Below are 57,671 nucleotides of genomic sequence, written 5' to 3'. Positions count from 1 at the left end.
GCCCTGAGGTTGATAATAGGTATCTCCGTTTTCACCTATAACCTGACCGGGAGCCAAAAAGATCAAAGTACCTTCTTCGTAATCATAATTATTCAGACCATAACGCAGGTCTCCGCAATGTATTTTTTTAAAGAATACAGTATAGAAATCATATTGCAATCTTCTAAGCTGACGTGGCTCAGCTTTATCAAGATCAACAATACTTACCAACGGATGCAACGTCTCATTGTTATTGAATACGTTGTATTCATGAATGTTACGAAAATTAATGATATCTTCCATGGCTTTCATTTATCTATACAAAAGTATATTTTACAAGATAAGAATACCAATTGACAAACCCTTACAGGTAATATTGGTAGTACAATCCGTAATCTGTATACAATTTCATTGCAGATCATACCAGACCATTGTACTATCTGACGAAGAATATCATAGTAATCCTAAGCATTAAGAATTTTAGAAAAGCAGACAATTTTCTTTTTGTCTTTCACATTTTTATTAGGACAATAATTAACTTTGCCTTGAAAAGAATTGAAATCATTATTAATGCTAAATCTAAAACTAAATGGCTGAAAACTGTAGTAATTGCAATGCGCTTATTGCCGGTAATTATTGTTCAGACTGTGGGCAAAAAGTGAAATTGGAACGGATAAACGGTCATTATATTAAACACGAAATTGAACACGTCTTACATTTTGAAAAGGGAATTCTTTATACGATAAAGGCATTACTGCTTCATCCCGGAGCAAGTGTTCGTGAATTCATCTCAGAAAACAGAAACAGACTTGTTAAGCCGATCATTTTTATTGTCGTCACTTCACTCATCTATTCGCTGACAGCCCATTTTTTTCATATTGAAGAAGGTTATATAAATATTGAGGAAGCGCAAAAGGCATCTGCTGTTAACTATCTAAATCAATGGGTACAGGGGCATTATGGTTATGCGAATTTAATTATGGGTATCTTCATAGCAGCATGGGTAAGATTGTTTTTCAGAAAACATGATGTCAATTTTTATGAGATAGTCATCCTTTTATGTTTTGTAATTGGGATCGAAATGTTATTGTGCGCATTATTTGCACTATTGGAAGGAACTACTCATCTGGCTCTTTTACCGATCGCTTCAGTGGTAGCGTTAATATATACCACATGGGGAATTGGAAACTTCTTTGATGGCAAAAAGGCTGTTAATTATGTGAAAGCTTTTTTTGCCTATGTTTTAGGTACGGTTTCATTTTCTGTAGCCATTCTTATTATCGGTACAGTAGCTGACTTATTACTAAAACATTAAATTAACAGACTGTTCTAGTCTGCACCGGTTACAATACGGTATCTTTGTACAGTAAAAGCTCAAAACAGTATGGGAAATATTATTATAAATAAAGTTACGCTTAGTGATATAGACCAATTGCAACAGATTGGTAAGCGGACTTTCTCGGAAACTTTTTCTACAGAGAATTCAGAAGAAAATATGCTTAAATATCTGGATGAAGGATTCGCATTGGATAAGCTGACCGCTGAACTGCAGGATCCGGATTCTGCATTCTATTTTGCTGTGCTCAATAGTGAAGTGATCGGTTATCTGAAGCTGAACTGGGGACAATCTCAAACAGAGCTTAAAGATGATAAGGCGATCGAAATTGAGCGGATCTACGTATTGAAGGAATTCCATGGTCAGAAAGTCGGTCAGCTGCTATATGATAAAGCGATACAAATTGCACAGGAAAATAATGCTTCTTATGTCTGGTTAGGAGTATGGGAGGAGAATCCACGGGCAATACGATTCTATAAGAAAAATGGTTTTGTGGAATTTGATAAACATATCTTCAGATTAGGCGATGAGGAACAAACCGATATTATGATGAAACTGCAACTGGTATAGAATAACAAACTGTTGCTATCTTACAATAAAAAGGGAGCTATTAAAATTTATTTTAACAGCTCCCTTTTTTTGTTCTTACCCTGTTTATTTATTCAGTACATATTTATTCAGAATATATAGAGTTACCGGTTTTAATCTTTTCTCCGGAAATAGCGGGTGAAATCCGCTGCTCGTATAGAACTCTGCACTATCCACGGTTATTTTAGTATACCAGAGCGTGTTCAGAGAACTTATTGTCAAGGTATCGGGAACATTTATTTTTTTAAAGTTGAGCAGTTTTGCAGAATCTAAAGCCAATACTGTTGCACCCTCCACTTTTTCCTGACAGGGAATGGATTTGTAGTGGTCACCCGTCCAGTACATGCAACCCTGACTTCCATTGTATGCGACCATATATGTACCTCCGCATAATGTTGTTGCTGCCACAAGACTCAATGCTGTTTGCTTAATATTTCGTTTAAACCATGTTTTCTTAGGAGGAGTAAAGAAAGTTGTTTTCGGAATGTTTGATGAAGAAGATGTTGCTATAGTGTCAGGGATCTGTTCATTTTCTTCTTTTGTAGGGTCTATTTCAGACTGATAATTTGTTTTTTCTTCGGAATCTTCTATTTCATTATTATCTGAAATCCTTTCGCTTTCATTTTGATTTGAAGGGGTTAATTCCAGAAGTATTGAATCGATTGGAGTTTCAGTCCTATCTGTAGTATTCTCACGGTTATTTGATCTGCTTTCTATTTTCCATTTACTGTACGGTCTGGGAGTGAAATCAATTAGCCAGGCAAGGAGCTCAATGTTTTTAGTATCTGTCTTTTGCGTTCTGTTATTTAAGAAATTAATAAGAGGCTGGAAACGTTCAATATTTATTTGCCAAATAAGTTTATAATAAGCTTCCTGACTTATTGATGAACCAAAAAATGAGCTTAAGATATCCTCATTTTCAATAAATCTATGCTCACAAACATTAAGACATTCGTTTCTCAAGTTTGCCGGAGTAAGATGAACTAAATTATTCGGAAGATCACCTTTTTCTTTTATCTCCTTATACCTGTCAATTATTATTTCTTGATAATCAATAAACATTTTTCAAAAATTTAGGAATAAAAATACACCGGAATTTCCGGAATTTTTACGGTTTTCCGGAATTCTGTCGGAATTATCGGAATCCCATCCGAATTAGCGGAATTATTTATTTTTTAGGTGTTTACGTCAATAATTTTGTTTCAGCAATCAGATCAAGCTCAGCTTCAATAGCTGAATAAAGATACAAAACTGATTTCAAAAAAGAGAAGATAACACGGAGGTTAGTAGCCGGTTTGGGAAGCAGTTACCCGCTTCCGTGTTTGAATCTCACCCACTTCCCAAAAATTTCAGAAGGCCTTCTGATTTACAACGTGTAGCAATCGCCGCGATCGGTTTCGCGGTGAACTACAGAGTATTTCACTTTTAAAATTTTTGACTTATGTTATCATTTTTTATTGCTTTATTATTAGGACTTATATCTCCTTCAGGCACACCTACAACTCACAATAATAACGGTGCGGCGACAACCTATAACAATACTAATGATCCAGATACACCGGATGACGGAGATACTGGAGGTGACACGGGGCAGGTTCGTCCTAAATAGAATAGAAAAGTAGGGCAGGGGTGACCGCCCTACTTCCTTTAGAACATTTTCTCAATTAGATTTAGAATATCAGATTTCTGATATTACTTTGAAGACAAGAGTGTGCTATAAAAGAATACTTCATGCAACACTAATAAACCAAAGGGATATACTCTTTGGTTTATTTTTTTTTGTAATTTAGAGGAAATTATACTTGTCTTGAGACCTCTTTTTTTATACTTGTTGTTTATATCTTTTTTATCCTGTAGCAAAGAAGCAGATGATGACGAAAAAGTGGTTGTTAACCCTTATTTTGATAAAGCATTTGAATTTGTTGAAATAAACAAACTAGACAGCGCTTTTATTTATTTTGATAAAGCAAAAGAACTATTCTTGGCTGTAAATGATAGTTTGGGAGCGGGTAAATGTTTGATAAATAATGCAATCACGCTAACAGAGCAAGGTGACTTTTTCGGTGGACAAGAAACATCCTTAGAAGCAATTAAATATTTAAATGAAAATATAAAAAAACACCAATATTATCTCGGCTCTAACTATAATAATCTTGGAGTTGCCACATATAATCTAAAAGACTATAGTAACTCTTTAAGGTTTTATGAATTGGCGGTTAAATTTTCTGAAGATTCTTTGAATACACGTGTTTATCTGAACAATATGGCAAAGATTTATCAGGAAATTGGTAACTATACTGAGTCATTAAAATTGTATCAGCATATTCTGGCAGGAGCAAGTAAAAATAAAATTGAATATGCTCGTGCACTAACTAATATTTCCTATACAAAATGGCTTCAAAATTCAAATTATGATGCCAGACCTGAGCTTTTTAAAGCGTTAGCTATCCGTGTGGAAGAAAAAGATCTTTGGGGGCAGAATTCAAGCTATGCACATCTTTCTGATTATTATCATACAAGGATTCCTGACTCGGCTCTGTTCTTTGCAAACCGTATGTATACCGTAGCTAAGGAAATAAAAAGTGCTAATGATCAATTGGAAGCCTTGCAAAAACTGATTAAGCTCAGTCCTTCCACTATATCAAAACATTATTTTGAAATCTATCAGACACTAGATGATAGTGTACAGACAGCCCGCAATGCAGCAAAAAATCAGTTTGCATTAATACGGTACGAAACTGAAAAACATAAGACAGATAACCTGAAACTGCAACAGGATAATACCAAGAAAAGATTCCAGCTTGTCAGTCTAATTTTTGTTACTTTATCAGGTTCAGTTATTGGCATAATCTTGTATAGAAAACGAAAGCAACGTCTGGAGTTGAAAGCTGAAACTGCTATCCGGGAGAATCAGTTGCGAACTTCAAAAAAGGTACATGATGTAGTAGCGAACGGATTGTATCGGGTGATGACCGAGATCGAGAATCAGGAAGATTTAAACCGGGAGAATGTACTGGATAAACTGGAAGATATGTATGAAAAATCCAGAGACATATCCTATGAAAAAATTGAATTTGAACACCAGAATTTCCATGAAAAAATAGCTGCTCTGTTAAGATCTTTTGCTACAGATCACGTCAAGGTTGTATTGATCGGAAATACAGAGGAACTGTGGAAGAAAGTGGATGCGAAGGTTAAGTATGAAATAGAACATATTCTCCAGGAATTCATGGTGAATATGAAAAAACATAGTGGCGCCAGTAATGTTGCTGTGAAATTCGAAAGGAGTGATAATCGAATCCAAATCTCTTATTCTGATAATGGAATAGGCATAAAAGATACTCTCCAATTTAAGAATGGTTTGAAAAATACGGGAACCCGTATTGAGAATATTCAGGGAGCAATTAACTTTGAAACTCAAACGGAAAGAGGATTGAAAATACAGTTTTCTTTTCCTGTATCTTAAATTGACAAAGGATGTTTAGAAAAGTATTAATTGCAGAGGACCATGAAAGTGCCAATATTTCAGTACGGAAAACACTGGCTGATCTCGGAATACAACATACAGACTATGTGTATTACTGTGATGACGCCCTGACCCGCATAGAAAAAGCTTTGAAAGCAGATCAGCCATATGATTTGCTCATAACTGATCTTTCTTTTGAGGAAGATCAATATCGGCAACGGCTCCCTAATGGTGATGATCTTATCAAAGCTGTCAAACAGGAACAACCCACATTAAAAATCATCGTATTTTCTGCAGAAGATAAGGCTCAGATAATCGATACTCTTTTTGAAGAGTTGAATATTGATGCCTATGTCAGAAAGGCACGTAATGATGCTCAGTTTCTGAAAGAAGCTATTAATGCCATCTATCAGAACCGGAAATACCGTTCTCCTAATCTAAAGCCAATTGTCAAAGAACGAAATTCTTACGAATTTGCTGATTTTGATATCACAATTATTTCCCTGCTCTCTCAGGGAGTTATGCAAAAAGATATACCCTTCCATCTGCAGCAGCGGAATATTAAACCTTCCGGACTAAGCAGCGTGGAGAAACGTCTTAATCATATGAAAGAATCTCTAGACTTTACAAAGAATGAGCAACTCATCGCTTTCTGTAAAGACATCGGGATTATATAAGTTCCTGATCTAAATCATAATTATATTTTCAAGTACAGATTTGTTCCGGATAAAAGGAATAGCAGGATTTCTGTTGCTTTAACTAAACTGTTTTTGGAGCTGTAAAGTTTTTATTATCAGTATTATACTGTTTTTTTTGTGATGTTTTGGGGATATAAGGGAATAGTTTCTATTCCCTTCCCTTTTTAAGGATAGTCTGCTTTTTATAGTTATAAAACTCTCTGTCAGAAATTTTTAAAATACTTCTATGCTTTACGGGTTCCCGTAAATAAAGCCCCGTCGCCCTATCTACTTTTGAGGAGTTAAATAATTAAAAAAATCAAAAATGGGAAAATTTATACTGACAACAAGAACAAATGGAGAATACCAGTTTAACCTCGAAGCGACGAATGGGCAGGTCATTCTCACCAGTGAAGGCTATAAGACAAAAGCATCCTGTCAGAATGGGATAGCATCTGTAAAGACCAATGCTCCTTTGGACAATCGTTACGACAGAAAAGAAGCTAAAAACGGAAAATACTATTTCAATCTCAAAGCCGGAAACGGAGAGATTATAGGCACCAGTCAGATGTACGCCAACAATGCCGGGCGTGACAATGGAATCGAATCCGTGAAAACAAATGCACCAGCTGCCGAAATAATAGACGAATCGATCTAACCTGATGAATATGGAACTTAAACTCAAACTGGAGCAACTGCACCAACGGGTCAATGGTCTGAAGGATCAGATCAATACCGAAGAAGCTACAAAGAATGCTTTTGTATTACCCTTTATTCAACTATTGGGGTATGATATCTTTAATCCTACCGAAGTAATACCGGAGTTTATCTGTGATATCGGAACCAAAAAAGGTGAAAAAGTAGATTATGTAATCCGAAATAATGATGAGCCTATTCTCATCATAGAATGCAAGCATTGGAAAGAAAGTGCGGATGCCCACAACTCACAGTTGCATCGCTACTACCATGTTTCCAAATCCCGATTTGGAGTGTTAACCAATGGATTGAAGTATAATTTTTATACCGATCTGGAGAAGCCGAATATTATGGATGAAAAACCCTTTCTAACCATTGATATCGAAGATCTGAAAGACAGTTCTATCAAAATTCTGGAAAGCTTTGCTAAGAATCAGTACAATCTCGAAAATATTCTGGATTCGGCAGAAGCCTTAAAATACATCAAAGCTATTCGAAAAGAATTTGAAAAGGAAATTGAGAATCCGTCCGATGAAATGGTCAAGCTATTGGTCAATCGTTTTTTTGACAAATCATTAACGGCAAGCCGTATGACGGTATTTAAGGAGTATACTAAAAAGGCGTTGACAGTTTCTATCAACGAATCCATCAGCGACCGGTTAAAGTCTGCCTTGCATATCAATGAGAAAATCGAGAAACAGGACAACAGTAATCCCATTTCCATTGATGAAAATAAAGACAGTGAAAAGGTTGTTACTACGGACGAAGAAATGGAAGCTTTCCAGATTGTAAAAGCTATTCTTCGGGAGAAGATATCTTCCGAAAGAATTGCGCACCGTGATACCCAGTCTTATTTCGGCGTCTTGTTGGATAACAATAACCGTAAGCCAATCTGTAGATTTCATTTTAACACTTCAAACAAATACTTAGAGCTATTCCATAACGGAAAAGATGCCGGAGAAAAAGTGTTACTGACTGATCTGGATGAAATCTATAATCACCGGTCTGAGTTACACCTCACAGTGGATAATTACTAATAGTCCTATTATTATGATTACAATTTATTCAATCCTAAATCAAAACTAATGATCTCCACAACACCACCACTTGATCAACAAGTATTGAACAATAATAAAGAGATATTTATACGAATAGTATCTGAACTTACTCGTGCAAAATCTGAAATTCTAATTGCAGCTGCTTGGTTTACAGATGATGAACTTTTTGATATTTTATTGTCAAGACTATCAGATGGCGTAAATGTCGAATTAATAATTGCAGATAATCAGGAAAATGAAAAACTGGACTTTTCACTATTGACAACAAAGGGGGCTACAGTCACCAAAATTAAAAATTCAGGTTACGGAACAATGAATCAGAAGTACTGTATCATTGATAGAAGAATCGTATTACACGGCTCTTATAACTGGTCTGTTAATGCAAGAAAGAATAATCATGAAAGCATTATTGCAACAGATCATAATGAAACAGTAGAAAGCTTAATTACAAATTTTAATAATTTAAAAGAGAAAGCAATAGCGATTCAAGCGGGTCTGCCACCGATTGAAGATTCTCCTCCCCAGGTATTGAATAAAGAAGTAAAGAAGCTAGGAGAAGATCTGAATGTAAAATCAGAATACGAAAAAATTCTGAATGCTATGATCGCGGCTGAGGTTAGCTCATTCAATCGTGAAAGTTTAAGAAAGCAGGGATTTGACCGCTCTTTAGCGAATAACGGAGATCATAATATCCTTGATAAAGCTTTAGATACGCTTTACAATGGCTTTATAAACGATATAGATGTTATTGAAGACAAAAAACGTAGATTATTGTCTAAAATTGATGAGCAAAAAGTTAAATCTGTAAGTCAGCTAAAAGAACGGTATGATACACAGATTGTAACTATAGAAACAGAAGTGGAGGTTACAAAAGAGACTTTAAGTAATAAACTTGTGAATCTCAAAGCAGAAATTCTAATTAATGAATCTGCTGTAAGTGATTTAAAGGATAATAAACTCAGACCACTAAATCAAAAAATTTCCGTATTAGAAGCTCACATCAGGGAATCCTTAAATGCCTTTGTTAAACCGGGGGTTAAATGGTTTGAACTCATCACTACAAGTATATTCGCTGTTGCATTGTTCATATATCTGATCGTATTTTATGCGTCTGCAGCCTATATCCTACTTTATAGTGAAGAGGATGCAATAAAAGCTTTAAAAAGTTCCAGCGAGTCAGTCAGTCCGCAAGTGTTTAATCCTGATGCGTTTAATAAGGCGTGGGATCACGGCAGCATGGCATTTTTATTTGTGTGTCTCTTTGTATTTATTCCATTAATATTTGCCAGTTTGGAAAGAATAATGACCAGTAAAATTTGGGCAAAAATTCTAACATATGGACTAGGGTTAATATTGGTTGATAGCTTTATTGCTATTAAAATAGCACAATCAATTCATGATATAAAGTCCCAAACAGAAATTAATCCTAAGCCTTGGGTATGGAGTGATCTGTGGACGGATACTAACTTTTATTTGGTATTTATATTAGGTGCATTCGGTATATTACTGTTTAAGTTTTGCTTTGAAAAGCTTCATAAAATGGCAGATGATCGTAATCCTGATATAGCAGAGCAACGAAATAAGATAAATATTCAAAATCTGAAAAATGATATTGCAAAAATTGAAAATGAAATCTTATTGATTAATTCTGATATCGAATTAAAAATACAAGAAGCTATCTATAAAAAATCTCAGATTAAAATTAGCGAAGCAGAATTAGAAAACTTACCGATGAAAAAGATAATTGCGCTTGAGCATAGAAAAAATGATCTAGACAATAAATTGCAAGTTATCGAAATAACAACTGATATCTACAAAAGTCACGTAGAGAATGATAATATCCCAGTTTCTCTAGACGCGCTAAAAGATAGAATCAACATCTTTTTAGAAGGATGGAATGATTTCCTGCATCAGGAATACTCTATAATAAAAGCGAGTGAAAAATCTGCTTTTGCAACAGAAGTAGCATTAAACTGGGAAAACAATAAGATTAATAGAAATTCATTAGATACAAGAGTAAAAATTAAATAATGAAACATATCCGATTAATACCCATCCTTCTCTTGATTTTAAGTTGTAATACAAAAGCGTCAGAAGAAAATAAAAAAGGAGAAAGAACAGAAGACGAATATAAAACTGAACATTTTAATGTTACTATATCTTCTGATTTGTCTAACAGGTTAAATCAAAAGCTATATCCCAAAGCTGTCTCAGATGTAGATATAGTTGATATTATTGCTGAAAGTATTTACCCAAAAATTTTAAATCATAAGCGTTCCATGAATCAGCTTGACGTATTTAGGATCGGCTTTATAAATAAAAAGCAAATCAACGCGTATAATGTCGATACAAAATTTATGAATATTGATTTTTCAGAATTTAAGACTCAGGCTGAACGTATAGCTTATCTACGAAAATACTTTCAAAACGATAAAAGAAGATTTGTAAATGAATTTAAAAAACTACACGGGCAAGCTATTAAAAAACCTTTTGGTTCTGATATATGGACATACATGCAACAAGGTGTGGATGACTTTGTTGTAAATAAAGAAATAGGAGAAGGAAAAATTGGCAATACTACTTTTAAGAATAAACGTAGGAATATATTGATTCTTCTTACAGATGGTTATATAGAGACAGTTTTCAATAATAATGCGTATGATTTGACAGGAGAAGAAATAAATACATTTAGAAAGGAGTATCTACAAACTGGTGAAACGAGTATTGATAGTTTTCTTCAGAAAAATCCTAAATATAAAATACAGCCTTTGACAAATCCACTACTTGAAGACCTGGAGGTTCTTGTCTTAGAACTATATGACAGATCAGATACCAATGCTGGTGCTTCTGTTCATCCAACAGATTTGGAAATTATGAAAGTTATATGGGGTGATTGGTTGAAATGTTCAAATGTTAAACATTGGGAGCTGTATCCTAAATCATCTAGTAAATCTGAAACAGAAAAAATAATTCTAAGATTCTTAGGTATATAACTTCTGATATATGTAATTAAGGAAATAAAATAAAAATGCTTTTAATCACTGCTCTAATATCAACCATGAAAACCTACCTCATATTCCTCCTGATCTTTAACAGTATCACCTGTACCAATCCGCGTACCGAAACCAATAAAGATATTCCGGTCAAAGCCTTTGCCGATACTAAAGGTACATCTGATACTCGTGCCGGATCCGCTTCCGAAACACGGGAAGATTCAAAAGATAAAGTCTATATCTGCAGCAGCAAGACTGCTAAAAGATACCACTATAATGAAAATTGCAGAGGCTTGAGCAACTGCGGTTCAAAAATCGTCAAGACTACGATTGACAAAGCAAAAGACAGCGGCAAGACATTATGTGGCTGGGAAGACTGATCCTGCTGATCACATTGCTGACCTGCTTCTGCCCGGTGTATGGACAGAAGCAGATCCGGCAGTCGGTGCAGAAAGATCTGAAAGGGCAGACCTTCAGCGCCAAAGTGATCCGTATTATAGACGGAGATAGCATGGAAGTGCTGTATGAAGGTCAACCAGTCAAAATACGGTTGTCACATATTGACAGTCCGGAGCTAAAGAAATCGCAACCGTATGGAAAGGCCGCAAAAAAAGCCTTATCCGATTTGTGTTATGGGCAGTACGTCACAGTGCAGATAGAAAAATACGACCGCTACGGCAGGGCTATAGCTATTATTGTGAATACCAATAAACAGATCGTCAATCAGCAAATGATCATACAAGGAATGGCCTGGCACTTCAAGAGATACTCCAAAGATCCGCTGTACGCCCGGCTCGAAAGAGAAGCTAAAAAGAATAAAACAGGACTCTGGAAAGATCCCGATGCAGTACCGCCATGGGAATGGCGATCGGTACGAAGATATTCATCAGACAGGGTGAAATCGTATTCCGGCAGGTTCAACTGAACTGACAATTCCAATGGACTTTTATTCATTTTTTACTTACATATTGTCATGGTCTGAACGGTTGATTTGTATCTTTTTCAATACAATTTATTATGTTTAAAATTCTTTTAGACAGGTTTTTGTATTTGTTTTGTGTGTTCTCGTATGGCTTCCTGAATGCAAACCGTCAGGCATATAAAAAAGTGGTCTGCAAATTGATTATATCTGACTATGATTAGATTATTAAAAATTTTAATGATAGTTGCAGTAGTCGGACTCTTAGGCTGGCTTATTGTTGACAAATTTAGTCCCAAGACCACTGTAGAAAGTAAACACCAGATATTAATAGAACGCATAGAAGCAATGGGTAAACTGGAATTGGTAAAATACCGCTTCAGCGATGTGGTAGAACATAAAAATGTCTCCACGTTTCTGCCCGATGCCAGTGTGTTGTTAATTATTAAAGCTGATGCTGTCGGTTGTATCGATCTTACCAAACTAAAGACAGAAGATATCACAGTCACAGGAGATTCGGTATCCATAAAACTTCCGCAACCGGAGATTTGCTATATCAAGATAGACCACAAAGCTTCCCGTGTATATGATACGAAGATGGCCTTTTTCAGAGAAGCAGATCTGGTAGACGAAGCCTATAAAAGTGCTGAGCAGGAAGTGGCCGCAGAAGTGCGTAAATCTGATATTCTGCAACAGACACGGACAAATGCTATCACAGTTTTCAAACCCTTATTGACAGGTTTGGGATATAATAAAATGAGTTTATCATTTGAATAATATGCTATTGCTGCTCATTACAGGATGGGCAGCAATAGTAACTTTTTTAGCCTTAAAGATCAGAACTGTTCTTAATCAAATACAATCAGCGCTTTAATAACATCAGCATCTTTGCCGGATAAAGTCCTGAATTTATCTTTGACCTCATCAAAAGCGACGCGATGCGTAATAAAGTCCAATGGCTTTATTTGTCCGTCACAAATGCAGTTTATAACAAAATCAAAATCCACAGGAAGAGCATTTCTGCTACTCATCAGTACAGCTTCTCTTTTGTGAAATTCGGGGTGAACTACTTCTATAGTACCTTTTTGTAGTCCTATCATTATAAATTTTCCGCCATGAGCCAGATATTGAAAACCAGTATTGATCGCATTCAGATTGCCGGTACAATCTATAATAACTGTGGCCATATCGCCTTTTGTAATGTTTTTTATCTGCTCTGATGCATCCATCTTTAGGGGGTTGATAGTATGCTCTATGCCTAGTTTTTCTCTGCAAAAGTTTAACCGGTTATCATTTACATCTAACACAATCACATTTCCTCCGGCAATTTTAGCAAAAGCAATTGTCCCCAATCCGATTGGGCCAGCTCCTAAAATCAATACATTATCTCCCTTTTCAATCTGTGACAGACGTACACCGTGTGCGCCAATAGCAAGAGGTTCTACTGTAGCGAGCTCGTCCGCTGTCAATCCTTTTCCTGTCCGTACAGAAGAAGTAGGAACCGCAATATATTCCTGCATAGCACCATCAATATGGACACCAAAAACTTTGATGTTAACACAGCAGTTCGTCTTTCCTCTCCGGCATGCTATACATTCGCCACAATAGAAGTAGGGACTGATAGTTACCAGATCTCCCGTTTTAAATTCCTTGTCATCCTGTGTCTCTACAACCTCTGCAGCAATTTCGTGTCCTAATATTCTGGGATAACTGAAAAACGGCTGTGTGCCTTCAAAAGCATGATAGTCTGTTCCGCATATGCCCAGTCTTTTCATTCGAAGCAGGGTGTAGTTAGCCGGTAATGACGGCATAGAGGCTTCTGCATATATAAACTCTCCGGGAGTCTGACAGATAAGTTTTTGCATTATTAAATCTGGTTTAAGCATGGAGGTCTTTTTTCAAACTGATTAAATCAAAAAAACCGATATAAAGATACTCCAAAATATCAGGATTTTTTCTGAATGTAATGGATCAGGAATGATCTTTGTCAGTTTATTCCTTAATAAAATGTAGTTTTAAATGGTATTATCAATTATTCTGAATATAAATATGAAAATACTCCTTATGATAACGGTGATTCTGTCTTTATGGAGTTGTGGAAACCCGGTTAAAAGCCATCCGTCTGTTAAGGATAGCAGCGCAAATCACCTGGCAGATACCATTCAAAATACCAGTCAGGCGGATACTACGGAAAAAGAAAAACGTGTAAAAGAAGTGTATCCCGAACCAATAGATGAAGAATCCATGCAGAGAGCGGAGATATCGAAAACAGACAGCACGATTCATGTCTATAACAACATAAGAGCGGATTACCGTGTTTTTGGATATAGCAAGCCAGATACAACTTCCCAGAAGATGTTTTTAATATCCGTATTTACCAACGATGTAAAAGACAACCCCTATAAGTGTGTGTATGGGGCTTATTATGATTCGGCAAGTATGCCGGAGATGAGCATTAAATATCTGGCAGAAGCAGGAGCATTTGTAAAAGCACATCTGTATCGGGATGGTATTTTACTTGCCCCCGTATATCTGGAAAGGAAGTGGGTAGAATTTGAAGAATAGCAGACGGTAATTTTTTCTGTAGTTCACTCTAAAATGAATTTCCCGAAAGTTCCTTTAATCTGATCTCCGATAATTTTGCCTGATACTGAGCGGTATAGCTTCTGGCCATCGCATTGATATAATTCAATTGCGCTGTACGTACTTCCAATGTTGTAATAGTACCTATTTTGAATTTTTCCAGTGTAATATCCATATTCTCTTTAGCGAGTTCTTCATTTTTCTTTTCCAGGTCTACGAGGCCAATATTTGTTATATAAGTCTGAAAAAGAGTGGTGACTTGCGCGCTGATGGTTTGTTTCTGTTGTCCGATCTGCAATTCTGAATTTTCAATTTCAATCTTCGCAATTTTTTCATTTCTGTTTTGGAGAAAACCATTGAAAATATTAACAGAAGCTGTTACTCCATAGTTGAATCCCTTTCCTTTATTTTCCGTGGCAAATCCCAGAGAAGAGTGCGATTCATTAAAATTGTAGCCACTATTGAGCGCGATGATAGGGTAACGTTCACCTTTAATCTGTTTCAGATTATATTCTGATATACGTTTATTGATCAGAGCCAGCTGGATTTGCGGATTCTGATTTTCAGCAGTCTGTAACAGTTCTCCCAATTTTAGCTGATCATTGATAGCAATGCTGTCCATTACACGAAAAGGTGTATTCAGATCGCGGGTCATTAACTGATTAAGATACGTCTTGGTATTTGCATACAGCTCCTTTTGCTGTAATAAGGCTGTTTTATCCGTATTGAGATCCACCTGAGCATTCAATACTTCCAGTTTAGCTGCTTTCCCGATCTCAAATCTGTTTTTCGCCATAGTCAGGCGATATTCTGAGAGATCTATAGCCGTATCGAGTGCTTTTAGCATTTTTTGTTGCTGCACCAGATTATAATAAGTCGCAATGACTTCGCTCACCTGTGTCAGTATTTCATACTTCACCTCGGTTTCGCCTTGTTTCTGAATCTCACGGAGCTGATCATATCTGGCAAACATCTTGAATCCGTCAAAAACAGTCCAGTTTAATGTCACACCGTAATTCATATTATCATTTTTGGCATTATTCAGCTCCTGTACCTGTCCGTCAGCCCTTACCTGTCTGGAATTCTGAATGGAATTTGTACGGGTAAAATTGCCTGTTACCCGTGGCAGAATCCCGGCATTCCCTAAACTGAAATTTTGCTGATCAATACGGGTGTTATTTTTTGCTATTTTGATATCAAAGTTATTCTCCAGCGTAATTGTCAGCGCATCCTCCATCGTCAACAGCTCCTGAGCGTAGGTGCTGAAGCTGATGCTACAAAGCAAAGTAAGGAGTGTCAATATATGTCTCATTGTCTATTTTTAAACTTCAATATTATCAAATTCAGGTCTGTGTTTTTTTGCTCTGGACCACATATAATAAATGGCGGGAATCACAAATAATGTCAGTATAAGAGAGAATATAGTCCCTCCGACAATAACTACACCCATTCCGATTCTACTGGTGGCTGCAGCGCCTAATGACATTGCAATCGGTAAAGCTCCTAGAGCGATAGCCAGACTGGTCATCAGAATAGGACGAAGTCTGGATTCAGCAGAGTGCATAATCGCTTCAAATTTTGGCATACCTTCTTCTCTTAGCTGATTGGCAAATTCTACAATCAGGATACCATTCTTTGTGACCAGTCCGATAAGCATGATGGTTCCGATCTGACTGAAGATATTCCAGGTCTGTCCGAATAACCAAAGACTGATCAACGCACCTGCTACCGCCATAGGTACAGTCAGAATAATAATGAACGGATCCAGAAAACTTTCAAACTGAGCTGCCAGAATAAGGTAAATCAGCAGTAATGCGAGGCCGAATGCAAACATTGTATTGGAACTACTCTCCACAAAATCGCGGGATTCACCACTCAGATCTGTCGTAAAAGTCTCATCCAGTACTTTAGCTTTGGCCCTATCCATGGCTGCTATACCATCATTCATACTCATACCCGGCGCTAATCCTGCAGATACAGTAGCAGACATATACCGGTTATTGTGATACAATTGCGGAGGGCTGCTCTCTTCTTTTAACTGTACAAGGTTGTCAAGTTGTACAAGTTGTCCCAGATTATTCTTAACAAAGATTGCACTCAGATCCAGAGGTGTTGCTCTTTTGTCATCTTCAATCTGACCAATCACCTGATATTGCTTTCCATCCTTCATAAAATAACCAAAGCGCTGACCGCTCAGGGACATCTGCAGCGTTTGAGAGATATCTAATACCGAAATTCCCATTGTCTGGGCTTTAGCCCGGTCAATAGAAACATGCAGCTCCGGTTTATTGAATTTGAGATTGATATCTGTAGTAGAAAAGGTCGGATCATTATTGATCTCTTCCATAAATGCCGGAATCTTTTCCCGTAGTTTATCAAAATTCTGCGCTTGTATAATATACTGGACCGGCAGACCTCCACGACGATTGACAGATATCGTGGGACGTTGAGAAACATTGGTTCGTACGCCGTCATACTGTTTAGTCCATTTTGTTAATTCCGAAGCGACCTCATCCTGTGAACGGGAACGTTCTCCGGGATCTACCAGTGTCATCCGCACCCGGCCATTATTGACAGAGCCGGTTCCAAAAGTAGGAGAGGTCATCACAAGACTGATTTTATTCTCCGGGACAGAGTCCGCAATCAACTTATCAAATTCCTGCATATATCTGTCCATGTATTCAAAAGTCGCTCCTTCAGGACCTGTCACACTGATATTCACATTGCTGCGGTCATCATATGGAGCAGTTTCTTTTTTGATCGATCCGAAAATAATACCGATGACTACAAAACAAAGAATCAGGATGGGAAAACTGATCCATTTTATTTTCATAAAATGGCCGAGTATCTTCGCATATCCGCTATTCATTTTTTCAAAAAAGGGCTCCGTCCAGATATAGAATTTAGATTTTTCATGACCCGTCCCCTTGATGAGGTAAGCATTCAGCATCGGAGTCAATGTCAGGGATACGAAAGCCGACACAAGCACCGCTGAGGCAATGACGACTCCAAATTCCCGGAAGAGCCGGCCTACAAATCCCTGCAGAAATATGACAGGAAGAAACACAGCTGCTAAGGTCACCGAGATCGAAATCACAGCAAAGAAAATTTCCTTTGATCCCTTCATTGCAGCCTCGATAGGTGACATTCCGGCCTCTACCTTCTTAAATATATTTTCAGTGACCACTATACCGTCATCCACCACCAGACCTGTAGCTAATACAATAGCCAAAAGGGTTAGTACATTGATGGAAAAACCAAAGATATACATGATAAAGAAGGTCGCTATCAGTGATACGGGAATATCAAGCAAAGGTCTGAGTGCAATCCCCCAGTCTCTGAAGAAAAAGTAGATAATCAAGGTCACAAGTGCAATTGAAATCAATAAAGTTTCCGCTACTTCAATAACAGACTGTTTAATAAACGTGGTATTGTCTGCGGCAACATTGAGCGTGATATCTTCCGGGATATCCTCTTTCAGCTGGTCGAGCAATTTGTAAAAATCATTGGCTATATCAATGTAGTTGGTTCCGGGCTGAGGAATAATTGCGACCCCCACAAGTTGTTTTCCATCGCTGACCATTTTTGTTTCCAGGTTTTCAGCCTGTAATTTGGCATAACCAACATCGCTGAATTTGACCATCCTTCCACTGTCTGCCTTGATGATAATATCTTCAAATTCTTTTTCTGTAGAAAGGTTTCCAACGGTTTTTACGGTAAGTTCTGTATTGGCTCCCACTATTTTTCCGGATGGAAGCTCTACATTCTGTGCGCCTAATGCTGCTCTTACATCATCGACTGTTACACTATAAGCCGCTAACTTGGACGGATCAAACCACAGTCGCATTGCATAGCGCTGTTGCCCCCAGATCTGCACACTACTCACTCCGGGTATGGTTTGCAAACGCTCACCGATTACATTTTCAGCATAGTCACTAAGTTCCAGCTTATCCCGGGTGTCACTTTGCATCGTCAGCGTAATGATAGGTTCTGAATCGGCGTCCGCCTTAGAGACTACCGGTGGAGCATCTATATCCTGAGGAAGGCTTCGCAGCGCTTGTGATACCTTGTCCCGGGTGTCGTTGGCTGCTTCTTCCAGATTTTTTTCCAGTTCAAATTCTACAGTAATATTACTTGCACCCTGACTACTGGATGAGGTAATATTACGGATGCCATCAATAGAGTTGATAGATTTTTCTAATGGTTCTGTGATCTGCGACTCAATAATATCCGGATTGGCCCCCGCATAATTTGTACGCACTGATACGATCGCCGGATCAATCGAAGGGTATTCCCGGACACCCAGAAAGCTATAACCGATATAGCCAAACAGAATGATCGTGACGTTAACTACGATTGTCAGTACAGGTCTTTTAATAAATATCGCGGAAAGATTCATCTGTTCTATTTCTTTAATGTGACCTTCACTTCAGCACCATCTTTCAAGGTTAGCACACCTGTTGTAAGTACGGTGTCGCCAGCCTTTAATCCCGATAGTACAACAATATCCTTATCTGTACGGCTTCCTGTCTTCACTTCTACCTGTTTTGCTTTACCATTCTCTATTATAAATACATTCTTTCCATCTTGCACAGGGACTATGGCCTGAGAGGGAATAGAAATAGCTGTAACACTGTCATTAAGCGGAAGCAGTACATTTGCATATGATCCTGCGATCAATTTTCCTTCGGGGTTCTGAGCTGTAGCACGCACAGTCATCGTCCGTGTATTAAGTGCTATTTCCGGCTCTATAGCATAGATATTTCCCTGAAATGTCCTTGCGTTATTTGCTACGGTAAAATCTATTTTTGAATTGGTCTTGAGCTGGCTGGCATATTTTTCAGGCACTGAAAAGGTGATCTTTATCTTATTATCCTTAACCAGATTTGTAATCAGTGTAGTTGGAGAAATAATAGCACCCGGAGAGATATTGCGCAACCCGATCGTACCGCTGAAGGGTGCCCGTATTGTTGTTTTAAAAATCTGCGCTTCTATCAACTGTGTTTGTGAAAGAGAAGTTTTGTATGCAGCACTGGCTATATCATATTCCTCCTGACTGATTGCTCCTTTGGCCAGAAGCAATTTTGCTCTTCTTTCATTTTCGGATGTCAACTGATTATTCGTCTGCATCTGCTTGAGTTGTGCCTGCAGTTCAATATCATTAATTTTGACTAAAACCTGTCCCTGAGCGATGCGTTGTCCTTCATTGAAAAAGATTTTATCCACTCTGCCACTTACTTCACTTCTTACTTCCAGTTTTTCGTCGGCGTCGATTGTTCCAGATAAGGATAATACATTGTCAAATTCGGTTGGACTGACGATCAAACCTTCTGCAGTGAGGAGTGTGGATTTGGGTTTATTTCCGTTTTCAGAAGCATTGGTCTTATCTTTTCTGAAAAACAATGCATATGCGATTGCGCAGATACCTACAATTAGGATAAGGTAGATGAGCGTCTTTTTTTTCATATTGGCTTTAGATCAGTGTTATGTGAGCGAATTGATTAGTGGAGATTGAGCTGGTTCTTTACTTAAAAAATGTTAAATCATTGTACGTTCCGATGGTCTCCAATATTCTGATTCCAAGTCAAATATATTGATAAGAATTTGTAATTTTTTATTGTCAAAAGCATGTTACAACGTTTTTTTTGGACATCTGAATGATTCTTGGAGGTTTTTAAACACTGCTTTCATAGCTTGGGAATTGTCATAGAATTTCTAAACTGCATAAAACTTAGGCATTTCTTTTGTTATAATCCCTATATTAGATATTTATTGAAATACCTTAAATCTATCGATAATGATGAAACAATCGGTTTTACCCATATCAATACTGCTGTCAGGCTTGTTCTTAACAAGCTGTGTGAGCAGTGGAAAGTTCAAAAGTTTACAGACAGACTATGATAAACTGCAAACAGAGCATCGCGATCTGGCGCAGAAGTATCAGCAAGGCCAGCTGGACCTGACAGAAGGTCGTACACGTATCAAGAGTCTGGAGGAGCAGTTAGCGTATGAAAAGGCTAATAATGCTCAACTGAAAGAAGCATATGCTAACCTGCAAAAGACATTGGATAACAGTATCAATCAGAATTCTCAGGGAAATGTTAATATTTCCAAACTGGTGGATGAGATCAATGCTTCCAATAAGTATATACAGCACCTGGTGAATACTAAAAACAAGAGTGATTCACTTAACATGGTATTGACTAACAATCTGACCCGCTCATTGAGCAGAGAAGAAATGAAAGATGTCGATGTTCAGGTTCTTAAAGGGGTAGTTTATATATCCTTATCAGATAATATGCTTTACAAATCAGGAAGTTATGAAATTTCTGATAAAGCAGGGGAGACATTGAGTAAGATTGCAAAAATTATTCAGGATTACAAAGACTATGAAGTGTTGATCGAAGGTAATACAGATACGGATCCTATCTCTAAAACGAATATCCGTAACAACTGGGATCTGAGTACACTACGTGCCTCTTCAGTTGTACAGGCGCTTCAAAATACCTATGGTGTAGATCCTAAACGTCTGACTGCAGGCGGACGCGGACAATACAACCCTATCGCAGATAACAGTACGGCGGCAGGTAAAATGAAAAACAGAAGAACACAGATTATTATTACACCTAAGCTGGATCAGTTTATGGAGCTGATCGACAAGGCTCCGGAAACGGAAAACAGCAGTGTGACCGAAGGTCTGTAAAATTATAAAGTATAAGGAAGGCTCTGATTTATCAGGGCCTTTTTTGTGTTATAAAAGTTGGTTGCAGTGCTAATTTCTTCAATAACGCATATATTGCACAAAGGAATGCTAAAAAAAATAAATTTTTTCACGCTGATTATGAGATTGTTAGATATGTGTTAAAAGTACAATCGTTTGCATTTTAGCGTAATAAAGTTCTAATTTTACGCTCAAATTTAAAACTTTTATGGCTACAGAAAAATTAGTCAAACTTGATTTAGCTTACCTTAATATTAACAATAATAACGAGGTAAATTATCAACTGGATGTCTCTACTTTAGTGGAACATGCAATTAAAAATTCAGAAGGCACCTTGTCTGATACAGGTGCGCTGAATGCAAGGACAGGAAAATTCACAGGCCGATCGCCCAAAGACCGGTATATCGTGAAAGATCAGAAAACAGCAAATCATGTTTGGTGGGGTGATATTAATCAGCCTATTTCGGAAGAAGCCTTTGAAAAGTTACGTGTCAAAGTTGCTGAGCATTTGAGTGCTGCTCCACGGATCTATGTCCGGGATGCTGTTGCCGGTGCAGATCCTGCCTATGCTATTTCGCTCCGTGTGATTACAGAGACAGCTTATCAAAGTATTTTTGCTAACAATCTGTTTATCCGTCCTGATGTGTCAGATGCTTCAGTAGCTCCCCAATGGACTATTCTGGCAGCACCTTCTCTTGATATGGAGTCCATTGAAGGATATGAGATCCGCAACAAGAACTTTGTAATTATTGATTTCACCCGTAAGATGGTACTGATCGCCGGTACAGGATATACAGGAGAGATCAAGAAGAGCATTTTCTCCATATTAAATTTTATCCTTCCATTAGAACATGCTGTATTATCTATGCATTGTTCGGCCAACAAAAGCAAAGAAGGGGAGACCTCTCTGTTCTTTGGTTTGTCCGGCACAGGAAAAACTACTTTATCTGCAGATAGAAATCGTCTGCTGATAGGAGACGATGAGCATGGCTGGTCGGCAGACGGCGTCTTTAATTTTGAAGGCGGCTGTTATGCCAAATGTATAGGTCTTACAGCTGATAAGGAGCCGGAGATTTTCAATGCTATCCAATTTGGAGCTTTACTGGAGAATGTGGTCTATGAGCCAGGCAGTCGCACGCCTGATTATGAAAATATTTCAATTACGGAAAACATTCGCGTTTCTTACCCTATTTCGTATATGGAAGGAGCTGATTTGTCTGGAAAAGGTAATACACCAAAGCATATTTTCTTCCTCACAGCAGATGCATTCGGCGTACTTCCTCCGATCTCTTTGCTCAATAACGAGCAGGCGATGTATCATTTCATTTCAGGATATACAGCAAAAGTAGCCGGTACGGAAGTCGGAGTTGTAGAACCTACAGCTACGTTCTCTGCTTGTTTCGGGCAGGCATTTCTTCCCTTGCATCCGGAGCAATATGCAGCGCTTCTGAAAGCTAAGCTCCTATCCGATCCGTCTATCCGGGTGTGGCTGGTCAATACAGGCTGGATAAAAGGACCGTACGGAGTAGGACACCGGATCAAACTCAGTTATACCCGAAATCTGATCCGGGCAGCTATGAGCGGCGAATTACAGGATTCAGATTTCAATAAGCATGAGCTATTTGGTTTACGCTACCCGGTAAGCTGTTATGGTATACCGGATGATATCCTTAATGCTAAAAAACTGTGGAAAAATGATGAAGCTTATGACCTTCAGGCAGCTAAACTGGCCACTTTGTTCATGAGCAATATGAATAAATATGGGGTATCAGAGGATATTTTAAAAGGAGGTCCTCAGGTTGCTGTTCAGAAAGAAGAAGTATAAACAAAATGTAACCTGAAATTATGAAGCAGCCTGTTTAGGAATCTAAGCAGGCTGTATTTGTTTACTGTACCTTATAAGCCATCCCTCTGGATGCAGGCAATGTGTCTTTAAAACCAAATTTTTCGTACAGAAAAGATGCATCTCCGTCAGCGATCAGACTGACGTAACAGGAGGAAGGAAGATTCGTATGGATAAAATCCATCAGATTCCGGATAATCATTTTTCCGACACCCTGTCCCTGATATTCCGGAAGCACTGCAATATCCACTACCTGACAAAAACAACCTGCATCGCCTATGATTCTGCCCATCCCGATAATCTGATTCTCATGCTGGATCATGACCGAATGTATAGAATTTCTAAGTCCTGTTTTGGCGGCTTCCTGGGTTTTAGGTGATAATCCTGTAGCCACTCTGAGATTTCTGTATATGTCAACCGGGATTGTGCTTTCTATGACTTTCATGTATGCTGTTTGATTGTAAGTTGTTTTCTTCTTCTGTTAGACTGCAGTCGTGACTGATTTTTGTTTTTTTATCTTTCTTATTTTCAGATATAATAGCAATACAGATAATAAGAAACAGATAAGCATAATGATGGTTAGTGCGATCATAGGTTTGTGAATAAGATAAGCCGGAGCTTGTTCTATAAACAATAACCTGAAAATCTGAAGGTAATGGGTAAGGGGAATGACATCCGATAATACCTGCACCCAATGTGGCATCTGACTTAGCGGCCATGTAAAACCACTGAGGATAAAGCTGGGGGTTGCAATTACCATTAAGATCTCTGTCGCTTTTAGCTGATTGGGAATGGCGATGCTGACCAGAATACCAATAAAGCTGGCCGCTAATATAAATAAAGTAGTGGACAAGAGAAATGGCCAGATCTCCACCTGTATTGGCATCTTATAGAAAACAGAGAATCCATAGTAGAGGGCCATGACTCCGATAGACATCAGAAAGTAAGGGAATACCTTTACAAATATCAATGTAAACGGATTAGAAGTTTTAGAAAGCAATTGGGAAAAAGTATTGTTTTCAAATTCTGAAGCAAAAGACAGAGCGAGGCCTAACAACAGAATCTGCTGGAATACCGTCATCAGTACACCAGGAAGCATAAAATACAAATAGTTACCACTTCTGATATTCTGTTTGATAATAGTCGTTTTAAACGGTTCATATTGCTGACTGGCAATATAGCCCGGTACTCCTTTTTTCTTTTGAGTTTCGATCTGTATCCCCGCTTTCATTGTCGCTGCACATACATTGACAGCGAGCATCGCATAGTTAGACGTCAGCGTATTGGAAGCATCGACAAATACAGCGACTTCCGTCTGTCTGTTCTGACTGACAGAAGCCATGAATCCTTTTGGAATCTGTACGACAACAGTTGCTTCACGCTCCAGTGCCAACTGGCGGGAGTTGAAATTGTCGTTCAGTATATCGGATACATAGATAACCTCACTCTCATTGAACATATCAATCAGTTTGCTGCTCATTGGTGAACGATCTTCATCTACGACTATGATCGGGAGATTGGTTACTTTCCCTTTTTTATATACATTCCCGATAAGCACTCCGTAAAGAATCGGAGCTCCTATAAACAGAATGCGTAAGACTTTGTTGTTATTAAATAACCTGAATTCACGCTTGATTAATTCCCATATCATTTTCATGCCCGTCTCCTTTACTTAGTCGCCATACTGCTGATATCTAATGTCGCATTGCTTTTGGTAAGCAGTTCACGCGCTGCATTTTTATCTGTTGGCACTACCTTAATTTCAAACAGGGATTCCTGTTGGTCAAAATCCGGATAGGCCGTAGCAATATTAGCATATGAATTCAATGCTTTGATATAGGAAACAGATCCTTTGACTACCTGATTGTCTTTATATGGAATGCGGACGTCTACTTCTGCACCCTGGCGTAATGCCGCCATCTTTTTTTCTGTCAGTGTAAAACGGAAATAAGTAGTCTCATCAAGATATCCGTTTACAATAGCGTAACCGGCGAGCGCAAGTTCTCCTACTTTCAGGTTTATACTTTCTACCGTCATATCCTGTGGAGCAATCAGATAGCGTTCTTTAGCAGCAATACTTACTTCATTGACAGCACCCCAAGCACGCTCTTTCTGTCCCAGAGCCATGCGCTGCTGTTCTACACGCGCTCCATTACGTACATCACTGAGTTCAGCCTGAGCAGCAATATATTGATTTTTTGCACCCTGATATTTAGCGTAGACCTCATCATATTTTTGCTGAGGTACCAGGCTGTCCCGTAGCAGGTTGGAAAGTCTGTTCAATGATTTTTCGGCAAAGTCCAGCTGTTCCTTAAGTCCGGCCACCTTGGCATTCAATTGTTTAAGCTGTCCGTCAGTAGCACCTTTTCTGGCCATCTCATATTGCGCTTCAGCTGCATCCAGAGCGCCTTTAGCTTGTTCCTCTTTGGCAGTGACTTCGGGTATTTCCAGCATAATCAGCGTGTCACCTTTCCGGACGTGCTGTCCTTCAGTTACCAATATCTTTTCAATCTTGCCGGGCACTTTCGTTACTATACTCAGTTGATCCCGCTCTATTTTGCCTTCAATGATATGATCCGAATTCTTGCTTTCATTTTTACAAGCTCCAAAAGCAAGTACCAATACTAAGGAAGGTAAAAAACCAATATATCTTTTCATGTTATTTTAATATGCTGTTAAGTAAATCACCAGTGGTATGTAAAACTTCAAGAGCAGACTTGCGTTGCTGCAAAATCTGTGAATAATAGCCCAGGCTAGATTTATAATAATCATTTTCGGAAGCCAGTAGTTCGGTAACATCTATCAATCCTTCCTGATATTGTTTGGAAGAAAGATTAAGGTTGTTTTTTGCCACCTGTACCTGCTGATCGTTGACTTTTAGTTTTTGATTAGCCGTATTATATTCGACTTTGTTTTTTTTGAGTAAAAGTTCCAGTTTTTCCGAAACATCATCCTTCTTATTTTGGTTGATATCCAGATCCAGCTTTGCCTGTTTTAATTTATTTTTATGCTCTCCACCTTTAAAAATTTCCCATTTGGCACCTACCCCTACAATAAAAGTAGGGAAGAGCTGTAACTGATCTGAACGCAGGTGCACATCTCCCAGCAGGCCGACATCCTGCAGCGTCAGCTTAGACTTGAATACATTGCTGTAAGATGCAGATCCGAACGCAAATACTTGCGGAAGACCGGATCCTTTTTCTTTTTTATACACATATTCATATGCACGTTGTGAAGCATCCAGAGCTTTAAGCTCATAGCGGTTCTCTATGCTGTTTTCCTCCTTATTAATCACAATTCCTTTTAGTTCGTAATTAATATGCTGTAGCTGATCAGCAGGTAGATGAGTATCCTGTTCAAGTTTTTGCAGAAGCAATTCTTTCGATCCTTCCAGTTCTACCTTTTTAGCCTCGAGCTCGAGCATTGCCAGTTTTATTTTATCCCGGTCATAAGGAATCGCCATACCGTTCTCTATAGCTTTTACAACCTTCAGATGTTCCTTATTTAAGCGCTTCTCGGAATCAACAATCAGTTTTTCTACTTCTTTCAGTAGCATCAACTGATCAAATGTGCTTATGATATCTTTTGCAATAGTTTCCTTATCAGCTTCCAGCAGATAATTCTGAGCCTGAAGTTTTTCCCTTAACGCTTTTTGCCCGTTACTGATCTGCAGTCCACTAAAGATCACCTGAGTAGCTGTGACACCTACTAATCCTAGCTGACCCTGCAAACGGAAGTCCTGTGCACCCTCAAAGAGACTTATAGGCGTATTGCCAATCGGAACAGCAGGCAGATCAAGCTTACCTCCTGAATTGAAATAGGAGTAAAAACCTGCAGCGGAGACGCTGGGCAGCCGTTTGTTGCCAACCATATCACCTTCAATTTTGGTCTTCTGATTTTCCATATCTTTTCCGGCTAGCTCTCTGTTTGTACGGATAGCACTGCGGATAGGATCTTTTAATTGCTCATCCACGATATGTTGTGCATGTGCAGCTGAAAGGGCAAAGATTAGGAATAATGTGGTTGTAGTTATTTTTATCATCGTCAAAATACTCTAATTAAAGTACAATCAAGCGAATAAAAGGTTTGCGCAAATTAAATTTCAGTAGATTGCTGTTAAGTTAATAATTCACTCAAAATAACAAAATTTAAACTATTTAATGTTGTTTATGCAACTAAAATTTTGAATAAAAGTCAAGCCTGCTTTTTGAAGAGGGCAGGCTTGACGGGTATACTGCTTGAATAGCAGGAGGATGATTTCCTGCTGAGCAGTCAAAAATTATGCGCCTAACTGAACACGTTTGAAAGCGGAAACAGTCAATCCTTTAGCTACTGAGTCTAAGAATTGAGCGATATTTTTTGAAGAATCTTTTACGAACTCCTGGTTCAATAAAGTCGACTCTTTGTAGAATTTATTCAATTTACCTTGTGCAATTTTTTCTACCATTTCTTCTGGTTTTCCTTCTGCACGGATTTGCTCTTTAGCGATTTCTAATTCGCGTTCGATAGTTTTAGTATCAACACCATCTTTATCGATAGCAACCGGGTTCATCGCAGCGATTTGCATTGCTACGTCTTTACCAGCTTCTTCTACACCTTCACCAGCAGCAGAAAGACCTACCAATACACCTAGACGGTAGTTACCGTGGATGTAAGCGATCACTTCTTCAGCCTGAACAGCTTCGTATTTAGAAACTTCGATTTTCTCACCGATTTTACCAGTTTGTTCGATCAAAAGTTCAGCGATAGGGCGACCGTCAATTTCTAAAGCTTTAAGTGCTTCAAGAGAAGCAGGTTGGTTAGCGATAGCAACGTCAGCGATTGACTCAGCAAATGCTATGAAATCAGCATTTTTAGCGACGAAGTCAGTTTCACAGTTTACTTCAACTACAATACCGCTTTTCTTATCGGCAGAAGCTTTTGCAATGATTACTCCTTCGTTAGACTCACGATCCTGACGGCTGGCAGCTACTTTAGCTCCTTTTTTACGCAGGTAATCGATAGCAGCTTCGAAATCACCATTTGCTTCTACTAATGCTTTTTTACAGTCCATCATACCAGCGCCTGTTTGTTGACGCAGTTTGTTTACATCTGATGCAGAAATTTGTACTGACATGTTATTTTTTATTTTTTATAAAATTACATTTTGAAAAGATCACAACTTCTTTTTTTGTGTTAAGCAATTGTGAATTGTTAAACCTTACTTCCGGGTTTTAACAAGAAAACCGGACAGATATGCGCCGTCTAAGGAAATCATGATCTCCACAAACTAACACAGGTCTATCCGGTTTAATATAGAAAATATTATTCTCCGTCTTTCGCTTTGCGAGGGCGTTTAGCACCAGCGTTAGCTTCTTGAGCTTCACCACCGTTGTCCACTTGCGCTTTAGCAGCTGCAGCTTCTTTTTCAGCTTCGTCCTCTTTGTCGCGTTTACGCTCATCTAATCCTTCTTGGATCGCCTTGCTGATAATACCTGCGATAAGGCTGATGGATTTAGTCGCATCATCATTTGCAGGGATAGGGAAGTCGATATTAGTAGGGTCAGAGTTTGTATCTACCATTGCAAAAGTAGGGATGTTCAATTTGATTGCTTCAGAAACAGCGATGTGTTCTTTTTTCACATCGATGATGAATAAAGCAGCCGGTAAACGGTTCAAGTCAGCGATACCGCCCAAAAGGCTTTCTAACTTAATACGTTCACGTTGAATCATCAATTTCTCTTTCTTAGACAATACGTCATAAGTACCATCTTTTTGCATTTTGTCGATGTTCGACATTTTTTTGATAGACTTACGTACTGTTGCGAAGTTTGTAAGCATACCACCTAACCATCTTTCAGTTACGAAAGGCATGTTTACTTCTTTCGCTTGTTGTGCGATGATTTCTTTTGCTTGTTTTTTCGTAGCTACGAATAAAACTTTACGACCTGATTTTACGATTTGTTTGATAGCTGAAGCAGCTTCTTCTAATTTCGTAAGAGTTTTGTTCAAGTCAATGATGTGGATACCGTTGCGTTCCATGAAAATGTACTTAGCCATTTTCGGATCCCATTTACGTGTAAGGTGACCAAAGTGCACACCTGCATCCAATAAGTCTTGATAAGTTGTTCTTGCCATTTTTTGATCCTCCTTTGATTAACGTTTACTGAATTGGAATCTTCTACGTGCTTTACGGCGTCCTGGTTTTTTACGCTCAACCATACGGTCATCACGCGTTACTAAACCTTTTGCACGTAATGCAGGTTTTACTGTAGCATCAAGCTCAATAAGTGCTTTTGCAATCGCAAGACGCACAGCCTCAGCTTGACCTTTTACACCTCCACCATTCACGTTAACATTGACATCATAATTTCCGGCAGCACCCGCTACTTCAGTAGACTGAGTAACGATGTATTGCAATGGCAATGTTGGGAAATATGTTTTGTAATCTTTACCATTTACGGTAATGTTTCCGCTACCAGCAGTTAAGTAAATGCGGGCAACAGCAGTTTTTCTTCTTCCTGAAGTGTTAGTTGTTGACATGTCGATTCTCCTTAAAATTTAACTGGTTTTGGATTTTGCGCATCATGTTTGTGCTCAGTACCAGCATAAACATAAAGGTTTTTAAACAATTGACGTCCTAAACGGTTTTTAGGAAGCATACCACGAACAGCTTTCTCAATGATGCGCTCAGGGTGTTTAGCCAATAATTCCTTAGGAGTGATGAAACGCTGACCACCTGGGTATCCAGTGTAGCGAACGTAAACTTTGTCACCTAATTTATCACCTGTCAATCTAATTTTGTCTGCATTGATAACAATAACGTTATCTCCGCAGTCTACGTGAGGGGTAAATGTTGGCTTGTGTTTTCCACGGATCACTTTCGCAATCTCGCTTGCCAAGCGCCCCAAAATCTCGCCTTCAGCATCAACAACAATCCACTCTTTGTTGACAGTGTTCTTGTTGGCAGAGACAGTTTTGTAACTTAACGTATTCACTTGCTTTTGATTAATTAATTAATAAAATGTTATTATCTTCTTTTCCTTTATCACAAAGGTCTGCAAAGGTACGTCAAATCTTTTTAATATAAAAGCTATTTCTTGTTTATTTTGCTGTAACTCAAACTTTCACATTTATTAACGCTTGCCCTATTAAACTTTTGCGTTCATTTGTCATCTTTTTACTAGCTATTGAGTACTTTAGTATATTATTCATACGAATGCGGTAATTCTTTAAAATAACATTATAATACATGGTGATAAAAACAAATCGTGCTTGCCGATACTTATTTGTTGTGCTGATGCTGGTTCTTCAGACGGGAGTTTATTCCATTGCGGAAGCACAACAGAATGAAAAAAAACCTTATCAGGATCAACTGGTACTTATTGAAGCCAAACTCAGAAACGGCGAGTTTCAGGATGCATTCCGGATCATGGATGAAATCACCGCTAAATACCCCAACGCTGATGAAGTGTACTACGGAAAAGCATTGTTGTACGGACAATTTCGTAATTATGATGCCGCAGTATCCAATATTCAACAGGCTATAACACTTAATAAGGATCTTCGCTATTATAATTTTCTGATCGACGTATACAAGTCCAGACAGGATTATGATAATGCCCTTAGCGTACTGGATCAGGTGATCGCTGAAAAGCCCGATGTTCCGCAGGCGTACAGAGAGAAGATTATGCTGCTTCATATGCGTAAAAGATCGGATGAAGCCTTGTCTTTCTATGAAAGTACAAAGAAAAAATTCGGCGTATCGGATACATTAGACCTCTTGAAAGCAGAGATTTTAATGAGTCAGAATAAAAATGAGGAAGCAAAGCAGATTCTCAAATCCTGGGAACAGAAAAGCAGCCCGCTTCGTCAGGTATACAGCACATTGTCCTATTTGTATATACGGGATAAAGATGCCAAACAGGCAATAGCTACAGTTGAAAAAGGTATCGGTATTACGCATGATGATCTGCTGTATCTGGATATGGCTGATGCCTATTCTGCTGCGAAAAATCAAAAGCAGGCGTATGCTTACCTGAAAAAAGCATTCGAATCAGACAAAATCGATTTTCAGGAAAAAAATCGCGTTGTACACGCCTTGCTGATCAGAGAGAATGGATTCACACTGGATCAGTTACAGGATCTGACAAATGTGCTGGTCCTTAAACATCCCCGTATGGCGGAAAGCCATATGGCCAAAGGGGATGTTATGTGGAGACGTAAAGATCCGCAGGGTGCCCGTTCTTTATTTTTGGTAGCGGTAGGGATCAATCCGGCAAATATTGACGGATGGCGTATGCTTATTAATACAGATATGGCACTTCGGGAAGTAGATGTAGCTATTGTACACGGTATGGAAGGATTACGGGCTAATCCGAATAATCCTACGCTGTTATATTTTACTGGACTTGCCTATCTCATGAAAGATGATAAGGATAATGCTCGTGAGCTATTGGAACAGGCATTGAATAACAGTGAGAATGAGAATAAATTTGTACAATCCAATATTTATGCAGCATTAGGTGATGTGTATCATCAGTTGAAAAAGGAATCAGCTTCTGATGTGGCTTATGAAGAAGCGATCAAGCTGGACAGTACCAATGTTACTGCAATGAATAATCTGGCCTATTATTTATCACTTCGTAAAAAAGACCTGGAGAAAGCAGCTAAGTACTCCAAATTGTCAAACGAACTGGAGCCTACCTCTGCGACATTTCAGGATACATATGCATGGGTCTTATTTCAACAGGAAAAATACAGTGAAGCATTAGTATGGATTGAGCGCTCCATTAAGAATTCGGCTCAGGCTTCTGCAACCTTACTGGATCATTACGGAGATATTCTGTTTCACGTCGGAAGAGAGAAAGATGCAGTAAAGCAATGGGAGAAAGCATTGGTTCTGGCAGATTCTGAAGATATAGATAAAGAAAAACTGGCAATTAAAATAAAAAACAGAAAATATGTGGAGTAAATGGAGCATAGGATTGATGGTGATGGTACTGACATTATATTCCTGTAAGAGTAAAAAGAATATCCCAGGTAAAGAACAGCCCAAAGTGGTATCACCTATAAATTCAACTGCCGATGCGATCAAAACATTTGAGTTGAGTAATCTGGACTTTCATACATTCTCCGGAAAAGCAAAAAGTACAATTGCGCTGGGAGATAAATCTTATGATGCCACGGCGAATGTGCGAATAGAGCGGAATAAGGCGATATGGATATCAGTTACCTCTTTTCTTTCGATTGAAGTCGCACGTATCCTTATCACACCGGATAGTATCAAGATATTGAATAAGCTGCAGGGAGAGTATATCTCCAAACCTTTCAGCTATGTATATCAGTATACAAACCGGGCTGTTACATTTTCTAATCTTCAGGATATTCTGATAGGCAATGTATCATCCACATTACTTAATACGGACAACCTGCAGATGGCCAGCAGTTCACAGGATACACAAATGGTGGGTATTAAAGATGGTATGAGATTTCATTATATTATCAATACGGATAATCGTCCTGTTACCTTTCGCTTGTCAGAAGACGGACGTAATCAAAAGCTTGAAGCTATATATGGTCAACATTCTGTGGTGTCGGGATACAATTTTCCACAAAAATTACGTTTGAATCTGATAGGAGAGAACGCTAAGGTGACTGCAGATATGGTCTTTAATAAGGTTACTTTTAATGAAATTCTGGAATTACCATTTAATGTGCCTTCAAAATATAAGGTAATAAATTAGTGAATATTAATGTATAATGCGTTAGTTTTATTACTTTCGCAAACTGTAGTTCTTTATCTTCATGTGTTTCATATGGAGGTAAAGGGAGTAATGAAAATCAGTTCATGGGTTTTAAAAAAGTATTATTAAGCATATTAGCACTGTTTTTTGTAGTGACTGCAAGTAAGGCACAGAGTAGTGCTTTATTACAGAAGCAAAGAGAGCAATTGACCAAAGAGATTGCCGAATTACAAAAAGTATTGCAAAATACCACTAAAGAGAGAAAACTTTCCCAGCAGGAGGTCAATGCACTGAGTAAGCAATTGAATCTTCGCGAGGAGAAAATTTCTACTATCAATGCTGAAGTACGGTTGATCGATAATCAAATCTCCAGTAATAATAAAGCTGTAGATGCGCTGAAAGCAGAGCTCGAAAAGCTGCGAAAGGATTATGAGAAAATGATCATGTTCGCATTCCGGAATAAGAATGCTTATAGTAAGATGATGTTTATCTTTGCATCTAAAGATTTTAATCAGGCTTACCGTCGTGTAAAATATCTTCAGCAATTTAACGATTCCAGAAAAGTAAAGGCAGACGAAATAGAGGCAACTCAAAATAAGATCAAACAAAAAATTGCACAGCTTCAGGCTGACAAAAATAAAAAGAATGTCCTGCTGAAAGATCAGCAAAATGAACGCTCTGTAATCGCTAAAGATAAGGCTGAGCATTCGAAAGTGCTGAATGAGCTCGCATCTCAGGAGCGTAATGTAAAATCGCAACTGAGTAAAAAGCAACAGCAGGAACGTAAGCTGGCCGCACAAATTAAGGCAGCCATCGCACGTGAGATCGCGGAAGAAAGAAGAAGAGCAGAAGCTGAGCGCAAGCGTCTTGCCGAAGCTGAAGCCCGTAAAACGGGTAAAACAGTAGCCGAAGTAGAGAAAAACACCAAACGTAAATCAGACGGAGAAGTGTTAAAATCTACACCTGAGGCAGCCCGTTTATCTGCTGATTTCAAATCAAACAGAGGAAGACTCCCTTGGCCGGTAGGACAGGGTAATATCATCCGCAAGTTTGGTATGGGGTCTTACGGAAGAAATGTAACGGTGTACAATCCGGATATCGTTATCCGTACAGGTGAAAATGCTACGATTAAAGCAGTATTCCCGGGTACGGTGGTGCAGGCCTTTACATCGGCAGGTTCCGGTAACGTTATTATAAACCATGGAGAGTATTTTACCGTATATAGTGATATGAAAGGATTATCTGTTTCCAAGGGACAAAAAGTTTCTGCAGGACAGGCTATAGGTACAGCAGGAGAGGATACAGAGGAAGGTATTTCACTTGTCAAATTCTCTATCTTCCAAGGAATGACGGAGTTAAATCCGGAATCTTGGCTGGCAAGATAACAGAAATAAAAAATTAAATGTTTACCTTTGGAAGATTTACCGGGGGTGATTAAAGCAATAGGGCATAAAAAATAAACACAAAAATAGATTATGTTAACATCAGGGCTATTATTTATAGGAACGCAAGAGATTATTATCATTGTAATCTTGGTTCTGTTATTATTTGGGGGTAAAAAGATTCCTGAATTAATGCGTGGATTGGGACGTGGAGTGAAAGAGTTTAAGGATGGTCAGCGGGAAGAGCCTACTGAGTCCGGTAACAATACGAATAACAAAGAAAATTCAAATAACGCCCACTAATGGACGTCCAGAACAAAAGATTCCAATGTGATCAGATCTCAAAGGAATCTTTTGTTTTTTCAACCGTTTTCAAAAGCTGAAAAGGGATATCCAGCCTTTGAAAAGACCGAAATTATAAACATGCATGAAAATACAGCTTATGTTTCAAAAAAAACACAGGCTATTATAGAATAAGGATTCAATCTTATTTTATGCATTAAATTGATCTTATGGTTAAAATGAAAGTGACGACCCTGTCTTTATTTGGCTTTTTGTGCATCGCACAGGCTAATGTTCAAGGTCAATCCTCTTCATCTTTTAAAGATGATCTACAAACTACACTTCTGCAAAATCTGGCAGATGAAAACACACAGATCTTAAAGGAACTTGACAGTATTAAATTTGTCAACGCCGGAGAAAAAAACGTCGATAATGTCGTTTTTGATATTCAGGATGTGGGAATGGTCCGTAAATTACTCTCTCTCCAGCGGGAAGTACCGTTAAATTACAATGCTCAGGTACGTAATTATATAGAACTGTACAGTTCTAAAAATTATAAACCGCATATGAGTAAGATGCTGGGACTGGGGCAGTATTATTTCCCGATCTATGAAAAGATATTCAAAGAGATGAATGTTCCGGATGAGATCAAATACCTGTCTATTGTTGAATCAGCACTCAATCCTCACAGTGTATCACGCGTAGGAGCGACCGGACCGTGGCAGTTTATGTACGGGACAGCCAAATCCTATAATCTGATTATGGATAATTATCTGGATGAGCGGAAAGATCCTTATGCTTCATGTTATGCTGCCGCCAAATACATGCAGGATTCTTATCAGGAATTCGGAGACTGGCTCGTGGCTATCGCATCGTATAATTGTGGAAAAGGAAATATCAAGCGTGCAATAGCTAAATCAGGAAAGACGAATCCCAACTTCTGGGAATTATCCGCCTATCTTCCAAGAGAAACCCGTAATTATGTGCCTGCATTTATTGCTATGACATATATGATGGGATATGCAGCTGAAAATAATATTGAAGCTGCTACAACAGATTATCATTTGGCAACAGATATGATGATGGTTGACAAATCTCTTAATCTGAACAGCATTGCTCAGGCGCTTAACCTGTCAGAAGATGCTTTAAAAATGCTCAATCCGGGGTATAAGAAAGGAATTGTGAATGGTACCGCAGAGATGCCACGCAGGCTTGTTATACCTAAATTGGCAGGTATGGATGAAGAGAAGCTTTATACGGCCCTTAATTCGCCTGTAGAGTCTATGGCAGCAGTTGTAGAAGCCGTTAATGATGATCTGCGTGTATCTCCTAATGCGATGACCAGACACCGTGTGAGAAAGGGTGAGACGCTGCAGAGTATTTCCAGAAAGTTTGGTGTCAGTGTACAAAACCTGAAAGCATGGAATGATATTTCCTCCAGTCGTGCTCCGGTAGGGCGTACACTTATCGTGTCCAGTCCGGGAGTTAACGAACGCTTAGCGAGCCGTGTCAGTAAGAATAAGGCCAGTGCCAGTAAAAAATCTACCAGTAGCTATCTGAGCTATACAGTAAAGAGAGGGGATACGTTGTCGGATATCGCCAACAAGTATAAAGGTGCTACCGTAAGCAATATTAAGGCAGACAACGGACTGAGTAGCAGTAAACTCAAACCCGGAATGAAATTGAAAATCAAAAAATAGAAAAACGAACGTTTTTCATATAAGAATACAGGATGCGGTCCGGTTATACTAACCAGGCCGCATCTTCTGTTTTATCATATTCTTCCAAAGTCACTTCGACGTGTTCCTTTAGGATAGTCGAAAGCTTCAGACCGTAATAATCACTGAAAATAGGGAATTTGTGATGACTTCTGTCAATCAGTACGGCAGTTCTCATCTTCTTCAACGGAACGTCCAGAAAGATGCCTAAGCCATACGCTAAAGCTCTTCCGCTGTTCAGTACATCATCGACAAGGATTACCACTTTATCTTTCGCTGTAGAGGCTGCTACGTCTGTAGAACCAACCAGGCTTCGGCTGGTCTTGTTGATCGTTACTTTGATCAGCTCGATTGACTTTTCAGGCGCTAACGTAACCAGAATTTTCTGAAGACGCTGAGCGAAGATATAACCTCTGTCCGCAATGCCCACAATGACGATTGCCTTTTCCTCAAAATTATCTTCAAGTATCTGATAGGCAATACGGATTGACTTTTGTTTGATTTGCTTTTTATTTAGAATAAGGGTTTTTTTTGAAGACATACGGCTCAAATTTTACTGAGGTAAAAATAAGAAATCTTTTAAACAAAAAAGTCCGATTGCAAGAACAATCGGACTTTTGAATACTGTTTTATTGATTAATTGACAGTTGCTTTTCTTTCTTTAAGAAGATCTGCAGTCAATACTCTTCCAATTTCTTCTGAATTTTCAATCGGCATACGTCCGCCGTTGTAGTAGTAACGCTTCCAGTAAGCCTCATTCAGGTTACTGATCATAACACCTTTACTGGATGAAGCGTGTGCAAATTTGTCATCTCCAAGGTATACCCCTATGTGTGTGATGCTTTTGCTTCTGATTTTAAAGAAAACCAGATCTCCTGCTTTTAGTTCACTTTTACCGATAGGATCTACCTGTGTGTAGATATTGCGGCTATTGTAACCGATAGAAGTGTTAAAAACCTTATCGTATAGTTCGTATGCAAACTTTGAGCAGTCAATACCTCTTTTGGAATCGCCTCCTAGACGGTAAGGAGTACCGATCCAGTCGTATACAAATTGATAAAGTTTGGTATTTGTAGTTGCTGAAACAGCTACACCCATGATTTGCGAGAAATAATCTTTTGCTAAGTTATCAGGATCGGCTGATTCTGATTTGGATTGGGTTTTGGTTGATTGTGCCTGCGACACTAGACATAAGCCTATAAATAGCACTAAAGCTACTATTTTCTTTGTTTTCATTCAATCGCTTTATTAATACAACTTTAAACTTTTACATGCGCACTGTATATTTTATTCTACAGCACTGTCGCAAAACTAAGTCATTCTACTTAGCAATCCAAACTTTTTGACGCAGATTTAACAATTCTTTAACCTTTTTTAACAATTCAGAACCTGAGCTTTCTGAGCTGTATAAAACTATATTTCATTAAAAAATCAACGAAACATAGCTTTAAAGGCGAATTTGATAAAAAAGATAAAATATTTTTGAATATTTCGAAATTAATATCCTACCTTTAGCACAAGCAAAAAACAGAAATGAATTTTAACACTATTACTACATCGATTATTATTACCACCGGGGGCATATACGCGGAGGAAGTAGTTTCTATGTATTAAAAAGTGTACATAATATTGATGAAAACGCCTTCCTCCGCAAAGAGGAAGGCGTTTTTTGTTTTAATCAGTCAACTAAACAGTATAATTAAATATGAAAGTTCTAAAATTCGGTGGTACATCAGTAGGCTCAGCAGACAGCATCCGGTCTGTGCTCGCCATTGTAACAGCAGCTTATCAGGCTGGGGAGAAACCATTAGTCGTATTATCTGCGATGTCAGGTATTACCAATCTGTTAACGCAAATGGCAGAAGATGCAGCTGAGGGCAAACCATTTGAGTCCGGTATAAAAGTTCTAGAAGAAAAACACTTTGAAGTAGTTCGAAAACTGATCGCTGTAAAATTCCAGAATCCTGTTTTTACTAAATTGAAATTGTTCTTCAATGAAATAGAAGACCTGCTTCAGGGAATCTATGCTCTCCGTGAGCTAAGTAATCAAAGTCGCGATCTGGTGGTGAGTTATGGTGAGCGCTGTTCGACTTTTCTGGTGTCAAAAATAGCGGAGCAACATCTGGAGGAAGCCTTGTTTGTAGATGCGTCACATTATATCAAGACAAATTCAAATTTTGGACATGCCAGTGTCAATGACGAAATCACCGATCAGTTGATCAAGGCACTTGCCAATACCAATGCTGACAAGCTTATGTTTGTAACCGGATTTATCGGTTCTAACGAAAACGGGCGTATTACCACTTTAGGTCGCGGAGGGTCAGATTATACAGCTGCTATATTCGGATCCGTACTCAATGCTTCAGCTATAGAGATATGGACGGATGTAAATGGAATGCTGACTGCAGATCCGCGTATTGTGAAGAAAGCATTTTCTTTACCGGTTCTCTCTTATACAGAAGCAATGGAGCTTTCTTACTTTGGTGCCAAGGTGATTTATCCACCGACTATGATACCTGCATTCCTGAAGAAAATTCCGATTATTATCCGCAATACATTCCAGCCGGAATTTGAAGGGACAGTTATTCAGTTTGACAGTGGAAAGACCAGCTATCCGATAAAAGGTATTTCTTCTATCAGCGATATTTCTGTGATTAATCTGAGCGGTTCAGGTATGATCGGCAAATCAGGTTTTAGTGGTCGCCTGTTCACCTTACTTGCCAGAGAGCAGATCAATGTCGTATTGATTACGCAGTCTTCTTCCGAGCACAGTATTACCTTTGCCGTACATCCGGATGATGCACGTAAAGCTGTACACCTTATCGAAGCAGAGTTTGAGCTGGAACTGGAAGCCAATAAACTGGTGCGACCGGAAATTGAAAATGATCTTTCTGTCTTGGCTATTGTGGGTGAGAATATGAAGAAAACTCCTGGAATGTCAGGTAAACTGTTTGCCGCACTGGGAAGAAACGGTATTAATGTACGTGCAATTGCTCAGGGATCTTCTGAATTTAATATTTCGGTAATTATCTCCAAGATAGATCTGGCAAAAGCATTGAATGCTGTTCATGATGCTTTCTTTGCAGAGTTAAAGAAGACATTGCATGTCTTTAATCTGGGGACAGGAAATATCGGATCTACATTATTCAAACAACTGGAGAATCAACATGATTTCCTTTCTGATAAAAATGATATTGATATCAAGGTAGTGGGAATATCAAATAGCCGGAAGATGATTTTCAGTGAATCAGGAATTAATCTGGGTAACTGGGAAGCGGATCTGAACGAAAATGGTATAGATGCTGATTTGCCGCTGTTTGTAGAAAAGATGAAAGCCATGAATCTGCCCAACTGTGTTTTTATAGATAATACAGCAAGCAAAGTCCCTTCTTCCTATTATGAAGATATCTTCAGGTCCAATATCTCTATTGTCACCTGCAATAAAATTGCGAATTCAGGTAAATATGAGCAGTATAAGTCTCTGCACGACACAGCACGTAAATATGGCGTAGATTTCTTCTATGAAACAAATGTAGGTGCGGGATTACCGATTGTACGCGTCCTTAAAGATTTAATGATGAGCGGCGACCGTATTATCAAAATAGAAGCGATTCTCTCGGGTACCATATCTTATATTTTCAATAACTTTAAAGATGATGCTTCATTCTATGATGTGGTAATGAAAGCTCAGGAACTGGGATACACAGAGCCCGATCCGCGTGATGATCTCGGTGGAGTGGATTTTATGCGTAAGATGCTGATTCTGGCTCGTGATGCAGGTCATATTATTGAATCTGAAGATGTAGATCTGGGTGCCATTTTGCCGGAAGCTTGTTTGCAGGCAGATAGTGTTGCTTCTTTTTATGAAGAACTGAAAAAAGAAGATGCGTATTTCGAAGCATTAAAAGCAAAAGCTAAGGCTGAAAATAAAGTAATCCGTTATATTGGTAAACTGGAAAATGGGAAAGTTGCCATTTCCGTACAGTTGGTAGATGAGACACACCCGTTCTATTCGCTTTCGGGAAGTGACAATATTATCTCCTTTACAACCGAACGGTATAAGGAACGTCCCCTTGTTGTCAAAGGACCGGGAGCTGGTGCTGAGGTGACAGCTGCAGGTGTATTTGCAGACCTGGTAAACGTCGGCGCTTAATCCTGATAACTGAAATACAATTACTGAATATTAATTACTAAACATAGACAATGGAACTATCGCAGCTGAAAAAGGATATCGATCTGGAAAAGATGTTGGAGGAAATACGAGTATTTGCCCCGGCAACTGTTGCCAATATGATCTGCGGATTTGATATTCTGGGTTTTGCACTGGACGAGCCTGGTGATGAGGTCATCATGAAAAGGTCTTCGAAACCCGGAGTAGTGATTACCGAGATAACAGGAGATGACGGTCGTTTGCCCTTAGATCCTGAAAAAAATACAGTATCGGCATGTGTACAATTTCTGCTGCAGAATCTGGGCTTGCAGCATGAGGTCGGTGTCGAAATCAAATTACACAAACATATGCCTATAGGTTCCGGATTGGGTTCCAGTGCAGCCAGTACTGTTGCGGGGCTGTTTGCCATCAATGCTTTGTTGGGAAGTCCGCTTTCCAGGGAGGAGCTTCTTCCGTACTGTGTAGAAGGCGAACGACTGGCCTGTGGTACAGGTCATGCCGACAATGTGGCACCAGCTCTATTTGGGGGTATTACTCTGATTCGCAGCACCGAACCTCTGGATGTTATATCCTTGCCTACTCCAAAAGAGTTATTTGCAGCAGTTGTATTTCCACAGGTGGATGTACCGACAAGAGACGCACGTCAACTGATTAAAGAAAAAGTATTACTGAAAGATGCTGTGACACAATGGGGAAATATTGCAGGTCTGGTAGCTGGATTGTTTAAGGAAGATTATGCCCTGATCGCAAGGAGTATGCACGATGTACTGATCGAACCTACACGTGCTATTCTGATACCGCAATTTTATGAAATGAAGCAAATTGCGCTGGAAGAAGGTGCATTGAGCTTTGGGATATCGGGCTCAGGTCCTTCTGTAGTAGCAGTGACAAGAGACAGAACCATCGCTGAAAATATCAAAGCACGTATACAGCATCACCTGAATGAATCCGAAATAGAAAGTTTCGGATATGTATCATCCGTCAATGTAGAAGGACCTAAAGTTTTAAACTAACAGAAAATGAAATTATACAGTACTCAAAATAAAGACCTGCGTGTATCCTTCAAAGATGCCGTATTCAATTCACTGCCCGCAGACAAGGGCCTTTATATGCCGGAAGTTATTCCCCAGCTGGACCCTATGTTTATCCGTAACATTCAGCAATACTCTTTAGAAGAGATTGCGTTTACGGTTGCCCATGCTTTGATCGGGCAGGATATCCCGGCTGATGATCTTAAAAAGATCATTAAAGATGCCATTAATTTTGATGCGCCTGTCCGGTTTTTGAGTAAGGACACAGCAGTGTTGGAATTGTTTCACGGTCCGTCTTATGCTTTTAAAGATTTCGGAGCTCGCTTTATGAGTCGTGTTATGGGATATTTCTCTCAATCTGATGATAAGTTGTTAGATGTACTGGTCGCTACATCCGGTGATACCGGAGGTGCTGTAGCATTAGGCTTTTTAGGCGTAGAAGGGACAAGGGTAACGATTCTGTATCCAAAAGGAAAAGTTTCCGAAGTACAGGAGCAGCAACTTACCACAAATGGTCAGAATATACGGGCACTGGAAGTGGACGGTACATTTGATGATTGTCAGGCACTGGTGAAGAGGGCATTTAATGATGCCGGACTGAATGCAGAATTGCGACTGACATCAGCCAATTCTATTAATATAGCTCGTCTGATTCCTCAGACCTTTTATTATTTCTATGCCTATGCGCAATTAAAGGCACAGGGAATCAATCAGGTTGTGTTCAGTGTACCGAGCGGTAATTTTGGAAATATAGGTGCCGGATTGCTGGCTTATAAGATGGGACTTCCTGTTGAAAAGTTTGTGGCCGCAACCAATGTCAATGATACAGTTCCGAGGTTCCTGTCTTCCGGACAGTATCAGCCTAAACCTTCAGTACAGACACTGGCCAATGCTATGGATGTAGGTGATCCGAGCAACTGGGTACGTATACTGGATCTGTTTGATCAGGATCTGGAGGCTTTAAAGGAAGTTGTTACATCTTATACTTACGATGATGAGGCAACTAAAGCTGCGATGAAACAACTTTATCTGGCTTATGAATATGTCGCTTGTCCGCATACCGCTATTGCCTGGTTAGCTTCACAAGCTTATCTGGGTGAGCATCCGGGACAGTACGCTTCAGTGTTTCTTTCTACAGCACATCCCTGCAAATTTCCGGATGCAATCGACGCCGATGTATATGAAAAAGTTGAACTTCCGGAAGGAGCCGAAACGCTTGCCGGAAAGGAAAAACTGGCAAAAGAATTACCGGTTGATTATGAATTGTTCAAAGCATATTTGTTAGAAAATAACTAAACAATAAATGGCTTCTCAAAGAAGTCATTTATTGTTTTACCAAAATCATATACTTGTTACGAAGTGCTGTCTCCTTTTTTTAATATTTGCTTACCTTTGCGACGATGAAATCAGTCATACTCAATAAAGGCAAGGATAAAGCTGCCTGGCAATTGCACCCGTGGGTGTTTTCCGGAGCAGTAAACAATGTCTCCGGTAATGTAGAAAACGGAGAAGTCGTTTCTGTATTCAACAGTGATCGTGAATTTATTGCTTATGGAATCTACCATAACCAGTCGCGTGTGGCTGTTCGTTTGCTGGAATGGCATCCGGATGCAACTATTGATGAAAATTGGTGGCGCAATCGCATCCGTAAGGCTGTGGAAGCCCGTCAACACCTGTTGACTGCTGATACCAATACAATCCGTCTGATTTTTGCAGAAGCCGATTTTATACCGGGACTTATTGCAGATAAGTATGCCGATTATATTTCGATTCAGGTGCATGCTGCAGGTACTGAGAATGTAAAAGCGGTGATCATAGATGAACTTACCCGGTTACTTCAACCCAAAGGAATATACGAACGTAGTGATCTGAAGTCACGTGAGTACGAAGGTCTTCCCAATACGAACGGTCTCCTGTCCGGGGAATTACCTCCGGAGTTTGTGGATGTTGTGGAAAATGGCATCCGCTATAAGGTGAATATTATAGATGGACAAAAATCCGGTTTCTATTGCGATCAGCGTGAAAACAGATTTCTGACTGCACAATATGTGAAAGACAAAAAAGTACTGGACTGTTTTTGTTATTCAGGAGGCTTTACCTTGAATAGCATTCAGCAAGGAGCAGCTGCTGTTACTGCTGTGGACAGCTCGGCTCTGGCGATCGAGACATTAGAACGCAATATGGTTGTCAACGGATTTGATACTTCCGGTCATCAGTTTATCTTATCGGATGTGAATAAGCAGTTGCGTACTTTTATTGAAGAGGAGGCTAAATTTGATGTGGTAATCCTGGATCCACCCAAATATGCGCCCTCAAGATCTTCATTGGAAAAAGCATCCAGAGCATATAAAGATCTTAACAGAAGAGGGATGATGCTGTTGGAAAGCGGAGGATTGCTGGCTACTTTCTCCTGTTCAGGTGCCATGGATATCAGCACATTCAAACAGGTCATTGCCTGGGCCGCACTCGATGCAGGGAAGGAAATACAGTTTATAAGACAATTTCATCAACCTGAAGATCATCCCGTCCGGGCTTCCTTCCCCGAAGGTGAATACCTCAAGGGTTTATTGGTACGAATACTTTAACAATATTTTGGAAGGCTGTAGAGGAACAGCCTTTTTGTTTTTAATTTATATTTTATTATGGTTGCTAATTTTAAAGATAACAAACCTGTTTTTTCAATTCTTTTTGCCGTAAGTTTTATTCACCTGCTCAATGACTTTGTTCAGGGCATTATTCCTTCCGTGTATCCTTTGCTGAAGGACGAACATCATCTGACTTTCTCCCAGATCGGGATGATTACCTTTGTTTATCAGATGGCAGCATCTATCTTTCAACCTGTAGTAGGATCTTTTACAGATAAGCGACCTCAGCCGTATTCTCAGATTATCGGAATGGCATTTTCTTTAGTAGGACTTATCCTGTTTTCGTATGCACATAGTTATGAGATTATTCTGATTTCTGTGTTTCTGGTAGGTGTAGGATCTTCTATTTTTCACCCAGAGTCGTCCAGGGTAGCATACATGGCTTCCGGAGGCAAGAGAAGTCTTGCTCAATCTATCTTCCAGATCGGAGGTAATGCCGGAACAGCGCTTGCACCTATTCTGGTTGCATTTTTTATTCTTCCCAAAGGACAGCAAGCTATTGTCTGGTTTGCTATTGTTCCTATTTTAGGTAAGGTAGTTGCACTGTATATCGGTAAATGGTACAGCCGTAAATTAGAGCATCGCACCACAGTCAAGAATAAGACAATCAGCGTACCGGATCTTTCTAACAAGAAAATCACTTTGTCTGTCGTAGTCCTGCTCCTGTTGATCATCTCTAAATATTTTTATATTGCCAGTATTACCAACTATTTTCAGTTCTTCACGATGGAAAAATTTGGTATCTCTGAAGTACAGGCACAGGTATTCTTATTTTACTTTCTGATAGCAGTGGCTGTAGGAACTTTGTTGGGGGGTATATTTGGAGACCGTTTTGGCCGTAAATATGTGATCTGGTTTTCTGTACTTGGAGTAGCACCCTTTTCGTTAGCGCTTCCATACGTTGACTTTACAACGACCGGTATTCTTATCGTGATTATAGGATTGATCCTGTCGTCTGCATTTCCGTCCATTATTGTGTATGCACAGGAGCTGCTTCCACGCAAGTTAGGAATGGTTTCCGGATTGTTTTATGGATTTGCCTTTGGTATGGGCGGGTTAGGATCAGCATTGTTAGGCTGGTACGCTGACCATACGTCTATTACATTTATCTACCATATCTGTTCGTATTTACCATTGATTGGTATTGTAGCCTATTATCTTCCGGATCTGCAAAAAACTACATACAGAGACGTAGAACTTTAATATTTTGTAGTTCATAACTCTGTTTAAAAATGAAATGACCTCGTTAGCTGCTCTTGCTAACGAGGTCATTTTAGTATAAGTTAAGGCGAATACACGCCGGCATTTCCGGTATACAGGATTATTTAATGGTATTTAACCAGGATTCTGCCATTAATGTTGCTCCTGCAAGACTGGTGTGTACGCCATCCGTAGTCCAGTAATTGCCCGGAGCCTCAGCGAGTGCCTTGTCAAAAATAGTCTGATAAGGGATCAGGATAGCTTTAAATTCTTTTGCAACATCACGTGCCGCCTGCTGATAGCCTTCAAAAGCAGGATACCATGCATCAGTTACATGTTTTACCCCTTTCAGACCGAAAGGTTCCCCGATAATAAGCTGTACGTTGGGTAATTGTTTCAAAGTGTCATCCAGAAGTTTCTGATACTGCTCTTTATACTGTTGTGCCGTATTGCTGGCACCGCTATCCATTGTCCTCCAGAAATCATTAACGCCGATCAGGATACTCAGGATAGTAGGTTTGATGTCAAAAGTATCTCTTTGCCAGCGTTTCTGCAGATCCGGCACCCGGTTACCGCTGATACCCTTATTAAAAATCTTGATATTTTTGGATGCATGTTCAGACAAGAGACTGCCCGCTGCTAATAATGCATAGCCGCTGCCGAATGCGGAAGTTTCATTTGGATTGGGATTGTCTTTCTGACGCCCAGCATCTGTAATGGAGTCTCCCTGAAAAAGGATAATATCGTTTTTCTTAATGCTGATCTGATTACCTTTTGCCGGTAAGGACAAATTGTTTTCACGACCTTGTAGTAATGAGGTGCCGGCCACAGCTGCACCTACGGTGAGCAGACTTTTGCTGATAAAAGATCTTCTGTTTGTGTTCATGATAGAGGTTTATGCTTATCTAAGATAAGCATTGATTGTTGTAATCATAGTTTTAAAATGGGATTTATTTGGTAATAAGATTGTTATAGAATACTGAAGGGTAGTATTGTTGTAGATTCTTAAACTCATGTTTCTTACCTTGCAGGCTTAAAACAATTTTTTAGACCGAATATATCATCCAACGATTCAAAATCATGAAAAAACCAATTTGGGTAATGCTTCTGTGCAGTCTGGTCAGCGCTGCTGCTCATGCGCAGGGGAGAGGAAATGCCTTACCTGTCAGGAATACGTATGCTATCGAAAAAACAGACAGAGATGCGGACAAAATATTAAAAGCAGCGCATGTCGTCCCGACGGCCAATCAATATCAGGCACTCGGACATGAATTTATTGCTTTTATTCATTTTGGTCCAAATACATTTACCCGAATGGAATGGGGAAACGGGATGGAAGATCCGTCGATATTTGATCTCAAAAATCTGGATACAGATCAATGGTGTGCATCCATGAAAGCGGCCGGTATGAAAATGGTTATTCTGACGGTCAAACACCATGATGGCTTTGTCCTGTGGCAAAGCCGGTATACTGCGCACGGCATCATGTCTACTTCTTTCAGAGATGGAAAAGGCGATGTATTAAAGGATCTGTCCGCTTCATGTCGCAAATACGGACTAAAGCTGGGTGTATATCTCTCGCCTGCAGATCTTTTTCAGATAGAAAATCCGGAGGGTTTATACGGCAATCAGAGTACCTACAGTAAACGTACTATTCCGCGTGATGTTCCGGGACGTCCGTTCAGGAATAAAACAAAATTTCAGTTTGAGGTTGATGATTATAATGAGTATTTCCTCAATCAATTATTTGAATTGTTAACAGAATACGGCCCCATTCATGAAGTCTGGTTTGACGGAGCACATCCCAAGACCAAAGGTGGACAAAAATATAACTATGCCGCCTGGCGTGAGCTGATAAAAAAACTGGCTCCTGAGGCTGTGATTTTTGGTAAAGAAGATATCCGCTGGTGTGGCAATGAGTCCGGAAATACCCGGAGTACAGAATGGAATGTTATTCCCTATGAAAGTGATCCTGCCGGATTGAGTAACTTTCCGGATCTGACAAAGGAGGATCTCGGTAGCAGAGCACAACTATTGAAAAGCAATTTTTTACATTATCAGCAGGCTGAAACCAATACTTCTATACGTGAGGGTTGGTTCTACAGAGATGATACCCACCAAAAAGTCCGGAATGCAGATGATGTCTTTGATATTTATGAACGCTCTGTAGGAGGTAATTCTACATTTTTGTTAAATATTCCTCCGAATAGAGAAGGTAAGTTTTCTGCAGAAGATGTATCTGTATTGCAGGAAGTGGGGCAGCGTATCCGGGACACATACGGCGCTAACCTGCTGAAAAATGCTAAGGGTCCTAAAGAAACGCTGGATGGAGATTCCAAAACTTTCACACTGTTAAAAGAGAATACAGGAGAACTAATCTTTACGACCCCGAATCCGATTACAGTAAATCGTTTCGTGATTCAGGAAGCGGTAAGTACAAATGGTGAACGGATAGAAGGTCATGCACTCGATATATGGTCTGAGGGGCAATGGAAAGAGATTGCAAAGGCAACAAATGTGGGATATAAACGTATTCTTCGTTTTCCTGAGGTGCAATCCGACCGGTTCAGACTAAGGATACTCGAGAGTCGTTACCTGTCTGCAATAAGCAATATAGGAGCCTATTACTCGCCATCACGTCCTCCTCAGCTGATGTTTGCCAGAGATGTTAACGGTATGCTCACTATCAAGCCCCTGGAGCATGAATTCGGATGGAAACCACACGGCGAGGATGTACTCAAAAATCTAAATATGGATTATGTGATTCACTATACATTAGACGGAAGTACACCTACTCTTCAATCACCAGTTTACGATCAACCTTTTCTGATGAAACCCGGTACAATCAAAGCGATAGCTGTAGATAAGAATAAGGTGATCGGGGCAGTGGCGGATCAGACCTTCGGAATTTCCAAAGCAGAATGGAAGATCATATCCCTGAGCAGTGAAACAGAGAAAAAAACAGGAAAGATGGCTATAGATGCTGATGTCAAAAGCTATTGGCAAACACAAAATACAGGACAGAATCAGTATATAGCAGTAGATCTGGGAAAAGCATATCAACTTTCTTCTTTTTCCTATACTCCGCAGCGTGTACATGCTAAAGGAATGATGGCTAAAGGAGTTATAAAAGTTAGTAACGACGGGCAGAACTGGACTCTTGCAGAGCAGTTTGAATTTGGAAACCTGATCAATGATCCTACTATGCGGACCTATAGATTCAAACAAAAGATACAGGCACGTTATATCCGGATAGAATCTACTGAAATAGCCGGTGCTGATCAGTCATTAGCTATAGCAGAGCTGGATTTTTACGAATAAAATATCCGCCGGAAAATATGGAATAAATAAGGGAACATCTGAAATGTTCCCTTATTTGTCTATACTAAGCGTATTTTTCTACTCCTGCCAGAATTAGGGTACAGGCTTCTCGGATCTGATCCGTGGTGATCGTCAGCGGAGGTGCTACCCGCAGTGCAGTCTCACAGTGCAGATACCAGTCTATCATCACACCATGTTCAGCGCAGTACTTGCTAACTTGGTAGACCTGATCAAAATTTTCCAGTTGCAGACACATCATCAGACCTAATCCGCGTATCTCTTTAATTTTCGGATGCTGGAGCAACTGACGGAAAAGCAGTGCTTTTTCCTCTACCTGTTCGATCAGTTTTTCATCTTTTATGACCTGTAAGGATGCTCTTGCTGCGGCACAACTTACAGGATGTCCTCCGAATGTGGTGATATGTCCTAACATGGGATTGTCTTTGATCACATCCATGATCTGTTTAGGAGCAACGAATGCTCCCAGAGGCATTCCTCCTCCTATACCTTTTGCCAGCATAAGAATGTCCGGAACGATGCCGAAATGTTCGAAAGCAAAGAGTTTTCCGGTACGTCCGAATCCGGTTTGTATCTCATCAAAGATTAGCAGTGTTCCGGTTTCATCACAACGCTTGCGCACAGCCTGCATATAAGCTATGTCGGGGACGCGTACACCAGCCTCACCCTGAATAGCTTCTAAGATGACAGCTGCGGTCTTATCAGTGATCGCAGATAGATCTGAAAGATCATTGAAGGTAATAAAGTCTATCTCCGGTAGCAAAGGCGCATATGCGGTTTGATAATCTTCATTGCCGATAAGGCTAAGTGCTCCCTGTGTACTTCCGTGGTATGCTTTTTTTGCAGCTATAATCTGTCTTCTTCCTGTGAAGCGTTTTGCAATTTTCATGGATCCTTCTACAGCTTCCGCTCCGCTGTTTGTCAGATATACCGATTCAAAAGACGAGGGTAGCACAGCCAGCAGATCTGTTGCAAACTGTACCTGTGGTGCCTGTACAAACTCACCATATACAGTGACATGGAGATATTTGTCCAGTTGCTCCCGTATTGCCTCCAGTACCTTAGGATGTCTGTGACCTATATTGCTCACATTAAAACCCGATACCAGATCCATATATTGTTGTCCCTGCGGACCATATAAATAAATTCCTTCTGCTTTTTCTACTTCTACCAGACGGGGAGAGTTTGATGTCTGGGCTGTATTCATCAGGAATAATTCACGATTACTTAACATGTTGATTTTGATTTAAATAAAAAGAAGAAGTCTTTTGGACTTCTTCCTGTATTATCTTCGGCCGGCACCGTTTTTTCGGCTTTGCCATTCTTTATAGAGAAGTTCTATGAAATTTTGCTCGATCTCAAAAAATTGTGAAGCCCGTGAATTGCCTATGATACGGGCGAATTTTGCACGGTATTCTTTCTTGATTTCCAGTTCTTTGGCGTCATATGCGATTACATCCCTGGATCCGCCTTGTCTGAAGCCATTGCTTCTGCCCGGCGTACTCTGTTTGGGACCAATTTTTTCATTACGTATAGCCCACATTTCCTGTGAATACTCATTGTAGAGCGGGAAGAACTGTTGCGCCTCTGAATTGCTCAGATTGAGCTCTTTGGTAATATAGGCAATTTTCTCGTTCTCTATAGCTTTGAAACGCTCATTATCGCGCTGTGCATGAGCAGATAAAGTCAATAGAAATACAAAACAACATGCTGCTAATATCTTTTTCAACTGTAACATCACTTATAATGAATATTTTAAGTACTCTTCAATATCTTCGTTATCAATCTGACTTCCTACGCCAGCCGACTCCTCAGGTTCATAAATATATTGTGTGAAATAGACCATATTATCGCCACTGTTCGTGGCAGCAAGATAGTTTATAATTTCAGCATCAGATACATTTGCCAGTTCTGAATGTAGATCAGTTGTAGCTGTTTCTTCTTGTTGAATACCGAAATAAGCACCCAATCCCAGTATCAGGGTAACTGAGGCCGCAGCTGCATATCGCATCCAGTTACGACGTTTCAGACCTCCGATAGGGACAATTTTTGGTTGTTCTTTTTCAAATGCTTTAGCCTGTATGTCTGCAGACAACTGATCAAAGTAATTTGAAGGAACAGTATAACCGTCTTCTTTTACTTCTGCTTTCAATCGATCTGTAGCAATACCTGCAAAAATGGAATCTTCTAATGTATTGAAGTAATCTTCCGGTACGGCAAAACCTTCTTCTTTTATCTGATCTTTCCATCGGTCTGCAGTGATATTTGCAGTGATCTGTTGTTGAAGCTGATCAAAATAGTTAGAAGGAACTGTAAATCCGTTTTCTTCTGTATTGGTTTTCAGCTGATCCATTTTTACCGCTGTCATCAGGCGGGAGTGAAGATCATTGAAATAATTTTCAGGAGTACTAAAGGATTCTTCTTCGGAGGGAGCGGTATTCAAAAGTCTGATCTGTGAGCAAAGACCGGATTCGAGATTTTCAAAATAATCTTTAGGTACGGCAAAAGGGTTTACACGCAATGATTCGGGAAGATTATTATCTTCGTTATGATCATGATATGTGTTATTTTCCTTCATAGTAAGTAGTATAGAATACACTAAGCATAAAAGGTTTAATCGTGCGTGTGAAAAAAGTGCTCAATTTTTTTCACAGCCAGATGATAAGAGGCTTTTAATGCTCCTACACTTGTCCCCAATACATCTGATATCTCTTCATACTTCATATCATCGAAGTATTTCATGTTGAATACCAGTTTTTGCTTTTCCGGTAGTGTTAACAGTGCCTGTTGCAATTTCAACTGAGCTTTATCTCCGTTAAAATAGCTGCCATCCGAAAGGGATTCGGCCAGATAGGCAGATGTGTCGTCATCCAACGACACATTCTGCTTCTGTTTTTTCTTATTCAGAAAGGTAATACATTCATTCGTCGCGATACGATATAGCCAGGTGTACAACTGAGAGTCTTCACGGAAGTTGCCCAGATTGCGCCATACCTTGATAAAGATATCCTGTACCACATCATCGGCATCGTCATGATCGATTACCATCCTTCTCACATGCCAATAAATTTTTTGCTGATATTTCTTCAACAATAATCCGAATGCTTCCTCGCGCGTGGCTTCGTCCGCAAATTTCGAAATTATTAAAGTATCTTCCATATATTGACGTTGTGGTCTTTATTATTTTCTCTTAATTACTTTCTGAGCTGCAGCAACGATTGCTTCTGCATTCAAACCGTATTTCTCCATTAACTGGGCCGGAGTTCCGGATTCACCGAAACTGTCGTTTACAGCAACATACTCTTGTGGAGTAGGCAAATGTTTCGCCAAAACCTGTGCCACACTGTCGCCCAGACCACCCAGACGGTTGTGTTCTTCAGCTGTAACTACACATTTTGTTTTACCAACAGATTTCAATACAGCTTCTTCATCCAGAGGTTTAATTGTATGAATGTTGATGATTTCTGCACTGATACCTAGTTCTGCCAGTTTTTCTCCGGCCTGGATTGCTTCCCATACCAGGTGACCTGTAGCGATGATCGTTACGTCAGTACCCTCATTCAACAGGATAGCTTTACCGATGACGAACTCCTGATCTGCAGGAGTAAAGTTAGGTACTACAGGACGTCCGAAACGTAAGTATACAGGACCGTGGTGTTTGGCAACAGCAATAGTAGCTGCTTTGGTCTGGTTGAAATCACATGGGTTGATTACTGTCATTCCAGGTAACATTTTCATCAGACCGATATCTTCCAGGATCTGGTGCGTAGCACCGTCTTCTCCCAGTGTAAGACCTGCGTGTGAAGCAGCAATCTTTACATTTTTGTCCGAATAGGCGATAGATTGACGTATCTGGTCATAAACACGACCTGTAGAGAAATTGGCAAATGTACCTGTGAATGGAACTTTACCGCCTATTGTCAGACCCGCTGCGATACCCATCATGTTTGCTTCTGCAATACCAATCTGGAAAAAACGCTCCGGAAATTCTTTTATGAAATCGTTCATTTTCAATGAACCGATCAAGTCAGCACATAAGGCCACGACATTTTCGTCCTGCTTACCAGCTTCCAGTAATCCAGCTCCGAAACCCGAACGTGTATCTTTTGATTCTGTGTATGTATATTTTTTCATTCTTTTAGTATGGAGTAGTTGGTATTTAGTCTTCAGATTTTTTCTAAATACAAATTACTAAAATCTAATATCTGATTAATAATCTCCTAAAGTTTGTTGTAACTGACCTAATGCAGATGTTAACTGGTCATCATTCGGTGCTACACCATGCCATTTGTGAGATCCCATCATAAAGTCAACACCATTACCCATTTCTGTATGCATCAGGATAACAACCGGTTTTCCTTTTCCGGTATGTGATTTTGCTTCTTCAAGACCTGCTACAACAGCAGTCATATCGTTACCTTTTGCAATTTCAAGTACATCCCATCCGAAAGCTTCCCATTTAGCACGGAGATCTCCCAGTGAAAGTACCTGATCTGTAGAACCGTCAATCTGTGCTTTGTTGTAGTCAACGGTTGCAATCAGATTGTCTATTTTGTTATGAGGTGCATACATCGCAGCTTCCCACACCTGTCCTTCCTGAAGCTCACCGTCGCCCATCAGGACGTACACCAGATTATTGTCTTTGTTTAATTTTTTTGCTTGTGCAGCACCGATCGCTACAGAAAGTCCCTGACCCAAAGATCCGGAAGCAATACGGATTCCCGGAAGACCTTCGTGTGTCGTCGGGTGTCCCTGCAGACGGGAGTTGATCTTTCTGAAAGTAGCTAATTCACTTACTTCAAAATAACCCGCTCTTGCCAGTGTACTGTAGAAAACAGGAGAAATGTGACCATTTGACAAGAAGAAGAGATCTTCTCCGATTCCGTCCATATGGAATGACGGATTGCGTTTCATAGCGTTGAAATAAAGCGCCACAAAATAATCGGTACAACCTAATGATCCTCCAGGGTGTCCTGACTGACAGGCGTGTACCATGCGTACGATGTCACGTCTTACTTGCGATGCGATTTGTTCTAGTTTGTTTATATCTGCACTCATTTTAATATTTGGTTTTCACAACTCCCGCAAAGTTAGTTATTTTTCATAGAGTAGCCCGATAAAAAGTTATTTTAATGTCTGAATTAAATTATTGACTGATAAGATGTTTACAGACGATTCTGTTCATCTGTTTTCCTTATAGTTTTATTGTTTCTGATCGTCTGATTTCCAAAGTTAAAGCGCAATGTTGCACTTATTTTCCGGGTGTCCTGATAATCCAGGAAATAATTGTTCTGATTCGCATAGTTGGTTGCAACTTTCACTTTTTCCGATTTGAAAATGTCCAGAAAATAGAGACTCAGTTCTAATTTTTTATGCATAAACTTACGATTCATAACAAAGTAGGTGGATGAAAATCCGGAAATTCTGAACGGTCCCTGTATAGAGGGGGAGTAATAAGAATTGCCAACTTCTACATTCCAGTCTGTTTTTTTATTAAGGATAAAGCTGGTACTGAGTGTTGTATTAAGCTGGTACACATCATTTTTATGAATCAGTTTATCTACACCTTCAAAATAATTTTCATTGTACATTGCCGAAAGCATTCCATTTATAGACCACCAGGGTTTGATATCCAGATTCTTGCTTATATCTATTCCTGCGCCTTGTCCCTTTTCGATATTGGTGTAGTGATAGATCAGGTTGTGAGTGGCATCATCCTGATAGGAAATTTCCATAGAAGGCCATTTCTCATAACGGTAGAACAAATCAATATTCCAGTTATTTCGGGTATAAGTCAGGTTCAGGTTATGTACAATGGTTGCGCGAAGACGTGCATCTCCCTGAAAATAGGAGAAGAGATTGTAATAGGATTTGGTCGGATTGAGCCAGGAGTAAGAAGGTCTGCTGATACGTTTACCATAGGAAAAACCGATCTGTGACTTATCATTCGTCTCGTATTGTGCATAGAAAGTAGGAAACAGTGTCAGGTAATCGGTTTTGTTGATATCGGATGGTTGCGATACGGTTCCGGTTAAGTTTGTGTATTCAGCACGCAGGCCGGCTTTGAGACTCCACTTTTTCCATTGATAGGATGCTGATCCATATCCGGCGACATTATGTTCCTGATAATCAAAATCACTGCTTTTTTCCGGTCTGAAAGCTAATTCCCCATTTTCATTGTCTGCAAATATCAGTTTACTGAATGTGCTTACGTAGCTGTATTTTCCTCCAAATTCCAGTTCCAGTTGCTTTCCTTTGTGGCTGAAATCTACTTGTGTGGAAAAAAGCCTGGTCTTATTGTCGTTGTCACTGGTAAAATGTGAAGTGGACGGAGCCTGATCTTTAAAATTAAGCTCTGTAAGGATGTCCTGATAATTAACCCTGTTATTCGTGGTGTAATAAGTGGCCCAGTCTAAGGTATTAGCGGTAGAGAATTTTTTGACCAGTTGCAGAAACAGGTTGTTGTTTTTTGTGCTTCTGTAATGATCATTGGTTGTCAGATAGTTGGATTCTACCTGCTGCTGCTGATTATAGATAAGTGTAGGTACACGGTATATTCCTTCTGAATTGGGACTGTAAAATCCATTCCAGCCAAAAGATAGTGTTAATGTACTATCCGGATTATAATCTGCTGTAAACACGTAGGTTTGTTGATTTTTATTTTCATCGATACGGTCCATTTTGCTGATCCAAGTCGTATTATCACTTGCATATTGCACATAATCGGTGCCGTAGCGAGCATAAGTTCCTCTTCCGAAATTGTAGATTCCTTTGAAATTGAACTTTTCCGTTTTGAAATAGTTGGTAAGTCCGAAAATTTGTTTGCCGTAGTTACTTTGTTCCACCTTCGCTAATAGTACACCTCTGTAGCCATACAGTTGATTCTGTTTCATTTTGATATTAATAATAGCCGTTCCGGAGGCTTCATATTTGGCAGGAGGATTCGTAATGACTTCCACCGCCTGTACATCAGTTCCCGAACTGTTCTCTAACAGGTTTTTCAATTCCTCTCCGGTAAGAGTGACCGGTTTATCATTGATCATAACCAGTATATTGCGACTTCCTTTGATACTGATGTCCGAACCGAGGACTTTGACCAGTGGCGTACGTTTCAGTATTTCCCAGCTGCTCAGTGCAGAGATATTACTGTTTTGTACATTAAATTCAAGACGATCTACTTTTCGGGTTACACGAGGACGTTTGCCTTCTACAGTTACCTCTTCCAATTGGTTTGTCTTTGCTGCCAGACGGATCAGGAACTGATTTTGTATGGTGTCGGGCTGAACAAATTCTTCGTAGGTCTGATAATTAAGATCCTTAGCACTGATATAGTAATTGGTTTTGTGGTCAAGGGAGAGCGTAAATTTTCCGGATGCATCTGTCTGTGTTTCATAGATTGTCTTGTATAAGCTGTCCATGAGCACTACCGTAACATTTGCCAGTGTTTCATTTTTATCGTTGATTACTTTACCTTGCATCTGTTTTTGCTGCGCCCATAAAAGAGACGGAAAAAGAAAGAGTATTAGAATGTGTTTCATATTTGAAGATCGTATCTGATAGGGCAAAAGTGTCTATTCAGTTTTACAGACTCGGTTAATGAAGCGTTAATGATGGGTTAAGGTCTGTTTAAGATCGGATCTACTGATTATATTTGTTTTATGAATGGAAAGCTTTCAAGGTTAATTCTTACATTTTCAATACTCTTTATTGTGCTGATCGGGATACAGGTTTATTTTATCTCTAATTCGTATCAGCTCAAACGCAGAGAGATTATCGAAGGGGTGAAGCAGAGTCTGTCTTCACTGGAGGATGATGTAGATATCTTTGACGCTAATCTGATGAAGGATGATGAAGCGCAGGAGTCTTTCTGGAAAGTTGAGAAAAAACAGTGGACAGAAAATGATTTACGAGGTTTATATGCCCGTAAGGCTAAATCTGTAGAAGGGAAACTGACCCGGTATGTGGATAGTACTTTTGCAGAGAAGGGATATAAGGTCGGGGTGATGAAAGAATTCGTGACTGTGATTTCACGCAGTACCAATCAGCCCCTTATTCAGCATCCTCTTCTGCTCTACAGAACCAGTACACCGGTTTCAAAAAAATATCTGCTGACATCTGGTAAATGGGAAACCAGTTATAACTCTACGACAACTACTGACGATAAAAAAACAAAGATATCATCTCAAAGAAAATACAGCTATCATGTGGTACGTAAGACGTATTTTGAGATCAATAATCTGCAATGGATTGTTTTTAAAGACTTGTTGTTTTTGATTATCACATCAGTATTGATTCTGATGGCAGTATTGATTTTATTCTATCTGACCTACAAAAATCTGTTGCGTCAGCGAAAGCAGATAGACGTTCTCCATGATATGATGGACAATATTTCCCATGAACTCAAAACGCCTATTGCCACCCTCAAGATTGCATCAAAAACACTGGAGCACAATACCGACCCGGAAGTTGTAAAGGTTATCGGACGTCAGGTTGATCGTCTTGAAAATATGTTGCAGCCGATTATGCAGCAGGAGAGGGGGGATGAATTGACGTATTGGACAAGTGCTGATGCGAAGGCTTTTCTGAGTGATTTTCAGTTGGCACATCCGATGATTACATTAGAGGTAGAACAACTTTTTGATCATGATCTTAAGTTGGATAAATATGATATCGAAACTATTCTCACTAATCTTTTGAGTAACAGTATAAAATATGGAGCGAAGTCTGTGTCTTTATCTTTTGAGCTGAACGAAGGACTGGTCCGGATTATTGTAAAAGATGATGGAGTGGGGATTGACAAAGTGGAGCAGCCTTATATTTTTGAGAAATTTTACCGTATCCAGAAAGATAATATACATGATACCAAAGGGCTGGGGCTGGGGCTGTATATTGTAAAGCAGATTGTCAGTAAGTATAAAGGAGAGGTGACCGTCTTCAGTGAACTTAGCAAAGGTGCGGCATTCCGTATATCATTACCTTATGAAGTATAATATTTTATTAGTCGAGGACGATGAAGACTTTGGCTTTATGCTGAAGCAGTATCTGGAACTTTCCGGTCTGGAAGTAAGGCTCATTGCTCATCCACAGGAAGCAGAGGCTTTGCTGGATCAGGATTTTACCTTTCACCTGGCTATTCTGGATGTCATGATGCCTTATATGAGCGGCTTTACACTCGCACAAAAGATTCTTAGCCGGTATCCGGGATTTCCGTTTATCTTTCTGACCGCCAAGGATCAGAAGATAGATAAACTTACAGGACTTAAAATCGGAGCCGATGATTATATTACCAAGCCCTGCGATCCGGAGGAGCTTGTGCTGC

At 39.4% G+C, this 57,671-nt stretch carries 52 protein-coding genes (2 of these 52 running past the window's edge); 28 read left to right on the top strand and 24 right to left on the bottom strand.

Annotated elements, in window-relative coordinates; genetic code table 11:
• Nucleotides 1-282 carry the 5' end (the start) of a helix-turn-helix domain-containing protein gene (locus tag I6J02_RS02655; protein ID WP_201680289.1) on the bottom strand. It extends 612 nt beyond the left edge of the window, so 282 of the gene's 894 nt are visible here — the first part of the coding sequence; it begins with the start codon at nt 280-282; its stop codon lies beyond the left edge, outside the window.
• A gap of 286 nt (nt 283-568) precedes the next feature.
• On the opposite strand from I6J02_RS02655, the gene I6J02_RS02650 reads away from it, so the two are divergent.
• Both I6J02_RS02650 and I6J02_RS02645 read left to right on the top strand, forming a co-directional pair.
• Entirely contained in the window at nt 569-1,294 is a 726-nt protein-coding gene (locus I6J02_RS02650) for a DUF3667 domain-containing protein (RefSeq protein WP_201680288.1), read from the top strand.
• Nucleotides 1,295-1,363: 69 nt separating this feature from the next.
• The gene (locus I6J02_RS02645) at nt 1,364-1,885 is read left to right on the top strand and encodes a GNAT family N-acetyltransferase (RefSeq protein ID WP_201680287.1); all 522 of its coding nucleotides are present in this window, start codon (nt 1,364-1,366) and stop codon (nt 1,883-1,885) included.
• Nucleotides 1,886-1,969: 84 nt separating this feature from the next.
• Here the strand turns inward: I6J02_RS02645 and I6J02_RS02640 are convergent, their stop codons facing one another.
• Nucleotides 1,970-2,965, bottom strand: coding sequence for a hypothetical protein (locus tag I6J02_RS02640; protein ID WP_201680286.1), 996 nt, complete (start codon nt 2,963-2,965; stop codon nt 1,970-1,972).
• Between the two features lie 379 nt (nt 2,966-3,344).
• On the opposite strand from I6J02_RS02640, the gene I6J02_RS02635 reads away from it, so the two are divergent.
• From I6J02_RS02635 to I6J02_RS02590, 10 genes are all read left to right on the top strand, one after another.
• Entirely contained in the window at nt 3,345-3,512 is a 168-nt protein-coding gene (locus tag I6J02_RS02635; protein WP_201680285.1) for a hypothetical protein, read from the top strand.
• A gap of 219 nt (nt 3,513-3,731) precedes the next feature.
• The gene (locus I6J02_RS02630) at nt 3,732-5,369 is read left to right on the top strand and encodes a tetratricopeptide repeat-containing sensor histidine kinase (protein ID WP_236582265.1); all 1,638 of its coding nucleotides are present in this window, start codon (nt 3,732-3,734) and stop codon (nt 5,367-5,369) included.
• 11 nt (nt 5,370-5,380) lie between these two features.
• Nucleotides 5,381-6,046, top strand: coding sequence for a response regulator (locus tag I6J02_RS02625; protein ID WP_201680284.1), 666 nt, complete (start codon nt 5,381-5,383; stop codon nt 6,044-6,046).
• A gap of 325 nt (nt 6,047-6,371) precedes the next feature.
• Nucleotides 6,372-6,704 carry a YegP family protein gene (locus I6J02_RS02620; protein WP_201680283.1) on the top strand — a complete coding sequence of 111 codons (333 nt, stop codon included), beginning with the start codon at nt 6,372-6,374 and terminating at the stop codon, nt 6,702-6,704.
• A 10-nt stretch (nt 6,705-6,714) separates the two neighbouring features.
• Complete coding sequence (locus tag I6J02_RS02615) at nt 6,715-7,779, top strand: type I restriction endonuclease (protein WP_201680282.1); 1,065 nt, start codon at nt 6,715-6,717, stop codon at nt 7,777-7,779.
• 48 nt (nt 7,780-7,827) lie between these two features.
• On the top strand, nt 7,828-9,831 hold the full coding sequence (locus tag I6J02_RS02610) for a phospholipase D-like domain-containing protein (RefSeq protein ID WP_201680281.1): 2,004 nt from the start codon (nt 7,828-7,830) through the stop codon (nt 9,829-9,831).
• Entirely contained in the window at nt 9,831-10,793 is a 963-nt protein-coding gene (locus tag I6J02_RS02605) for a hypothetical protein (protein ID WP_201680280.1), read from the top strand. The genes I6J02_RS02610 and I6J02_RS02605 overlap by 1 nt, the downstream gene beginning before the upstream one ends.
• Before the next feature lie 65 nt (nt 10,794-10,858).
• Nucleotides 10,859-11,173, top strand: coding sequence for a hypothetical protein (locus tag I6J02_RS02600; RefSeq protein ID WP_201680279.1), 315 nt, complete (start codon nt 10,859-10,861; stop codon nt 11,171-11,173).
• Nucleotides 11,155-11,718, top strand: coding sequence for a thermonuclease family protein (locus I6J02_RS02595; protein WP_201680278.1), 564 nt, complete (start codon nt 11,155-11,157; stop codon nt 11,716-11,718). The genes I6J02_RS02600 and I6J02_RS02595 overlap by 19 nt, the downstream gene beginning before the upstream one ends.
• Nucleotides 11,719-11,928: 210 nt before the next feature.
• Nucleotides 11,929-12,489 carry a DUF4230 domain-containing protein gene (locus I6J02_RS02590; RefSeq protein ID WP_201680277.1) on the top strand — a complete coding sequence of 187 codons (561 nt, stop codon included), beginning with the start codon at nt 11,929-11,931 and terminating at the stop codon, nt 12,487-12,489.
• A gap of 71 nt (nt 12,490-12,560) precedes the next feature.
• On the opposite strand, the gene I6J02_RS02585 is transcribed toward I6J02_RS02590, so the two are convergent.
• On the bottom strand, nt 12,561-13,577 hold the full coding sequence (locus I6J02_RS02585) for a zinc-binding alcohol dehydrogenase family protein (RefSeq protein WP_201680276.1): 1,017 nt from the start codon (nt 13,575-13,577) through the stop codon (nt 12,561-12,563).
• A gap of 184 nt (nt 13,578-13,761) precedes the next feature.
• Here I6J02_RS02585 and I6J02_RS02580 point away from each other — a divergent pair, with 184 nt between their 5' ends.
• A complete protein-coding gene (locus I6J02_RS02580; RefSeq protein WP_236582264.1) occupies nt 13,762-14,277 on the top strand; it encodes a hypothetical protein in 516 nt (171 codons plus the stop codon).
• A gap of 28 nt (nt 14,278-14,305) precedes the next feature.
• On the opposite strand, the gene I6J02_RS02575 is transcribed toward I6J02_RS02580, so the two are convergent.
• The 3 genes from I6J02_RS02575 to I6J02_RS02565 are packed head-to-tail and all read right to left on the bottom strand — an operon-like array spanning nt 14,306 to nt 19,761.
• Entirely contained in the window at nt 14,306-15,607 is a 1,302-nt protein-coding gene (locus I6J02_RS02575; RefSeq protein WP_201680274.1) for a TolC family protein, read from the bottom strand.
• 9 nt (nt 15,608-15,616) lie between these two features.
• The gene (locus I6J02_RS02570) at nt 15,617-18,694 is read right to left on the bottom strand and encodes an efflux RND transporter permease subunit (RefSeq protein WP_201680273.1); all 3,078 of its coding nucleotides are present in this window, start codon (nt 18,692-18,694) and stop codon (nt 15,617-15,619) included.
• Nucleotides 18,695-18,699: 5 nt separating this feature from the next.
• A complete protein-coding gene (locus I6J02_RS02565) occupies nt 18,700-19,761 on the bottom strand; it encodes an efflux RND transporter periplasmic adaptor subunit (protein ID WP_201680272.1) in 1,062 nt (353 codons plus the stop codon).
• A gap of 331 nt (nt 19,762-20,092) precedes the next feature.
• Here I6J02_RS02565 and I6J02_RS02560 point away from each other — a divergent pair, with 331 nt between their 5' ends.
• Both I6J02_RS02560 and pckA read left to right on the top strand, forming a co-directional pair.
• Nucleotides 20,093-20,998 carry an OmpA family protein gene (locus tag I6J02_RS02560; RefSeq protein ID WP_003011950.1) on the top strand — a complete coding sequence of 302 codons (906 nt, stop codon included), beginning with the start codon at nt 20,093-20,095 and terminating at the stop codon, nt 20,996-20,998.
• Nucleotides 20,999-21,224: 226 nt separating this feature from the next.
• Nucleotides 21,225-22,841: a phosphoenolpyruvate carboxykinase (ATP) gene (pckA, locus tag I6J02_RS02555; RefSeq protein WP_201680271.1), complete on the top strand. Its 1,617-nt coding sequence runs from the start codon at nt 21,225-21,227 to the stop codon at nt 22,839-22,841.
• Nucleotides 22,842-22,902: 61 nt separating this feature from the next.
• Here the strand turns inward: pckA and I6J02_RS02550 are convergent, their stop codons facing one another.
• The 8 genes from I6J02_RS02550 to rplM form a co-directional block, all read right to left on the bottom strand.
• The gene (locus I6J02_RS02550; RefSeq protein ID WP_201680270.1) at nt 22,903-23,304 is read right to left on the bottom strand and encodes a GNAT family N-acetyltransferase; all 402 of its coding nucleotides are present in this window, start codon (nt 23,302-23,304) and stop codon (nt 22,903-22,905) included.
• Nucleotides 23,305-23,340: 36 nt separating this feature from the next.
• Entirely contained in the window at nt 23,341-24,516 is a 1,176-nt protein-coding gene (locus tag I6J02_RS02545; RefSeq protein ID WP_201680269.1) for an ABC transporter permease, read from the bottom strand.
• An 11-nt stretch (nt 24,517-24,527) separates the two neighbouring features.
• On the bottom strand, nt 24,528-25,517 hold the full coding sequence (locus I6J02_RS02540; protein ID WP_201680268.1) for an HlyD family secretion protein: 990 nt from the start codon (nt 25,515-25,517) through the stop codon (nt 24,528-24,530).
• Between the two features lies 1 nt (nt 25,518).
• On the bottom strand, nt 25,519-26,901 hold the full coding sequence (locus I6J02_RS02535; protein ID WP_201680267.1) for a TolC family protein: 1,383 nt from the start codon (nt 26,899-26,901) through the stop codon (nt 25,519-25,521).
• Nucleotides 26,902-27,138: 237 nt separating this feature from the next.
• Nucleotides 27,139-27,975 (bottom strand): translation elongation factor Ts, encoded by an 837-nt coding sequence (gene tsf, locus I6J02_RS02530; protein WP_003011966.1) that lies wholly within the window; start codon nt 27,973-27,975, stop codon nt 27,139-27,141.
• Between the two features lie 188 nt (nt 27,976-28,163).
• Nucleotides 28,164-28,976 carry a 30S ribosomal protein S2 gene (gene rpsB, locus I6J02_RS02525; protein ID WP_002993088.1) on the bottom strand — a complete coding sequence of 271 codons (813 nt, stop codon included), beginning with the start codon at nt 28,974-28,976 and terminating at the stop codon, nt 28,164-28,166.
• A gap of 18 nt (nt 28,977-28,994) precedes the next feature.
• Nucleotides 28,995-29,381: a 30S ribosomal protein S9 gene (gene rpsI / locus I6J02_RS02520; RefSeq protein ID WP_002993089.1), complete on the bottom strand. Its 387-nt coding sequence runs from the start codon at nt 29,379-29,381 to the stop codon at nt 28,995-28,997.
• 11 nt (nt 29,382-29,392) lie between these two features.
• Nucleotides 29,393-29,836 carry a 50S ribosomal protein L13 gene (gene rplM, locus I6J02_RS02515; protein WP_002993090.1) on the bottom strand — a complete coding sequence of 148 codons (444 nt, stop codon included), beginning with the start codon at nt 29,834-29,836 and terminating at the stop codon, nt 29,393-29,395.
• Between the two features lie 254 nt (nt 29,837-30,090).
• On the opposite strand from rplM, the gene I6J02_RS02510 reads away from it, so the two are divergent.
• The 5 genes from I6J02_RS02510 to I6J02_RS02490 all read left to right on the top strand — a co-directional run bounded on the left by I6J02_RS02510 (nt 30,091) and on the right by I6J02_RS02490 (nt 35,948).
• Complete coding sequence (locus tag I6J02_RS02510) at nt 30,091-31,812, top strand: tetratricopeptide repeat protein (RefSeq protein ID WP_201680266.1); 1,722 nt, start codon at nt 30,091-30,093, stop codon at nt 31,810-31,812.
• Nucleotides 31,802-32,584: a DUF4292 domain-containing protein gene (locus I6J02_RS02505; protein WP_201680265.1), complete on the top strand. Its 783-nt coding sequence runs from the start codon at nt 31,802-31,804 to the stop codon at nt 32,582-32,584. Before I6J02_RS02510 ends, I6J02_RS02505 begins: the two co-directional genes overlap by 11 nt.
• Nucleotides 32,585-32,688: 104 nt before the next feature.
• Nucleotides 32,689-33,969: a murein hydrolase activator EnvC family protein gene (locus I6J02_RS02500; protein WP_201680264.1), complete on the top strand. Its 1,281-nt coding sequence runs from the start codon at nt 32,689-32,691 to the stop codon at nt 33,967-33,969.
• 90 nt (nt 33,970-34,059) lie between these two features.
• Nucleotides 34,060-34,269, top strand: a complete 210-nt coding sequence (locus tag I6J02_RS02495) for a twin-arginine translocase TatA/TatE family subunit (protein WP_002993094.1) — start codon at nt 34,060-34,062, stop codon at nt 34,267-34,269.
• 209 nt (nt 34,270-34,478) lie between these two features.
• Complete coding sequence (locus I6J02_RS02490; protein ID WP_201680263.1) at nt 34,479-35,948, top strand: lytic transglycosylase domain-containing protein; 1,470 nt, start codon at nt 34,479-34,481, stop codon at nt 35,946-35,948.
• Between the two features lie 43 nt (nt 35,949-35,991).
• On the opposite strand, the gene I6J02_RS02485 is transcribed toward I6J02_RS02490, so the two are convergent.
• Together I6J02_RS02485 and I6J02_RS02480 are read right to left on the bottom strand one after the other, a co-directional pair.
• Nucleotides 35,992-36,507, bottom strand: a complete 516-nt coding sequence (locus I6J02_RS02485; RefSeq protein WP_201680262.1) for a phosphoribosyltransferase family protein — start codon at nt 36,505-36,507, stop codon at nt 35,992-35,994.
• Between the two features lie 95 nt (nt 36,508-36,602).
• On the bottom strand, nt 36,603-37,202 hold the full coding sequence (locus tag I6J02_RS02480) for a C40 family peptidase (protein ID WP_003011978.1): 600 nt from the start codon (nt 37,200-37,202) through the stop codon (nt 36,603-36,605).
• A gap of 469 nt (nt 37,203-37,671) precedes the next feature.
• Between I6J02_RS02480 and thrA the strand changes: the two genes are divergently transcribed.
• The 5 genes from thrA (at nt 37,672) to I6J02_RS02455 (ending at nt 45,016) form a co-directional block, all read left to right on the top strand.
• Nucleotides 37,672-40,119: a bifunctional aspartate kinase/homoserine dehydrogenase I gene (gene thrA, locus I6J02_RS02475; RefSeq protein WP_201680261.1), complete on the top strand. Its 2,448-nt coding sequence runs from the start codon at nt 37,672-37,674 to the stop codon at nt 40,117-40,119.
• Nucleotides 40,120-40,169: 50 nt separating this feature from the next.
• Entirely contained in the window at nt 40,170-41,150 is a 981-nt protein-coding gene (locus I6J02_RS02470) for a homoserine kinase (RefSeq protein ID WP_201680260.1), read from the top strand.
• Nucleotides 41,151-41,156: 6 nt separating this feature from the next.
• Entirely contained in the window at nt 41,157-42,464 is a 1,308-nt protein-coding gene (gene thrC, locus I6J02_RS02465; protein ID WP_201680259.1) for a threonine synthase, read from the top strand.
• A 104-nt stretch (nt 42,465-42,568) separates the two neighbouring features.
• The gene (locus I6J02_RS02460) at nt 42,569-43,753 is read left to right on the top strand and encodes a class I SAM-dependent rRNA methyltransferase (protein WP_201680258.1); all 1,185 of its coding nucleotides are present in this window, start codon (nt 42,569-42,571) and stop codon (nt 43,751-43,753) included.
• Between the two features lie 57 nt (nt 43,754-43,810).
• A complete protein-coding gene (locus tag I6J02_RS02455) occupies nt 43,811-45,016 on the top strand; it encodes an MFS transporter (protein WP_201680257.1) in 1,206 nt (401 codons plus the stop codon).
• Between the two features lie 118 nt (nt 45,017-45,134).
• Here I6J02_RS02455 and I6J02_RS02450 read toward each other — a convergent pair whose 3' ends face one another.
• A complete protein-coding gene (locus tag I6J02_RS02450; protein WP_201680256.1) occupies nt 45,135-45,899 on the bottom strand; it encodes an SGNH/GDSL hydrolase family protein in 765 nt (254 codons plus the stop codon).
• A 194-nt stretch (nt 45,900-46,093) separates the two neighbouring features.
• On the opposite strand from I6J02_RS02450, the gene I6J02_RS02445 reads away from it, so the two are divergent.
• Entirely contained in the window at nt 46,094-48,334 is a 2,241-nt protein-coding gene (locus I6J02_RS02445; protein ID WP_201680255.1) for an alpha-L-fucosidase, read from the top strand.
• Nucleotides 48,335-48,398: 64 nt separating this feature from the next.
• Here I6J02_RS02445 and I6J02_RS02440 read toward each other — a convergent pair whose 3' ends face one another.
• The 7 genes from I6J02_RS02440 to I6J02_RS02410 form a co-directional block, all read right to left on the bottom strand.
• A complete protein-coding gene (locus I6J02_RS02440; protein ID WP_201680254.1) occupies nt 48,399-49,586 on the bottom strand; it encodes an aspartate aminotransferase family protein in 1,188 nt (395 codons plus the stop codon).
• A gap of 51 nt (nt 49,587-49,637) precedes the next feature.
• Nucleotides 49,638-50,090 carry a hypothetical protein gene (locus tag I6J02_RS02435; RefSeq protein ID WP_236582263.1) on the bottom strand — a complete coding sequence of 151 codons (453 nt, stop codon included), beginning with the start codon at nt 50,088-50,090 and terminating at the stop codon, nt 49,638-49,640.
• Between the two features lie 3 nt (nt 50,091-50,093).
• Nucleotides 50,094-50,930, bottom strand: coding sequence for a hypothetical protein (locus tag I6J02_RS02430; protein WP_201680252.1), 837 nt, complete (start codon nt 50,928-50,930; stop codon nt 50,094-50,096).
• A 35-nt stretch (nt 50,931-50,965) separates the two neighbouring features.
• Nucleotides 50,966-51,511 (bottom strand): RNA polymerase sigma factor, encoded by a 546-nt coding sequence (locus tag I6J02_RS02425; protein WP_201680251.1) that lies wholly within the window; start codon nt 51,509-51,511, stop codon nt 50,966-50,968.
• 21 nt (nt 51,512-51,532) lie between these two features.
• On the bottom strand, nt 51,533-52,486 hold the full coding sequence (locus I6J02_RS02420; RefSeq protein ID WP_201680250.1) for a transketolase family protein: 954 nt from the start codon (nt 52,484-52,486) through the stop codon (nt 51,533-51,535).
• 75 nt (nt 52,487-52,561) lie between these two features.
• Nucleotides 52,562-53,410: a transketolase gene (locus I6J02_RS02415; protein ID WP_201680249.1), complete on the bottom strand. Its 849-nt coding sequence runs from the start codon at nt 53,408-53,410 to the stop codon at nt 52,562-52,564.
• 107 nt (nt 53,411-53,517) lie between these two features.
• Nucleotides 53,518-55,890, bottom strand: a complete 2,373-nt coding sequence (locus I6J02_RS02410; RefSeq protein ID WP_201680248.1) for an outer membrane beta-barrel family protein — start codon at nt 55,888-55,890, stop codon at nt 53,518-53,520.
• 120 nt (nt 55,891-56,010) lie between these two features.
• On the opposite strand from I6J02_RS02410, the gene I6J02_RS02405 reads away from it, so the two are divergent.
• Nucleotides 56,011-57,342, top strand: coding sequence for a sensor histidine kinase (locus I6J02_RS02405; protein ID WP_201680247.1), 1,332 nt, complete (start codon nt 56,011-56,013; stop codon nt 57,340-57,342).
• A protein-coding gene (locus I6J02_RS02400) for a response regulator transcription factor (RefSeq protein ID WP_201680246.1) crosses the window boundary here: on the top strand, nt 57,332-57,671 show its 5' portion. The gene runs 338 nt beyond the window's last position; the window shows 340 of its 678 coding nt (coding positions 1-340); its start codon is at nt 57,332-57,334; its stop codon lies beyond the right edge, outside the window. Before I6J02_RS02405 ends, I6J02_RS02400 begins: the two co-directional genes overlap by 11 nt.

It is taken from the genome of Sphingobacterium spiritivorum, assembly GCF_016725325.1.
Classification (GTDB): domain Bacteria; phylum Bacteroidota; class Bacteroidia; order Sphingobacteriales; family Sphingobacteriaceae; genus Sphingobacterium.
The sequence above is the reverse complement of the archived record's forward strand: the minus strand, read 5'-3'. Positions and strand labels throughout refer to the sequence as shown.

Excerpts from the sequence above, each read along its gene's own strand:
- I6J02_RS02650 (WP_201680288.1), top strand. The coding sequence starts at position 569 with ATGGCTGAAAACTGTAGTAATTGCAATGCGCTTATTGCCGGTAATTAT.
- I6J02_RS02645 (WP_201680287.1), top strand. The coding sequence starts at position 1,364 with ATGGGAAATATTATTATAAATAAAGTTACGCTTAGTGATATAGACCAA.
- I6J02_RS02640 (WP_201680286.1), bottom strand. The coding sequence starts at position 2,965 with ATGTTTATTGATTATCAAGAAATAATAATTGACAGGTATAAGGAGATA.
- I6J02_RS02635 (WP_201680285.1), top strand. The coding sequence starts at position 3,345 with ATGTTATCATTTTTTATTGCTTTATTATTAGGACTTATATCTCCTTCA.
- I6J02_RS02625 (WP_201680284.1), top strand. The coding sequence starts at position 5,381 with ATGTTTAGAAAAGTATTAATTGCAGAGGACCATGAAAGTGCCAATATT.
- I6J02_RS02620 (WP_201680283.1), top strand. The coding sequence starts at position 6,372 with ATGGGAAAATTTATACTGACAACAAGAACAAATGGAGAATACCAGTTT.
- I6J02_RS02615 (WP_201680282.1), top strand. The coding sequence starts at position 6,715 with ATGGAACTTAAACTCAAACTGGAGCAACTGCACCAACGGGTCAATGGT.
- I6J02_RS02610 (WP_201680281.1), top strand. The coding sequence starts at position 7,828 with ATGATCTCCACAACACCACCACTTGATCAACAAGTATTGAACAATAAT.
- I6J02_RS02605 (WP_201680280.1), top strand. The coding sequence starts at position 9,831 with ATGAAACATATCCGATTAATACCCATCCTTCTCTTGATTTTAAGTTGT.
- I6J02_RS02600 (WP_201680279.1), top strand. The coding sequence starts at position 10,859 with ATGAAAACCTACCTCATATTCCTCCTGATCTTTAACAGTATCACCTGT.
- I6J02_RS02595 (WP_201680278.1), top strand. The coding sequence starts at position 11,155 with ATGTGGCTGGGAAGACTGATCCTGCTGATCACATTGCTGACCTGCTTC.
- I6J02_RS02590 (WP_201680277.1), top strand. The coding sequence starts at position 11,929 with ATGATTAGATTATTAAAAATTTTAATGATAGTTGCAGTAGTCGGACTC.
- I6J02_RS02585 (WP_201680276.1), bottom strand. The coding sequence starts at position 13,577 with ATGCAAAAACTTATCTGTCAGACTCCCGGAGAGTTTATATATGCAGAA.
- I6J02_RS02580 (WP_236582264.1), top strand. The coding sequence starts at position 13,762 with ATGAAAATACTCCTTATGATAACGGTGATTCTGTCTTTATGGAGTTGT.
- I6J02_RS02575 (WP_201680274.1), bottom strand. The coding sequence starts at position 15,607 with ATGAGACATATATTGACACTCCTTACTTTGCTTTGTAGCATCAGCTTC.
- I6J02_RS02570 (WP_201680273.1), bottom strand. The coding sequence starts at position 18,694 with ATGAATCTTTCCGCGATATTTATTAAAAGACCTGTACTGACAATCGTA.
- I6J02_RS02565 (WP_201680272.1), bottom strand. The coding sequence starts at position 19,761 with ATGAAAAAAAAGACGCTCATCTACCTTATCCTAATTGTAGGTATCTGC.
- I6J02_RS02560 (WP_003011950.1), top strand. The coding sequence starts at position 20,093 with ATGATGAAACAATCGGTTTTACCCATATCAATACTGCTGTCAGGCTTG.
- pckA (WP_201680271.1), top strand. The coding sequence starts at position 21,225 with ATGGCTACAGAAAAATTAGTCAAACTTGATTTAGCTTACCTTAATATT.
- I6J02_RS02550 (WP_201680270.1), bottom strand. The coding sequence starts at position 23,304 with ATGAAAGTCATAGAAAGCACAATCCCGGTTGACATATACAGAAATCTC.
- I6J02_RS02545 (WP_201680269.1), bottom strand. The coding sequence starts at position 24,516 with ATGAAAATGATATGGGAATTAATCAAGCGTGAATTCAGGTTATTTAAT.
- I6J02_RS02540 (WP_201680268.1), bottom strand. The coding sequence starts at position 25,517 with ATGAAAAGATATATTGGTTTTTTACCTTCCTTAGTATTGGTACTTGCT.
- I6J02_RS02535 (WP_201680267.1), bottom strand. The coding sequence starts at position 26,901 with ATGATAAAAATAACTACAACCACATTATTCCTAATCTTTGCCCTTTCA.
- tsf (WP_003011966.1), bottom strand. The coding sequence starts at position 27,975 with ATGTCAGTACAAATTTCTGCATCAGATGTAAACAAACTGCGTCAACAA.
- rpsB (WP_002993088.1), bottom strand. The coding sequence starts at position 28,976 with ATGGCAAGAACAACTTATCAAGACTTATTGGATGCAGGTGTGCACTTT.
- rpsI (WP_002993089.1), bottom strand. The coding sequence starts at position 29,381 with ATGTCAACAACTAACACTTCAGGAAGAAGAAAAACTGCTGTTGCCCGC.
- I6J02_RS02510 (WP_201680266.1), top strand. The coding sequence starts at position 30,091 with ATGGTGATAAAAACAAATCGTGCTTGCCGATACTTATTTGTTGTGCTG.
- I6J02_RS02505 (WP_201680265.1), top strand. The coding sequence starts at position 31,802 with ATGTGGAGTAAATGGAGCATAGGATTGATGGTGATGGTACTGACATTA.
- I6J02_RS02500 (WP_201680264.1), top strand. The coding sequence starts at position 32,689 with ATGGGTTTTAAAAAAGTATTATTAAGCATATTAGCACTGTTTTTTGTA.
- I6J02_RS02495 (WP_002993094.1), top strand. The coding sequence starts at position 34,060 with ATGTTAACATCAGGGCTATTATTTATAGGAACGCAAGAGATTATTATC.
- I6J02_RS02490 (WP_201680263.1), top strand. The coding sequence starts at position 34,479 with ATGGTTAAAATGAAAGTGACGACCCTGTCTTTATTTGGCTTTTTGTGC.
- I6J02_RS02485 (WP_201680262.1), bottom strand. The coding sequence starts at position 36,507 with ATGTCTTCAAAAAAAACCCTTATTCTAAATAAAAAGCAAATCAAACAA.
- I6J02_RS02480 (WP_003011978.1), bottom strand. The coding sequence starts at position 37,202 with ATGAAAACAAAGAAAATAGTAGCTTTAGTGCTATTTATAGGCTTATGT.
- thrA (WP_201680261.1), top strand. The coding sequence starts at position 37,672 with ATGAAAGTTCTAAAATTCGGTGGTACATCAGTAGGCTCAGCAGACAGC.
- I6J02_RS02470 (WP_201680260.1), top strand. The coding sequence starts at position 40,170 with ATGGAACTATCGCAGCTGAAAAAGGATATCGATCTGGAAAAGATGTTG.
- thrC (WP_201680259.1), top strand. The coding sequence starts at position 41,157 with ATGAAATTATACAGTACTCAAAATAAAGACCTGCGTGTATCCTTCAAA.
- I6J02_RS02460 (WP_201680258.1), top strand. The coding sequence starts at position 42,569 with ATGAAATCAGTCATACTCAATAAAGGCAAGGATAAAGCTGCCTGGCAA.
- I6J02_RS02455 (WP_201680257.1), top strand. The coding sequence starts at position 43,811 with ATGGTTGCTAATTTTAAAGATAACAAACCTGTTTTTTCAATTCTTTTT.
- I6J02_RS02450 (WP_201680256.1), bottom strand. The coding sequence starts at position 45,899 with ATGAACACAAACAGAAGATCTTTTATCAGCAAAAGTCTGCTCACCGTA.
- I6J02_RS02445 (WP_201680255.1), top strand. The coding sequence starts at position 46,094 with ATGAAAAAACCAATTTGGGTAATGCTTCTGTGCAGTCTGGTCAGCGCT.
- I6J02_RS02440 (WP_201680254.1), bottom strand. The coding sequence starts at position 49,586 with ATGTTAAGTAATCGTGAATTATTCCTGATGAATACAGCCCAGACATCA.
- I6J02_RS02435 (WP_236582263.1), bottom strand. The coding sequence starts at position 50,090 with ATGTTACAGTTGAAAAAGATATTAGCAGCATGTTGTTTTGTATTTCTA.
- I6J02_RS02430 (WP_201680252.1), bottom strand. The coding sequence starts at position 50,930 with ATGAAGGAAAATAACACATATCATGATCATAACGAAGATAATAATCTT.
- I6J02_RS02425 (WP_201680251.1), bottom strand. The coding sequence starts at position 51,511 with ATGGAAGATACTTTAATAATTTCGAAATTTGCGGACGAAGCCACGCGC.
- I6J02_RS02420 (WP_201680250.1), bottom strand. The coding sequence starts at position 52,486 with ATGAAAAAATATACATACACAGAATCAAAAGATACACGTTCGGGTTTC.
- I6J02_RS02415 (WP_201680249.1), bottom strand. The coding sequence starts at position 53,410 with ATGAGTGCAGATATAAACAAACTAGAACAAATCGCATCGCAAGTAAGA.
- I6J02_RS02410 (WP_201680248.1), bottom strand. The coding sequence starts at position 55,890 with ATGAAACACATTCTAATACTCTTTCTTTTTCCGTCTCTTTTATGGGCG.
- I6J02_RS02405 (WP_201680247.1), top strand. The coding sequence starts at position 56,011 with ATGAATGGAAAGCTTTCAAGGTTAATTCTTACATTTTCAATACTCTTT.